Below are 57131 nucleotides of genomic sequence, written 5' to 3' on the forward strand. Positions count from 1 at the left end.
GACTTATCCTTACTTCACTTCGTTGTTAATGGAGTGTCTTCCTTTTGGGAAATAGTCTTGCCTCTTGGCGTTTTTCTCTTGTTGCTATGGGTACCATCAAGTGGCTAACTCCATTGTTGAACTTTTCAAAAAGAAAGCATATTTCAAAAATATTCAGAAAATGATGACACCCCCTTTCTTTTTAGGAAAATTTAAGATATAATAAGATTATTCGATATTATAAATTTGAATATGAGGTGAAATATTTATGGTGAAAAAAACAAAATGGTTCGTCACAGCAGGAACCACCTTAGTAGTGACTGCTACTTTGGCTGCCTGTGGTAACAATTCTAGTAGTACAAGCTCATCAAAAGACATCAATTGGGCTTTACCAACTGAGATTTTGACGTTGGATAATTCTAAAGTTACCGATCATTACTCTAATATGGCTATCGGTAACTCTGGAAGTAATATCTATCGTACTGGAAAAAATGGTAAGCTTGAGCTTGATCTTGCTAAGAAAGTAGATATTTCTGACGATGGTAAAACTTATACAGTTACCCTTCGTGATAATCTAAAATGGTCAGACGGTAGTAAATTGACTGCGAAAGACTTTGTTTACTCTTGGCAACGTATAGTTGACCCATCAACAGCATCTGAGTATGCTTATCTTGTCAGTGAAGCTCACGTTGCAAATGCTGCTGAAATTAATTCTGGTCAGATTGCAGATCTTAGTCAACTTGGTGTTAAAGCTGAAGGTGATAATAAGCTTGTCTTTACTTTGACTAGTCCAGCACCTCAGTTTAAGTATTTCCTATCTTTCACTAACTTTATGCCACAAAAGGAATCAGTTGTTAAAAAGTATGGTAAAAACTATGCGACTGCTTCTAAATATCAAGTGTACTCAGGACCTTATACTGTGACAGGATGGAACGGTTCAAATGGAACCTTTAAGTTGAAGAAGAACAAATATTACTGGGATGCTAAACATGTCAAAACAGATACAGTCAACGTCCAAACTGTTAAAAAACCAGATACAGCTGTTCAGATGTATAAACGTGGTGAGCTTGATAATGCCAACATTTCAAACACTTCAGCTATCTTCAATGCTAATAAAAACAATAAAGATGTTGTAGATGTTCGTGAAGCGACAACATGTTATATGGCATATAATATGACAGGTTCAGTAAAAGGTCTTGATAATAAGAAAATTCGCCAAGCCCTTAATTTAGCAACCGATCGTAAAGCGGTTGTAAAAGCTGCTATTGATACAGGTTCAACTGCTGCCACTGCTCTTGTTCCTTATAAACTTGAAACACTATCAAACGGTAAAGATTTGACAGATGTTGTTGCGCCTGGATATAAATATGACGCTAAAGAAGCTGCTAGACTCTTTAAAGAAGGTCTTGCTGAATCAGGACTGACAAGCCTTAAACTTGCTATTACATCAGATGCAGAGACACCAACTTCTAAGAATTTGGTTGATTATATAAAATCTGCTTGGGAATCAGCTTTACCTGGTCTCACTGTTGAGGAAAAATTTGTAACCTTTAAGCAACGTTTAGAAGATTCTAAGAATCAAAACTTTGATGTCGTAGTGACATTGTGGGGTGGAGATTATCCAGAAGGTTCTACTTTCTATGGGCTTTTCCAATCTACAGCATCTTATAATAACGGTAAGTTCAATAGCTCAGCTTATGATGCGGCCTATACTAAAGCTATAACAACAGATGCTACAAACCAAGAAGCTGGCGTTCAAGACTACAAAGAAGCTGAAAAGATACTTTACGAGGAAGCTGCTTATAACCCACTTTACTTCCGTAACACAAAAGCTCTTCGTAATCCGAAACTTACTGGGCTTGTTGAAAATACAACAGGTTTAAATACGGACTTTACTCACGCTTATAAAAAATAATCAATGAGTATTGTCGTCTAAATGTTAAAGCAAGAATTGCTAGATCCAATTCTTGCTTTTGTTCATAGTTGATTTTAGTGAAACTCTATTTTTGTAGAAAGTTGATTGAGTGTAGGAAGAGCTTACTAGGATTATCTTTTGCAATAACTAAAAAGCAACAAACAAACTAGTGAAAAAAGGAATGGTATAATGGTCAAGTATATTTTAAAACGCCTTGCTATTTTATTAGTAACACTGTGGGTTGTGGTGACTTTCTCATTTTTTCTGATGCAGATTTTACCAGGAACCCCTTATAACAATCCTAAACTTAGCGACGAGATGATTGCTTTGTTGAATAAGCAGTATGGATTGGATAAGCCTGTATGGCAACAATATCTGACTTATCTTTGGAATGTTCTCCATGGTGATTTTGGAACCAGTTATCAGTCTGTCAATCAACCGGTAGGGCGTATGATTGCCCAACGTTTAGGTATTTCTGTCCAGCTTGGTATCCAAGCCTTGATTGTTGGTTTAGTCGGTGGTATCGTTGTTGGTGGGGTTTCTGCTCGTCACAAAAATGACAAAATTGATGCAACACTTAGTGTGCTTGTGACCTTGGCAATTTCAATGCCGTCATTCATTATCGGTCTTTTCTTGTTAGATTATTTTGGTTTCAAGTGGAATCTTCTTCCGCTGTCAGGTTGGGGGAGTTTTGCACAATCCGTGCTTCCAACGCTTGCATTGGGTCTTCCAACGCTTGCAACGGTATCACGCTTTTTCAGAAGTGAGATGATTGAAACGCTCAACTCAGACTACATTCAGCTTGCTCGCTCTAAGGGGCTAAATGGGCGTCAAGTTGCGGTTAAGCATGCTTATCGTAATTCGATGATTCCAGTATTGACTCTCATCGGTCCAACGACTGCTGGACTTCTTACGGGTTCTGCTTTGATTGAGCAAATCTTTTCAATTCCTGGGATAGGACAGCTTTTTGTCGTTTCTATTCCAGCAAAAGATTACCCTGTTATTATGGGAACGACGATTGTATATGCAGTGATGTTGATGTTTGCAATTTTGATAACCGATATTATCACAAGCATTGTTGACCCACGTGTGCGTTTGCAATAAGGAGGATACATGGACACAATAAAATCATTTAAACTGGTTGGAGTCAGCTCAACAAGTGAACAGGAAAAAATTGAAAAACCAGCCTTATCATTCTTGCAGGATGCTTGGCGTCGTCTTAAACAGAACAAGCTTGCTGTTATCTCTATGTGGTTTTTGATTTTTTTACTCACCTTTTCATTAGCATCTAATTTATTTGTATCAGATAAGTCAGCCAACACTCTTATTAACAACAAGAAAGTTGAGGTTTATCGTAACTTGCCACCAAAACTGAGTGGAAATTTACCGTTTTGGAATGGTACGATGAAATATGCAGGGTCAACAGAACGCACGGATGTCTACAAAAGTCAGGGTGTGACGGACAATCAAAGTTTTCTTTTTGGTACAGATAGTGTCGGACGTAGCCTTGGTAAACGTATGATTGTTGGGATTCGTATCTCTTTGTTAGTTGCCATTGCTGCGACAGCTATCGACTTGGTTATTGGGGTGACTTATGGTCTGATTTCAGGTTATGTCGGAGGTAGGGTTGATACCACCATGCAACGTATCGTTGAGGTTATATCTTCTATTCCAAATCTTGTTATTGTGACTATGCTTGGACTTTTGCTGGGGAATGGCATTACTGCTATTATTATCTCTATCGCCTTTACAGGCTGGACAAGTATGTCAAGACAGGTGCGGAATATGACGCTGTCTTATCGGGAACGAGACTTTGTTTTAGCGGCACGTTCCTTGGGTGAAAGTGGATCAAAGATTGCCTTTAAGCACATATTGCCAAATATTTCTGGAATTATTATAGTTCAAATTATGATGACTATTCCGAGTGCTATTATGTATGAATCAGTGCTTTCTGCCATTAATCTTGGGGTGAAGCCTCCAACGGCGTCTCTAGGTTCATTAATTGCTGATGCGCAAGAAAATTTACAATATTATCCGTATCAGGTGGTATTACCAGCATTAGCACTTGTGTTTATTTCACTAGCTTTTATCCTTTTAGGAGACGGTTTGCGTGATGCCTTTGATCCTAAATCAAGTAATGACTGAGGAGAAGAAATATGTCTAAAGAAACATTGTTAAGCGTAAAAAATCTTCACGTTAAATTTCATACCTATGCTGGGGAGGTAAAGGCGATTCGGAATATTAATTTCGAACTCGAAAAGGGAGAAACGCTTTCTATCGTTGGAGAATCTGGTTCAGGCAAATCAGTTACTACAAAAACCCTTATCGGATTGAATGCCAAAAATGCTGAAATCACGGGTCAAATTCTTTATCAAGGGCGTGATTTGATGCAATTAGATGAGAACGAATGGACAAAGGTTCGTGGTAATGATATTGCTATGATTTTCCAAGATCCTATGACCAGTCTTGACCCAACCATGCGCATTGGGAAACAGATTGCAGAACCAATTTTGATTCATGAAAAGATTTCTAAAAAAGAAGCGCTTAGTAAAGCTCTCCAGTTGATGAAAGATGTCGGCATTCCAAACGCTGAAGAGCATATCAATGACTATCCGCATCAATGGTCAGGAGGAATGCGCCAACGTGCCGTTATTGCTATCGCCTTAGCAGCTAATCCGCAGATTTTGATTGCTGATGAACCGACGACAGCTCTTGATGTAACTATCCAAGCACAGATTTTGCATTTAATGAAAAAAATCCAAAAAGAACGTGAGTCGTCTATTATCTTTATCACGCATGATTTGGGTGTGGTTGCAGGTATGGCTGACCGTGTGGCGGTTATGTATGCCGGAAAAATCGTTGAATATGGAACAGTTGATGAGATTTTTTATTACCCACAACATCCTTATACATGGGGATTACTGAACTCCATGCCAACGACTGATACTGAATATGGAGGTCTTCAGTCTATTCCTGGAACACCACCAGATTTGCTCAGTCCGCCTAAAGGAGATGCTTTTGCACCACGTAATGTTTTTGCACTTGATATTGATCATGAAAAAGAACCTCCATTCTTTAAAATTTCAGACACTCATTATGCGGCAACTTGGTTATTGGATGAGCGTGCACCAAGAGTGGAAATTCCTGAAAAAATTAGGATACGTTGGGCAAGATGGGAAAAAATGAAAGGGGTTAACTAGTCATGGTAAACCACTCTAAAAAGTTAGTGGAATTGAAAAATGTTTCTCTGACATTTAATAAAGGAAAACCAAACGAGGTTAAAGCGGTCAATCACGTCAGTTTTGATATTTATGAGGGGGAAGTTTTTGGATTAGTTGGTGAGTCAGGTTCTGGTAAGACAACTGTTGGGCGTGCTATTCTTAAACTGTACGATATTGACGACGGTGAGATGATTTTCAACGGTGAAAACATTTCCAGTCTGAAAGGGAAAGAACTACATGATTTCCGTAAAGATGCTCAAATGATTTTTCAAGACCCACAAGCGAGTCTTAACGGACGTATGAAAATCCGTGATATAGTGGCTGAGGGGCTTGATATTCATAATCTTGTACAAAATAGTGACGAGCGTGAACAAAGAGTTGAGGAACTGCTAGAGCTTGTAGGACTTAATAAAGACCACTTGACACGCTACCCACATGAGTTCTCAGGTGGTCAACGTCAACGTATCGGCATCGCTCGTGCCTTGGCAGTTGAGCCAAAATTCATCATCGCTGATGAGCCGATCTCAGCACTTGATGTGTCTATCCAAGCACAAGTCGTTAATTTGATGCAAAAATTACAGCATGAGCAAGGATTGACTTATCTCTTCATCGCCCATGACCTATCTATGGTTAAGTATATCTCAGACCGTATCGGTGTCATGCACTGGGGAAAACTCCTTGAGATTGGAACGTCAGATGATGTCTACAATCATCCCATCCATCCTTATACAAAGAGCTTGCTCTCTGCTATTCCAGAGCCAGATCCGATTAAGGAACGTAAACGTGCTCATACTCTGTATGATCCAAGTGCTGAGCTTGATGGTCAAGAGCGTGAGATGCATGAAATCACACCAAGGCACTTTGTCTGGTCAACAGAAGAAGAAGCTGAAGTTTTCAAAAAAGAACATCAATAAGAGAAAAAGAACTTGGACTTATCCAAGTTCTTTTGTATCAAAGCGGAAATGTTATACCCATATCGCTTTTTTTCTGCTATAATAATACTAGCTACGCTGTGCTAGAGGGAGTAATCTAATGACAAAAATATCCGATCGTGTTTTATCTATGGAAGAGAGTGTTACCTTAAAGACAGCTGCAAAAGCTAAGCAATTAGCCAGTCAAGGGCGTGACATTCTGCCCTTGACTTTGGGGCAGCCTGACTTTGTAACACCTCAAAATATTCAAGAAGCAGCGATTGCTGCTATTGCAGATGGACGTGCTAGTTTTTATACTCAAGCGAGTGGTCTGCCTGAACTAAAGGAGGCTATTGGAACTTACTTTGAGCAGTTTTATGGCTATACGATTTCGCCAAATCAAGTTGTTGCAGGGACTGGTGCCAAGTTTATCTTGTATGCCTTTTTCATGACGGTCATCAATCCGCTTGATGAGGTCATCATTCCAACACCTTACTGGGTGTCTTATGCCGACCAGATTAAGATGGCAGAAGGAATACCTGTCTTTGTGGAAGCAACTCAGGAAAATCATTTCAAAGTTACCGTTGATCAGTTAGAAGCTGTAAGAACAGCTAAGACAAAAGTGCTTCTACTCAATAGTCCGTCAAATCCGACAGGCATGGTCTACACAAGAGAAGAATTACAAGCTATCGGAGACTGGGCGGTAGCACATAATATTCTCATCTTAGCGGATGATATTTATGGACGTTTGGTTTATAATGGCACAATCTTCACTCCGATTTCAAGTTTGTCAGAAACTATTAAAAAGCAAACTATTGTCATCAATGGTGTGTCAAAAACTTATGCTATGACTGGATGGCGTGTGGGCTTTGCAGTAGGTGATAACGACATTATCGCAGGGATGAGCAAGATTATTAGTCAAACGACTTCTAATTTAACTGCTGTCTCCCAATATGCAGCTATTGAAGCTCTGACGGGTTCTCAAGATACTGTTGAGATGATGCGTCAAGCCTTTGAAGAAAGGTTAAACATTATCTATCCACTGCTATGTGAAGTGCTAGGTTTTGAGGTGGTCAAACCACAAGGTGCCTTTTATTTCTTCCCAAATGTCAAAAAAGCTATGGAGCTGAAAGGCTATACTGACGTCACAGACTTCACCGACGCTATCTTAGAAGAAACTGGTGTTGCACTTGTGACCGGTGAGGGTTTTGGTGCTAAGGAAAACGTGCGCTTATCTTATGCCACTGACCTTGACACTCTAAAAGAAGCTGTCTCTCGTCTTAAAGCCTTTATGGAAGCCTAATTAAAAAGATAGAAAAGAGAATCTTATGTCAAAAGAACTAGTATCCATTATTGATGTGCCTAAACACCTTGGTCAAAAAGTGACTATCGGCGCTTGGGTAGCCAATAAATCCGGAAAAGGGAAATTAGCATTCTTACAATTACGTGATGGGACAGCTTATTTCCAAGCTGTTGCCTTTAAACCAAATCTCATTGAAAGATACGGTGAGACGCTAGGACTTGAAAAGTTTGAAACTATCAAACACCTCAGCCAAGAAACTTCTGTCTATGTGACCGGTATCGTCAAGGAGGATAAGCGCTCAAAATTTGGTTATGAACTAGATGTGACGGATTTAGAGATTATTGGTGAGTCTGTTGATTATCCAATCACACCAAAGGAACACGGAACAGATTTTTTGATGGATCATCGCCACTTGTGGTTACGCTCACGCAGACAAATGGCAATCATGCAAATTAGAAATGCTATCATCTATGCGTCATCTGATTTCTTTGAGAAGAATGGATTTGTCAAGTTTGATAGCCCAATTTTGTCTGGGAATGCCGCTGAAAATACGACTGAACTCTTTGAGACAGATTATTTTGGTAATCCAGCTTTTCTCAGTCAATCTGGTCAGCTGTATTTGGAAGCGGGTGCTATGGCATTGGGACGTGTCTATGACTTTGGCCCAGTTTTTCGTGCTGAAAAGTCTAAGACACGTCGTCACTTGACAGAGTTTTGGATGATGGATGCTGAGTATCCATTTCTCAGTCATGAACAATCGCTAGATTTGCAAGAAGCCTATGTCAAAGCACTTATTCAAGGTGTTCTTAATCGTGCACCACAGGCACTTGACATCTTAGAGCGTGATGTCACCTTACTTGAAAAATACATAAAAGAACCTTTTAAGCGTATCAGCTATGACGATGCTATCACTCTTTTGCAAGAGCATGAAGGTGAAGCAGAAGCGGATTATGAACATCTTGATCACGGCGATGACTTTGGCTCACCACATGAAACTTGGATCTCAAATCACTTTGGTGTTCCCACCTTTATCGTGAATTATCCTGCTAGCTTCAAAGCCTTTTATATGAAACCCGTCTCAGATAATCCAGAACGTGTCTTGTGCGCAGATCTACTGGCACCAGAAGGTTACGGTGAGATTATTGGTGGATCAGAGCGTGAGACAGACTATGATAAACTCCTTGAGAAAGTCAAAGAAAATGGTCTTAACCCAGATGATTATACATTTTACCTTGATTTACGTAAATATGGATCTGTTCCACACTGTGGTTTTGGACTTGGATTAGAGCGTATGGTAACCTTTGTTTCAGGTACAAAGCACATTCGTGAGGCAATCCCATTTCCACGTATGCTTCATCGCATCAAACCTTAAGGATGACAAAATTTTAAGTATAGAATATAGACAGAGATACTTTTATGTCTACAAGGAATTGTTCTAGAAGTTGTGACTAATATCCTAACAACTTTTATAGATTGAGAAAAGGAAAAGACTATGTACTAACTTACCAACGGACAACTCCCTCAAGTAGGTGAAGCAAGCACAAGTCTTGCTTCACTTGTCGGTGGACTCCTCACAGTGAGTACTATGGTCGGCTTGGCTAAGAAAAAATGTGATGACGAAGCTTAATTCTAAAAGCTGACACACACTTAAAGAGTCTGAGTTTCTCAGGCTCTTTTTGTCATTTAAAATAAAAAGCGCTTTCAAGAACACGCTTTTAGTGGTATAATAACAGTGTTAAGCTTTTATCTAAAAGGTAGCCTTTAATGAAACCATTCTTATTTTTATGAGGTGTTTTATGAAAACGTGTTTTAAGAAATGGGCGATAGGTATCATAGTTGGTCTATCATTTGGTCTAGTGAGTCTCTCTAGCCATACCAGTCCGATCTTAGGCGCTCAGAAAGTTTATGCAGAAGGGGCAAGTCGTGAAGCGAGTGGTATTTTCACCTTTAAAAATCAAAAGCAGCTGGATTTGGGCAATCTAGACTCACTAGGTCGTGCGACCTATGCCCACATCCAATTAAAAGACAGCGATGAGCCAACACAAAAGAGGGCAGCTCGCTTGACTTACAATCCTGTTGGCTGGCACAATTACAAGTTCTATTATGGCAATGGCACTAAAAAGGCTTGGCTAATGGATCGTGGTCACCTTATTGGCTATCAGTTTAGCGGTTTAAATGACGAAGCGCGTAACTTGGTACCTGAAACCCACTGGCTAAATGCTGGCAATTTCAAGGGAACCGATGAGAGCGATGAAGACAGTATGCTCTACTATGAAAATCAGCTAGACTCTTGGCTAGCCAATCACCAGAACTACTACCTAGACTATAGAGTGACACCAATTTACCAAGACAGTGAGCTCCTTCCTAGACAAGTGCAGCTTGATTATGTAGGCGTTGATAGCAGTGGTCAGTTATTAACCATAAATATCGGCGGTAAGTCCTCAGTAGATAGCTATGGCGTGAGTCATGTCGTCCTAGATAATGTCTCTCCAAATGCCACCCTTGATTATGCGACAGGGCGTGCAACTAATGTCGCAAGCACTACTACTTCTAACAGCAGCACAGCAGTAAGTTCTCAAACCGTTGAGTCATCCTCATCCGAGACAGTTATAGCTAGCTCCAGCACCCCTGCAGTAGAACAAGCAAGCCCAAGCGTTGCAACACAGGGAGCGGCTACCGTTTATGTAGCACGCCAAGGTACAGCAGATGTTTATTGGTACAGTAAAGCCAATATGCCATCTAACACTAATTGGGGAAATGTTGTTACGATGTCAGAGGCAGAGGCTATTGCAGCAGGCAAGCGACACACATCAAAAGAGTAATAAGATGGAGAGGTTAACACCTCTCTTTTTCCTTTCTATGGTAAAATAGTCAAAAATAGAGTATAATCAACCTATGACAAGATATAGAGCTACTATCTCATACGATGGAACATTATTTTTGGGTTTTCAACGTCAACCAAGTGCTAGAACTGTTCAAGGAGAACTAGAAAAGACATTACAGCGCTTAAATAGTTGTGAGCCAGTGCCGGTGCATGGCGCTGGCAGGACAGATAGTGGTGTGCATGCTTATGGACAGGTGATTCACTTTGATTTGCCGCAGGATAGGGATCTAGAAAAGCTGCGCTTTGCCTTTGATACTCAGACGCCAGATGATATTGACGTGGTCAGTGTGGAGAAAGTGTCTAGCGACTTTCACGCTCGCTACAACAAGCACCTCAAAACCTATGAGTTTTTGGTGGACAATGGTCGCCCTAAAAATCCCATGATGCGCCACTACGCAACGCCATTTCCCTATGAGCTTGATATGGAGAAGATGGCAGAGGCGATAAAAGATTTGGTGGGGGAGCATGACTTTACAGGTTTCACCGCCTCGGGCACCAGCGTTGTCAATAAGGTGCGCACCATTACAAGAGCAGAGCAGAGCTATGATGAGAAGAGTCACCTCATCACCTTTACCTTTACGGGAACTGGTTTTCTTTATAAGCAGGTACGCAATATGGTAGGAACTCTTCTGAAGATTGGAAATAATCGTATGCCAGTCAGCCAGATAAAAACAGTTCTCAAGACAGGTGATAGACGACTGGCTGGTCCAACGGCTAGTGGGCAAGGACTTTATTTGAGACAGATTGTCTATTGTGATGAGGTGAAAAAAGGAGATTAGATGAATTTACGTGTACTTAGAGAGCAAACGCAAGTTATTATTTGTGATATTTTAGACAAAAGTGCGCTAAGAGCAGGGGATATTTTTGTTTTAGGCTTATCAAGTAGTGAGGTGCTAGGCTCTATTATTGGACAAAATTCTAGCATTGAAGTGGGTGAAGTTATTGTTAAAACTCTCCTTGATGAATTGGACAAATATGGGATTTTTTTAGCTGTACAAGGTTGTGAACATCTTAATAGAGCTTTGGTTGTTGAGCGCCACCTTGCAGAACAAAAAGATTTAGAAATAGTGAATGTTTTACCGACTTTACATGCAGGTGGTAGTGGGCAGTTAGCGGCTTTTAAGTTTATGAAAGACCCTGTTGAAGTTGAGGAGATTGTAGCACAAGCAGGAATTGATATTGGAGATACGAGTATTGGCATGCACATCAAGCGCGTACAAGTACCTCTAGTACCTAGACAAAGAGAGCTTGGTGCTGCTCACGTGACAGCGCTCGCTAGTCGTCCCAAATTAATTGGTGGTAGTCGTGCGCAGTATCTAGCAGACTCTATCCGAAAATACTAGAAAAGAGCTGAATATCAGCTCTTTTCTGATGAATTGCCCACCTTAAAGATTGTTGAGATGAGGTGTTGGGAGTTTGATATCAGCCTCTGTTAGTGCTGCTTGATAAAGCCCATAAAATGTAGAGTATATGCTATTTTGCTGACCGTTATTGACAACTAAATCAACACGAAAAACTAACTGTCCGTTGCTTGTATAGATAGGTCCAACAATGGTGGGTGCTTCAACGACTTGAGGAAATTTTGGCAGTTCACTTGTATTAACGGATTCGATGACTTCGGCTACTTTTTCTAGGTCTATATGGGCGTAAATGGGGATGTCAATCCGAGATCGCATATTACCACGCGATTGATTGCTAACAACAGTGATACTTCGATTAGGAATGAAGTGTAGTGTGCCATCAGAATCTCTAACTTGTGTTGTTCTAAGTCCAAGGCTTGTTATCTTACCTGAGACATTCCCAATTACGACAGAATCCCCCACTTCGTATTGATTTTCAAGTAAAATGAAAAAGCCATTTACCACATCGGATAAGAAGCCCTGTGCTCCAAGCCCAATAGCAAGTCCAGCAATACCAGCTCCAGCCAAAAGACTTGAGATGGGGACTCCTACGATATTTAAAATGGAGTAAATCAGAAAGAAATAAAGTGTGTAGTTAAGACAGTTGTGCATCAAGCGAGCAATAGTCTTTTTTCTAGCCTCTGATTGTCCCGTGAGTGCTAAAGATTTAATCACCATTTTATTGAAAAAGAATTCAGCGAGATGGCGTAGGATTAAAAAGAGGATAAAAAGAGTGATAAGAGAAACAGTCTTGGAAATGAGAATGATTCCAATCTGTTCAATATGCAACTGCTCCCAGTATTTCTCAAAAATAGTCATATGATAAGTTTAGTAAAAAATAAAAAAGAGAGCAAGTCTTAATTGAAAAATCGTAAAAAAGAAAGCAAAACAGAAAAAAGCCAGAAAAAACTTTTAAAAGCTGTTAAAATATGATAAACTAAACTGTATCGAATATTATTAAGGAGAAATGACGTCATGTCTACATCATTTGAAAATACAGCCACTAACCGTGGTGTTGTTACATTTACAATTAGTCAAGACCAGATTCAGCCAGCGCTTGACAAAAGTTTTAATAAAATTAAGAAAGATTTAACCGTACCGGGTTTTCGTAAGGGACATATTACACGTACTGTTTTCAACCAAAAATTTGGTGAAGAAGCACTTTATGAGGAAGCCTTAAATGCTTTATTACCAACAGCTTACGAAGCAGCAGTTGCTGAACTTAGCCTAGATGTTGTCGCACAACCAAAATTTGATGTATCTTCTATGGAAAAAGGTCAAGAATGGGTTATCACAGCTGAAGTGGTGACAAAACCTGAAGTGAAACTTGGTGATTATAAAAATCTTGAAGTATCAGTAGATGTTAGTAAAGATGTTACTGATGAGGAAGTCGATGCCAAAGTTGAACGTGAACGTAATAACCTTGCTGAACTTACTATCAAAGATGGCGTAGCAGAGATGGGTGATACCGTGGTTATCGACTTTGTAGGTTCAATTGATGGTGCTGAATTTGATGGTGGTAAAGGAGAAAACTTCTCACTTGAGCTTGGTTCAGGTCAATTTATTCCAGGTTTTGAAGAACAATTGGTTGGTAGTAAATCTGGTGATACAGTAGAGGTCAATGTGACTTTCCCAGAAGATTACCAAGCTGCAGACCTTGCTGGTAAAGAAGCTAAATTTATAACAACTGTTCACGAAGTGAAATCAAAAGAAGTTCCAGATCTTGACGATGAGTTAGCTAAAGATATCGATGAAGAAGTAGATACGCTCGATGAGTTGAAAGCAAAATATCGCAAAGAACTTGAATCCACTAAAGAAACCGCATTTGATGATGCTGTTGAAAATGCAGCTATCGAATTAGCAGTTGCAAATGCTGAAATTGTTGATTTACCAGAAGAAATGATTCATGATGAAGTGCATCGTGCAATGAATGAGTTTCTCGGTAACCTCCAACGTCAAGGAATATCTTCAGATCTTTACTTCCAAATGACTGGAACAAGTCAAGAAGATCTCCATAAACAATACGAAGCAGATGCAGATAAACGTGTAAAAACAAATCTTGTTATCGAAGCTATTGCTAAAGCAGAAGGATTTGATGCGACAGATGAAGAAGTAGACAAAGAAATTAACGACCTTGCTACAGAGTACAATATGGAAATTGAACAAGTGCGCAATCTTCTTTCAACAGAAATGCTTAAACACGATATTGCTATGAAGAAAGCTATTGAAATTGTGACAAGCTCAGCAAAAGTGAAATAGCCCTTTTTATGAAATAAGTTCGAATACTTTTCGAGCTTATTTTTTTGTATACTTCGTCTAAATTTTTTGAATTATCTTTGACGAAACAGTAAAAATAGCGTACAATAGAGGATAATGACAATTAGAAAACTGTTTGTGCAGGACGTTAATTGTAACATCAATAAGGAGAACTACTTTGGAATTAGATGTATTTAAAGGGCAAGAAAAAAGCGAATTGTCAATGATTGAGGTGGCACGTGCTATTTTAGAAGAGCGTGGTCGTGACGATGAGATGTATTTCAGCGACCTTGTCAATGAAATACAAGTTTACCTCGAAAAATCAGATGCGGCTATTCGTGAATCGCTGTCGGGATTTTACTCTGATCTAAACACAGATGGTAGCTTTATCCCACTTGGTGACAATCGTTGGGGACTTCGTTCATGGTATGCTATTGATGAGATTGATGAAGAAGTCATCACGCTTGAAGAAGAGGATGACAACGCACCAAAACGTAAACATAAACGTGTCAACGCCTTTATGGATGGAGACGAGGACGCTATTGACTATAACGATGATGATCCAGAAGATGAAAATTACGCTTCTGATGACAATGGTGAATATGATGACGAAAATCCAGATGACGAAAAATCAGAAGTAGAATCTTATGACTCTGAGATCAATGAGATCATCCCAGATGCTGATTTAGACGAAGATGTTGATATCAATGAAGAAGATGACGATGAAGATGAGGAAGAATAAGATTTCTGCTCATTTTTCATTGACAAAAGTCTGCTTATAGTTTATAGTGAGAGCTGGGCATCTCGTTTAGAGATCTTGCTCCCTAGTTCTGTAGGGAGCTGTTTTTATTTGTAGTTAGTAGCAGTTGTTTAGCAATCGTTGTGATATGATAGCTAATTTATTTTAGGGGAGTATTTTAATGACAAAGTATATTTTTGTAACTGGCGGTGTCGTTTCTTCTATTGGTAAAGGGATTGTTGCTGCAAGTCTTGGTCGCTTGTTAAAAAATCGAGGTCTAAAAGTAACTATCCAAAAGTTTGATCCTTATATCAATATTGACCCAGGGACAATGAGTCCTTATCAGCATGGTGAGGTTTATGTGACAGATGATGGGGCAGAGACAGACCTTGATCTTGGCCATTACGAACGTTTTATTGATATTAACCTAAATAAATATTCTAATGTCACAACAGGTAAGATTTATAGCGAAGTGCTAAAAAAAGAACGGCGTGGTGAGTATCTAGGAGCAACTGTTCAGGTGATTCCACATATCACAGACGCACTCAAAGAAAAAATAAAACGTGCTGCAACGGCAACAGACTCAGATGTGATTATTACTGAGGTAGGTGGAACTGTTGGTGACATCGAGAGTTTACCTTTTCTTGAGGCTTTGCGCCAGATGAAAGCAGATGTTGGTTCTGATAATGTTATGTACATCCACACGACACTCTTGCCTTACCTTAAAGCTGCTGGTGAAATGAAAACCAAGCCTACTCAACATTCTGTGAAAGAGCTGCGCGGTCTTGGTATTCAACCAAATATGCTAGTTATTCGTACAGAGAAACCAGCTGGTCAAAACATCAAAAATAAGCTGGCACAGTTTTGTGATGTTGCCCCAGAAGCCGTTATCGAATCATTGGACGTTGATCACATCTACCAGATTCCACTCAACATGCAAGCGCAAAATATGGATCAGATTGTCTGTGACCATCTAAAAATCGATGCACCTCAAGCAGACATGACCGAGTGGACAGCTATGGTCAACAAGGTCATGAATCTTGAGAAAAAAGTCAAGATTGCCCTAGTTGGTAAATATGTTGAATTACCGGATGCTTATCTTTCTGTTGTGGAAGCCCTCAAGCACTCAGGATATATCAATGATGCTGCTATTGATCTCAAGTGGGTCAACGCTAATGATGTGACAAGTGAAAATGTTTCTGATTTAGTTGGAGATGCTGATGGTATTATTGTACCTGGTGGGTTTGGTCATCGTGGTACGGAAGGCAAGATTGAAGCTATTCGCTATGCTCGTGAAAATGACGTACCAATGTTAGGTATTTGTCTTGGTATGCAGTTAACTTGTGTTGAATTTGCTCGTAATGTCCTCAATCTCAAAGATGCAAACTCCACTGAACTAGACTCTGAAACGCCTTATCCGATTATTGATATCATGCGTGATCAGATTGATATTGAAGATATGGGTGGGACACTGCGCTTAGGACTTTACCCATGTAAGCTAAAAGTTGGATCTAAAGCAGCTAAGGCGTATCATAATCAAGAAGTGGTGCAACGTCGCCACCGTCACCGCTACGAATTTAATACAGCTTTTCGTGAACAATTTGAAAAAGCAGGCTTTGTCTTTTCTGGAGTCTCTCCGGATAACCGTCTTATGGAAATTGTTGAGTTGCCAGAAAAGAAATTTTTTGTTGCTGCTCAATATCACCCTGAGTTGCAATCACGTCCAAACCGTGCTGAAGAACTCTACACAGCCTTTGTGACAGCTGCTGCTGAAAATAGCAATAATTAGCATAAAGTAAAGAGTGAGAAAAATGTTTTTCTTGCTTTTTCTTATGTTGCTAATCTTTTAAATTAGTGTATAATAAGTGTTATGAAAAAGTTAAGAAAACGACGTTTAGTGACGATTGTAATAGGTCTTCTTTTTTTAGGTAGCATTTTGGCCAGCTTTTACTTTTTTCATGTGGCTCAAGTCCGAGGGGAAAAATCTTTTGTTGGAAGTGGTGCTATTTCCAAAACAAATCCTTTGTATTCTTATAAGAAAGCTTTTGATAAGTTAACCTATGAGACGAACACTATGGAAAATCAGGGAATTAAGCAGGAAGCTTGGTATGTGCCAGCGGAAAAGAAAACGAATAAAACAGTCATTGTGGTGCATGGTTTCACCAGTAGTAAAAACCGAATGAAAGCCTATGGATATTTGTTTCACGAATTAGGCTATAATGTATTGATGCCAGATAACATTGCACATGGAAATAGCAAAGGACAAATCATTGGATACGGCTGGAATGACCGCCTAAACATCCTCAAGTGGGCAGATATTCTCATCAGTCAAAACCCTTCTGCTGAAATCACTTTATTTGGTGTATCGATGGGAGCAGCTACGGTTATGATGGCAAGTGGTGAAACTTTACCAAGTCAGATTACAGCGATTATAGAGGATTGCGGTTATACTAGTGTCTGGGACGAGCTTGCTTATCAAGCTAAAAAGCTCTATCATTTGCCAGCCTTCCCTCTTCTTTATGAGGTTTCAGCACTATCTAAGATTCGTGCAGGATTTAGCTATGGCGAGGCCAGCAGTGTCAAGCAGTTAGCTAAAAATCATTTACCGACTCTCTTTATCCACGGTAGCGATGATACGTTTGTGCCGACAAAGATGGTCTATGAAAATTATGCGGCAACAAAAGGTCCAAAAGAGCTTTACATTGCAAAAGGTGCAGGACATGCTAAGTCTTTTGAAAAAGACCCACAAACCTACAAAGAAAGAATTTTACTTTTTTTGAAAAAATATGAAAGATAGTATTGACATCAGCAATGTAAATTGATATAATTTAGAACGTTGATGAGCGGGAATGGCGGAATTGGCAGACGCGCAGGACTAAGGATCCTGTGACCGCTTTAGGTCGTGAGGGTTCAAGTCCCTCTTTCCGCAGAGGAGTTGAGTAGAGATGCTCAACTTTTTTTATTTTTTTAAATTAGATTGATGAACATATAAAAAAGCCACAAAGGGTGGCTTTTGTCTTATTTAAAGAAGGCATTGTAGAGGGCACGAACAGCTTTTTTCTCATCCTCGCTATTGACAACGAACATGATAGAAACCTCACTTGATCCTTGTGAAATCATGGTCAAGTTAATGTGGTTGTCCGACAGAGCCTTAGTAGCTGTGGACATGACACCAACTTGGCTTTTCATATTTTCACCAACAATCATGATAATGGACAAATCGTGTTGAATATCCACGTGATCGACTTCTAGCTTACGGGTGAGTTGTGTAATGATTTCTTGTTCTTTGATAGGGGTCAACTCGCGATCGCGAAGAACGATAGACATATCATCAATACCAGTTGGCATATGCTCAAAGCGAATATTGAGATCTTCTAGGATTTGGAGAACTTTGCGCCCAAAACCAACTTCTCTATTCATGAGATATTTGGATATGTTGATGCTGACAAAGTGATCATCTCCAGCGATACCAATGACTGGCATGTCTTTTCCGGTGTTTTCAATGACAATCTTCGTTCCTGGGTGGTCGGGGTTGTTAGTATTTTTGATAACAAGGGGAACTTTCCCTCGATAAGCAGGGATAAGAGCTTCGTCATGGAGAACAGAAAATCCAGCATAGGCTAATTCACGCATTTCTTTATAAGTTAACTCAGGAATCGAATGAGGGTTATCTATGACGCCTGGATGTGCTGCAAAAATACCGTTGACATCTGTGAAATTTTCGTATAAATCTGCCTTGACACCAGCAGCTACGATAGATCCTGTAATGTCAGAACCTCCACGAGAGAATGTACAAATCTCGTTGTCAACAGTTACTCCAAAAAATCCAGGGATGACAAGTACATCGTTATACTCACGTAGGTTTTCGAGCTTATCATAACTGCTAGGAAGGATACGAGCATTACTAGGCTCACTGGAGACGGTAATACCAGCTTCTCTGGGATGGATATACTGGGCAGGTACATCGTTTTGGCTGAAGAATGCAGCAATCAGTTTGGCATTGTTATCCTCACCAGCGGCTAAAAAAGTGTCGTACAAGAAGCGGTTATTTTCGATAGGAAGAGTAGCTAGAACTTTGATAGCTGTGGCAATTTTTTCTAAAATGTCAGATCCGAGGTGTAATTCTTCGATAATAGCACGATAACGGTCAATAATCCACTCTTGATCGGCAGATACGTCATTTCCTGCCCTATAGTTTTGATAATATTTGATGAGAGCATCTGTGACCTTGGTATCATCTGCAGTGCGTTTTCCAGGGGCTGAGACAATTACAAAACGTCGTTCATAGTCGGCTTTGATGATGTCTAAGACTTTACAGAGTTGTGCTGCGGAAGCTAGTGAACTTCCTCCAAATTTTGTAACTTTCATGAAAACATCCTTTATCACGTTTTGTCTAAATTATAGCAAAATTCAGATAGTGTGTCAGTAGTTTTTCAAAGAAAATGATAGTATAATAGGAGTATGATGAATTTTAAAGCGATAATTTTTGATATGGATGGTGTTTTATTTGACACTGAACGTTTTTATTATCAGCGTCGCGAGTTGTTTTTAAATGACCGTGGAATCTCTATTAAGCATCTACCTCCGAGTTTTTTCATTGGTGGTAATATGAAACAAGTTTGGCGACATATACTGCGTAAGGATTATGATAAGTGGGACGTGGATCAACTTCAAAAAGATTATACTGCATATAAGGATAAGCATCCTCTGCCGTATTCGAGTCTTATTTTTGACGATACGGTATCTGTGATTAAGACCCTTGATAAAGCTGGTGTTCTGCTAGGCTTAGCTTCTAGCTCAACCAAATCAGATATTCTAAGGGCATTAGATTCAGTGGGGATTCGCTCTTACTTTAAAGTGATTTTATCTGGGGAAGAATTTGTGGAAAGTAAGCCTAATCCCGCTATTTATGAGGTTGCAGCACGTCAGATGGGCTGTTCCAAAGAGACTATTTTAGTTGTAGAAGATAGTGAAAAAGGTATTGCAGCAGGAGTGGCAGCTGGGTTGACAACTTGGGCAGTTAAAGACGAGCGATTTGGTATGAATCAATCACAAGCAGCAGGTTTTATCAATTGTTTGAGTGATTTGTTGTCAAAAGATTAGACATATTGTCTAATCTTTTTCACTTTGCTGAATAAAATAGCTTGAATCATCAAATTAAAAAAATATGAAAAATACTTGATTTTATATGCTAGATTATGCTAGAATAATTCTGTTTTTAGATAGTTTGATTTCCAAACAAAAATCAAAGAGAAAAGGAAATATGATGTCTTTTAAATGGATTACCTACGTTGTAGAGGAGGAAAGAGCACGTCTAACACTTAATCGTCCAGAAGTTTCAAATGGCTTTAATATTCCAATTTGTGAAGAAATTTTGCTCGCTCTTGATATGGCAGCAAAAGATGAAGAGGTTCGTATTCTTACTTTTGAGGCAAACGGAAAAGTTTTTTCGGTAGGTGGGGACTTGGTCGAGATGGAGTGTGCTGTCAAAAATGATAATATCCAATCGCTTGTTAGAATAGCTGAGTTAGTTAATGCTATCTCCTTTGTCATCAAAAAATTACCAAAGCCTGTTATCATGCTAACAGATGGTGCTGTGGCAGGCGCTGCTGCTAATCTAGCGGTTGCTTGTGATTTTGTCATCTCCTCTGATAAGACAAAATTTATTCAAGCTTTTGTAGGTGTTGGATTGGCGCCAGATGCAGGCGGTTTATACCTCTTGTCAAAAGCTATCGGTGTCAATCGAGCTACTCATCTAGCCATGACAGGAGAAGGGCTGAAAGCTGAAAAAGCATTAGAATATGGCATTGTCTACAAAATTTGTGAATCTGAAAAGTTAGAGAAAACAGCGCAGCAACTTATTAAAAAACTGAAGCGTAGCTCGGTTAACTCTTTTAAAGCAATTAAAGAAATGGTTTGGCAAAGCAACTTTACCGAATGGGAAGATTATGCTAAATTAGAGCTGAGTTTGCAAAAATCGTTAGCCTTTACAGATGACTTTAAAGAGGGTGTGCTAGCTTATGCAGAGAAACGCCGTCCTCAGTTTAGAGGACAATAAAAAATAACTTTTAAGAAAGCCTTGCAAAAAAGCGTGACTTTTGTTAAACTTTGATAGTCAAAGTTTTATGAAAAGGAGTGAGAAAACTTGGATTATAGTCAAATCAATGCTTATCTTGTGGATATTTTTAATAAGGTTTTAGTTATTGAAGAAACCAGCTTGAGAACAAGCCAATTTAATGATATTTCTCTGAAAGAGATGCATACGATTGAGATTATTGGTAAGAATGCTAAAGTAACTCCAAGTGACATTGCTCGTGCGCAGATGATTACACTAGGAACAGTGACAGCTAGCTTGAATAAGCTTGAAGCCAAAGGTTATATTGAGCGTAGTCGTTCGCAGTCTGATCGTAGGGTTGTTTATTTGAGTTTGACGAAAAAAGGACGTTTGATTGATCGCTTGCATAGCAAGTTTCATAAGCGTTTGGTTGAACATATTGTTGAGGAATTTGATGAAACAGATGTTGAAGCTCTCACTAAGGGGTTAAGCAATTTGCATCAATTTTTAGAGGAGCTTATCTCATGAGATATGCAAAGATTAGTCAAGTGGCGCATTATGTCCCCTCCCAAGTCATTACAAATGATGATCTATCTCAAATAATGGACACCAGTGATGAGTGGATTACAAGTCGAACAGGTATCAAAAAACGTCATATCACAAAGGATGAGTCAACAGCTGATTTAGCAAGTCAAGTAGCCAAACAGTTGCTTGAAAAGTCATCTCTTGAACCTAGTAGTATTGACTTTATTCTTGTGGCAACAGTGACACCAGACAGTACGATGCCCTCAACGGCTGCAAAAGTTCAGGCCTCTATCGGTGCTATAAATGCTTTTTCCTTTGATTTATCAGCGGCGTGTAGTGGTTTTATATTTGCACTATCAACGGCAGAAAAATTTATCCGATCTGGGATTTATCAAAAAGGTTTGGTGATTGGTGCTGAGACTTTTTCTAAAATTGTTGATTGGACAGATCGTAGGACAGCAGTGCTATTTGGTGATGGTGCTGGTGGTGTACTGCTTGAGACAGCAGATGAGGTGCATTTTTTAGCAGAATCTTTACATTCAGATGGGAGTCGAGGAGATGGCCTTACTTCAGGTATTGTTGGACTGAACTCACCATTTTCAGTTGTTGAGGAGAATCTCCCTTATGTGATTATGGATGGACGTGCCATTTTTGATTTTACCGTTCGAGATGTATCAAAAAGCATTACAGAGATCATGAGGACAACGGGAGTTACAGCCGATACTATCGACTACTTCTTACTTCATCAAGCGAATATCCGTATCTTAGATAAGATGGCTAGAAAGGTTGGTATCAATAGAGATAAGTTTTTAGCCAATATGATGGAGTATGGGAACACCTGTGCCGCTAGTATTCCGATATTATTATCAGAATCGGTGGATAAGGGGATTATCGCATTGGACGGAACTCAAGTAATTTTACTCTCAGGTTTTGGTGGAGGATTGACATGGGGCAGTCTAATTGTTAGAATTTAGGTATATTGTGCATAAGCACAGTATAGAATCAGCTAGCTATAAGCTAATCAATATTATTTATTTAAAAGGAGCTATATCATGGCAGTATTTGAAAAAGTACAAGAAATTATTGTTGAAGAACTTGGTAAAGAAACAGATGAAGTAACATTGGAAACTACTTTTGATGACCTTGATGCGGATTCATTAGATGTTTTTCAAGTCATTTCCGAAATCGAAGACGAATTCGATATTCAAATCGAAACTGAAGAAGGTCTCAATACAGTTGGCGATTTAGTTGCTTACGTTGAAGAAAAAACAAAATAAGGGCTAACCAACTGACCAGAATGTTTTTTAGCAAATGGAAGTTGCACTAGCTTCACAATCATGTAGGAGTGTTCAGTAAGCAATAAAGATTTATGTTCACTCCTTATTAGTGATAAGATAGTTTGAATTTCAAATTATAAAGGCTAGAAAACTGTCAGATTCTATTGATAAGTGCTTTAGTGATGAAAACCTAAATAAGCGATTAAAGGTGGAATAGAACGTTTAATCGTTTTATTTCCGCTTTAGTCGCTTAGCTAAGATTTAGAAAGTATAGATATGAAAAGTCGTATTACGGAATTATTACACATTAAATATCCTATTTTTCAAGGTGGAATGGCTTGGGTTGCTGATGGCGATTTGGCTGCTGCTGTATCAAAGGCAGGTGGTTTAGGGATTATCGGTGGTGGTAATGCTCCTAAAGAAGTTGTCAAAGCTAATATTGATAAGGTTAAAGCCGTAACTGATAAACCTTTTGGGGTTAATATCATGTTACTCTCACCATTTGTTGAGGATATTGTTGATCTTGTTATCGAAGAAGGGGTCAAGGTGGTGACTACTGGTGCTGGTAATCCTGGAAAATATATGGAGCGGTTTCATAAAGCAGGTATCACTGTTATTCCTGTGGTTCCTAGTGTTGCCTTGGCTCGTCGCATGGAAAAAATGGGCGCCGATGCTGTCATTGCAGAAGGTATGGAAGCAGGAGGTCATATTGGTAAGTTAACGACGATGACTCTTGTGCGTCAAGTGGTTGATGCAGTTTCTATCCCAGTTATTGCAGCAGGCGGTATTGCTGATGGACGTGGCGCAGCAGCAGGGTTTATGTTAGGAGCAGAAGCTATACAAGTCGGTACTCGCTTTGTTGTGGCTAAAGAGTCCAATGCTCACCCTAACTTTAAGGCAAAAATCTTAAAAGCAAAAGACATCGATACTGTAGTGTCTGCACAAGTTGTTGGGCATCCTGTGCGTGCCATAAAAAATAAGCTTGCAACTGCTTATGCTAAAGCTGAGAAAGACTTCTTAGCAGGTAAAATAACGGCTCAAGAAATTGAAGAACTTGGTGCAGGATCGCTACGCAATGCAGTGGTTGATGGTGATGTTGACTATGGTTCTGTAATGGCAGGGCAAATTGCAGGTTTTGTGAGTAAAGAGGAAACTTGTAAAGAGATTCTAAAAGATCTCTATTATGGTGCTCGTGATATTATCTTGGGAACAGCCAATCGATGGGAGAAAGACTAACTCTTCATTGACACTATAACAAGACACAATCTCTAATAATGTTAGGGGATGGAGGACAAAATGGCGAAAACTGCCTTCTTATTTGCAGGTCAGGGGTCACAGAGCTTAGGTATGGCGCATGATCTCTATGAAATTTACCCTATTGTGCAAGAAACGTTTCATCAAGCTAGTCATGTGTTGGGATATGATGTGCGACAGTTGATTGACAAAGACGAGAAAAAGCTCAATCAAACACGCTATACACAGCCTGCTATCTTGGCAACTTCCGTTGCAATTTATCGCTTACTTCTTGAAAAAGGGATTGCTCCAGATATGGTTGCTGGTCTTTCTTTAGGAGAGTATTCAGCTTTGGTAGCTTCTGGGGCACTAGAATTTGAAAAAGCTATTGCACTCGTTGCTAAGCGGGGACAGTACATGGAGGTAGCCGCACCGTATGGTAGTGGCAAGATGGTGGCAGTTCTCGATACACCAGTAGATATAATTGAAGAGGCTTGTGAGAAAGCGACTGAAAAAGGGGTTGTTTCTCTTGCTAATTACAATACCCCTACGCAAATTGTCATTGGAGGAGAAGTAGCAGCTGTCGATAAAGCGGTTGACTACCTCAAAGTAGCAGGCGCTAAGCGACTGATTCCATTGAAAGTGTCAGGTCCCTTTCATACTGCTCTACTAAAGTCCGCAAGTGATAAATTGGCTAAAGAACTTGAGACAGTGACTTTTGATACTTTTAAGTTACCATTGATTGGAAATACGAAAGCTACCGTTATGCAAGAAAGTGAGATTAAAACCTTGCTAGCACGTCAAGTCATGGAGCCAGTGCATTTTTATGAGTCGATTAACACGATGCTCTCTCTTGGGATGACAGATGTAATTGAGATTGGTCCAGGTAAGGTGTTAACTGGTTTTTTAAAGAAGATTGATAAGACAATCCCAAGTATTTCTGTCTATGATAAAGTTAGCTTGGAGAATTTACTGGCTAGATAGGAGGCAACAATTTGGAACTTTTTAGAAAAACAGTTTTTGTAACAGGGTCAACACGTGGTATTGGCTTAGCTATTGCACATAAATTTGCTCAATTGGGCGCCAATGTTGTCCTTAATGGACGCCATGTGATACCTGAGAGTTTACTTGAAACATTTTCACATTACAATGGTGAGGTACTAGCTGTGAGTGGAGATGTATCTAATGAGGCTGACAGTAAACGCATGATAGCTGAAGTGGCCAAAATTCTGGGTAGTGTTGATATTTTGGTAAATAACGCTGGAATTACAAATGACAAGCTCATGCTCAAAATGACACAAGAGGATTTTGAAAAAGTCTTGAAAGTCAACTTGACAGGTGCTTTTAATATGACTCAAGCAGTTCTAAAACCAATGAGTAAGGCACGTTCTGGTGCTATTATCAATATTTCAAGTGTTGTCGGTTTGGTTGGAAATGTCGGACAAGCCAATTATGCAGCTTCAAAAGCAGGTCTGATTGGCTTTAGCAAGTCGGTAGCTCGTGAGGTTGCTGGTCGTGGTGTCCGTGTTAATGTGGTGGCGCCAGGATTTATCGAGTCTGATATGACAGAGGTTATTCCTGATAAGCTAAAGGATGCCATGCTAGCACAAATCCCAATGAAGCGTATCGGTAAGCCTGAGGAAATTGCTGAGGTGGTTGCATTTTTAGCAAAACAAGAATATCTAACAGGTCAGGTACTAGCCATTGACGGCGGTATGACAATGCAATAAGAAGAGGATAGGTTAATGACTAAAAATAGAGTAGTTGTAACAGGTTATGGTGTTACATCGCCAATTGGTAATACTCCAGGAGAATTTTGGGATAGTTTACAAGCCGGAAAAATTGGGATCGGTCCTATTACGAAGTTTGATACAACAGACTTTAGTGTTTATAATGCTGGTGAAATCCAAGATTTCCCATTTGATAAGTATTTTGTACGCAAAGATAAAAATAGAATGGACATGTATTCTCTTTATGCGATTTATGCAGCATTAGAAGCTGTAGAAATGGCACAATTAGAGACAGGAAATCTCGATCATGATCGTGTTGGTGTCATTGTATCTAGTGGTATTGGAGGTTTGCAGGAGCTAGAAGATCAGATTATTCGCTTGCATACCCGTGGACCAAAGCGTGTTCAGCCTATGTTTATTCCTAAGGCATTGTCCAATATGGCAGCAGGAAATATCGCTATGCGCTTGAATGCTCAAGGTGTATGTAAGTCAATCACTACAGCTTGTGCTTCAGCTAATGATGCTATCGGAGAGGCTTTTCGTGAAATCAAGTTTGGATTTCAAGATGTGGTGATTTGTGGTGGTTCTGAAAGTTCAATCACGAAGATTGGTATCGCAGGTTTCCAAAATCTAACAGCTCTGTCTCAAACAGAAGACCCAACACGCTCCTCTATTCCATTTGATAAGGATAGAAATGGCTTTGTCATGGGTGAGGGGGCAGGTATTCTCATCTTAGAGAGCTTAGAGCATGCCCAAAAACGTGGCGCTACTATTTTAGCGGAGGTTGTTGGCTACGGTAATACCTGTGATGCTTATCATATGACAACACCAACTCCAGATGGATCAGGAGCTGCTAAAGCTATGAAGCTTGCTATGAATGAAGCGAACATAGAGGCTAGTCAAGTTGGTTATGTCAATGCACATGGCACCTCTACACAAGCAAATGAACATAGCGAAAGTCAAGCTATTGTTGCTGTTCTTGGAAAAGAAGTACCAGTATCCTCAACAAAATCCTTTACAGGGCATCTATTAGGAGCTGCGGGTGGTGTTGAGGCAATCGCAACTATCGAAGCCATTCGTCACCAATACGTGCCAATGACTGCAGGTACAAAAGAATTGTCAGAAGACATCGAAGCAAATGTCATCTATGGTCAAGGTATCAACGCAACAATTAATTATGCCTTGTCAAATACTTTTGGTTTTGGTGGACACAATGCTGTAACAGCTTTCAAACGTTGGGAGGTTTAGTGTGAATATCTCAGATATCAAAGAATTAATGGCGCAATTTGACAACTCTAGCTTGCGTGAATTTTCTTATCGTAATGCTAACGATGATTTGCATTTTAGCAAAAATAGCTTAGTCTCTCGTGAGCAAGTGACTGATCCTATCTTAGAAGCACCATTATCCTCTATCGCTCCACAATCTACTAGTGCTTCCCAAGCGTCACTAGAGACTGCGAACAAACCTATTGCCGAAGGGGAATTGGTAGAGAGTCCTTTGGTTGGGGTGGCTTATCTAGCATCGGCTCCAGATAAACCCAACTTTGTTGCAATTGGTGAAACGGTAAAGAAAGGGCAGACTCTGCTAATCATTGAAGCAATGAAAGTGATGAATGAAGTGCTAGCCCCTAAGGATGGAGTGGTTACTGAAATTCTCGTTGAAAATGAAGAAGTTGTGGAATTTGGCAAAGGATTGGTGCGTATTAAATGATTGATATAACAAAAATTCGTGAAGCACTTCCTCATCGTTATCCGATGCTTTTGGTTGATAGAGTGTTGGAGGTATCAGAAAATGAAATAACAGCTATCAAAAATGTCACCATCAACGAGCCTTTCTTTATAGGGCATTTTCCAGAATATCCTGTTATGCCTGGTGTTCTTATCATGGAAGCTCTTGCCCAGACGGCAGGTGTCTTAGAATTATCAAAAACAGAAAATCAGGGTAAACTCGTTTTTTATGCCGGTATGGATAAGGTTCGTTTCAAAAAACAAGTCGTTCCTGGAGATCAACTAGTCATGACAGCTAAATTTATCAAACGTCGTGGAACGATTGCAGTAGTGGAAGCTAAGGCAGAAGTAGATGGACAGTTAGTAGCTAGCGGTCTCTTAACCTTTGCGCTTGGGAAAAGCTAAAACGTAACTAGAAGGGAAGAATGGGATGTTTAAAAAACTATTGATTGCAAATCGTGGGGAGATTGCAGTGCGTATTATACGTGCTGCACGTGAACTGGGAATTGCAACAGTTGCAGTTTATTCAGAAGCTGATAAAGAGGCGCTTCATACCATTCTAGCAGATGAAGCTATTTGCATTGGTCCTAGTAAATCAAGCGACTCTTACCTCAACATAAATGCGGTACTTTCTGCAGCGATTGTGACAGGGGCTCAAGCTATTCATCCAGGTTTTGGTTTTTTAAGTGAAAATTCCAAATTTGCCACGATGTGCGAGGAAATGCATATTAAGTTCATAGGTCCTTCGAGTTTTGTTATGGATAAGATGGGGGATAAAATCAATGCGCGTGCAGAGATGATACGTGCTCATGTTCCTGTCATTCCTGGATCAAAAGGTGAGATTACAACGCCTCAAGAAGCCCTCGAAGTGGCAGATACTATTGGTTATCCTGTTATGTTGAAAGCTTCGGCAGGTGGCGGTGGTAAAGGAATTCGCAAAGTTGAATCCAAGGATGCTTTAGTGGCAGCTTTTGAATCTGCCTCACAAGAAGCCCTTGCTGCTTTTGGCAACGGTGCTATGTATATAGAAAAAGTTATCTACCCTGCGCGCCATATTGAGATTCAGATTTTAGGTGATCATTTTGGCAACATCATTCATTTAGGGGAGCGTGATTGCTCATTACAACGCAATAATCAAAAAGTCTTAGAAGAAAGCCCCTCAATTGCGATTGGTACTACGCTTCGTCAAAGTATCGGAGATGCTGCTGTACGAGCTGCTAAGGCTGTTTCCTATGAGAATGCAGGAACGATTGAGTTTCTCCTTGACGAAAAGACTGGTGAGTTCTACTTTATGGAGATGAACACGCGTGTTCAGGTTGAACATCCTGTAACTGAGTTTGTGACCGGTGTTGATATTGTTAAAGAACAGATTCGTATTGCAGCAGGGCAACCGTTATCGATTTCTCAAGAGGATATTTGCTTAAAAGGTCATGCTATTGAATGTCGGATTAACGCTGAAAATCCTAAATTTCATTTTGCACCAAGTCCAGGTAAAATTACGGAGTTATACTTGCCATCTGGCGGTGTCGGTTTACGTGTGGATTCTGCTGTCTATCCAGGATATACCATTCCGCCTTATTATGATAGCATGATTGCTAAGATTATCGTACATGGAAGTAACCGTTTTGATGCACTGATGAAAATGCAACGTGCGCTTTATGAGCTAGAAATTGAAGGAGTGGTAACCAATAGCGATTTTCAGATGGATTTAATTTCGGATTCTCGTGTCATTGCTGGTGACTATGATACCGCTTTTTTGATGGAAACTTTTTTACCAGAGTATGAACAAGCTGAGGATTAGGAGGATCTATGGCATTTTTTAAGAAAAAAGGTAAATATATCCGTATCAATCCTAATCGCTCTATCCGTCACCAAGGAGAATTAGAATTACCAGAAGTTCCAGATGAATTGTTTGCTAAGTGTCCAGCTTGTAGGCACATGATTTATCAAAAAGACTTAGGGCTTGCTAAAATTTGCCCACAGTGTCACTATAACTTCCGAATTAGCGCTAAGGAGCGTCTCTTGTTGACGGTTGATGAGGGAAGCTTTGAGGAGTTATTTACGGGTATCGCCAATCAAAATCCACTAAAGTTTCCAAGCTATCAGGAAAAGCTCGAAAAAGCAAAAGAGACAACAGGTCTCGATGAAGCAGTACTTACAGGTTTAGCACGTATTCGTCATCGAAAAGTGGCTCTTGCGATTATGGATTCTCACTTTATTATGGCGAGCATGGGAACGGTCGTTGGAGAGAAAATCACTCGTCTCTTTGAGTTGGCGACGAGAGAAAAGCTTCCTGTTGTCATTTTTACCGCTTCTGGTGGTGCTAGGATGCAAGAAGGAATTATGAGTTTGATGCAGATGGCAAAAATTTCTGCTGCTGTCAAACGTCATGCTAACACTGGGCTTTTCTATTTGAGCGTTTTGACGGATCCAACGACTGGTGGTGTGACAGCTAGTTTTGCTATGGAAGGTGATATTATTCTTGCTGAACCTCAAGCATTGGTTGGTTTTGCTGGGCGTCGTGTTATTGAAACGACAGTGCGTGAGGATTTACCCGATCGTTTCCAAAAAGCGGAGTTTCTATTGGAACATGGCTTTGTAGACAAGATTGTTGAGCGTACAGATCTACGTAGTACCATTGCTCAGCTATTAGAGTTGCATGGAGGTGAGTTATGAGTGATGTATCACGTATTTTAAAAGAAGCTCGTGATCAAAATCGTCTCACGACTCTGGATTATGCACAGAGAGTATTTGACGATTTTATTGAGTTACATGGCGATAGACACTATGGTGATGATGGTGCTGTTGTTGGAGGAATTGCACGATTAGCAGGTCGTCCAGTCACTGTTATTGGTATCCAAAAAGGAAAAAATTTACAAGATAATCTCAAACGCAATTTTGGGCAGCCACATCCAGAAGGTTATCGTAAAGCATGTCGTCTCATGAAACAAGCAGAAAAGTTTGGTCGTCCAGTCATTACCTTTATCAATACCGCAGGAGCATATCCAGGTGTCGGAGCAGAGGAGAGAGGACAGGGTGAAGCTATCGCTCACAATCTTCTGGAGATGAGTGATTTAAGAGTTCCGATTATTGCTGTTATTATTGGCGAGGGTGGCTCTGGTGGAGCTCTTGCCTTAGCATTAGCAGATAAGGTATGGATGCTTGAAAATACCATGTATGCTATTTTGAGTCCAGAAGGTTTTGCTTCTATTTTGTGGAAAGATGGTAGCAGAGCGCCTGAAGCGGCAGAGTTGATGAAGATAACAGCGGGTGAATTACTGCAAATGGGTGTGATTGATCGTATCATCCCAGAGCGTGGCTATTTTTCAAGTGAAATTATTGATATGCTGAAATCTGCACTTATCGAGGAGATAGAGAAACTCAGTCAGCTTTTGATAGAGGATTTGTTAGAGCAACGTTACCAGCGCTTTAGAAAATACTAAAAAGAGAGGTTCCTCAGTCTGACTCGAATGCCTATAAGAGCATTTGAGTTTTTTGTTTTATAAAATAGATGTTTATTTTTTCATAAAAAATGTAACGAATGAATAGCAAAGAGAAAGATAATGTGTCTCTATAAGAAATAAGATTTTCATTATTTAATATGTATATTTTATAGATTGGACTACTATAGAGTAGCCTTGTTTCAACGCCAACCTCGAAGCTACAAACAACTTCTTATGAAATTCATAAGCATTAGAAGGAGTTATCCGATTCAGACCGAAGACAAAATCTGTTAGAATTCTTTTCTAACAGATTCTCCTTATTTTAGGAGTGAGAGACAATAGGACGTACTATAATCACTATAGGATTTATTTGAAATTGATAGGAGAGCGTGAATGACGAAATCCGAGGTCACGAGTGGGGTTGATAGCGTAGCCTGTAGTTCCACCGAATGAGAATCCGATAGCAAAGACAACGATACCGACGATAATTGCTTTTAGGCTAGGAGATATATTATTTGAATCAATCACTATAACAGTCATGACAAGGACAATAGTTTTTAAAATGCCACCCAGCAAGTTAGACCATGTATGACAAATAGCTGAAGCGGTTGAGAAACAGTCTAAAATAGTCTCAGATTCTGCAGTTTCTTTCCAGTGAGGATAGTAGTGGAGGTATGATAGATGCAAACATAGCACCGAGAAATTGTACCTAGCACAGCCATAGCGCTAGGTACTGCGGGGTTTAAATGTGCTCCACTCAAAAAAGTAGATAGATAAAGAGCGACCACTACAGCAACTCCTAAGCCTAGAACAATAGCAATCCAACCGCTATGTTCAGACTTGTTTTTTTTCAAAAGTCAGGCAGAAACAACCCTGTTTTCTAGTAACACTAAGATAAACGTGCCTAGTAATTCACCGATAAATTCTTTCATTTTCCGATTCTCCTATTTTGTAATCCGTAATTCTTCTAGTTGAGTGATGATAGTATCCTTATCTCCTCCAGCCTGTAGTAAAGCCGCTGCCGTATAAGAGCCTTCTACAATTGGGACATGTTGGATATGAATGACCTTATTTGAGAAGTCAGCGACCATTTCAATGTTCATTCGAGCAGAACCTAGGTCATAGAAAGCGAGTAATTCCTCTGCTGGGTTTAAATCGACTATTTCTTGAACTCGTTCAAAGTTTGTTCCGATACCATTATCTGGCGTTCCTCCTATATAGGTAAGAGGAATATCTTTTGCTACTTCATTGATTAAATCTACAATACCTTGGGCTAGATTTTTCGAATGTGAAACGATGATAATTCCTAACTTACTCATAAGCAACACCTGATTCTATTAAGGCTTCAAACAGATAGGCTGTCGATTGCGACCCAGGGTCAAGATGCCCCAAAGACCGTTCTCCAACATAGGAAGCCCGTCCTTTTGTTGCTACAATATCTTTAGTTGTTTCAACATAAGCAGTTATATTATCAAGAGAAAGTTTGTTTTCTCTCAAATCTTGGATGACCGGTGTCCAAACATCCACCATTGTTTTTTCTCCGACAGTTGCTTTACCTCGTTTGATAATCATATCAAGAGCATCTTGCATGCTATCGACAAATGCTTGAGTATCAATGCCCTTGCTGATACCAACAAATGCTGAACCGTAGAGAGAACCAGAAGCACCTCCTACTTTGCTAAGTAGCTGCATTCCGACCGTTTTAAAGACTTCGCTTGTTTTAGTAAATTCTTTATTTGTAAGTTCTTCCATGACCGCAGCCATTCCGCGAGCCATATTGCTACCGTGGTCACCGTCACCGATAGGCCTATCTAGTTCACTTAGATAGTCTTTATTGGCTTGAATTTTATCATTAAATTGACTCATCCATTTAATTGCATCTTGTACGTTCATTTATTTTTTTCCTCGTTTCTACCAAGCTGGCGTAGTGACAGGACTATTCAAAGCCTCTAGCCATTCTGCATTTTCTAGTTTAATCAAGGTTAAGGATAGACCAGCCATATCAATTGAAGTCATGTAATCACCGAGTTTTTTATAGACAACTTGAATCCCCTTTTCTGCCAAAAGATTAGCGACATCATTGGCAAAAATGTATTGTTCCATTAAAGGAGTTGAGCCCAAACCGTTGATGAGAATACCAAATTGTTGACCATAAGTTGCATTGAAATCGGTTAGTAATTTGTCAATCAACTCTTTTGCCAAAAGTGCAGAGGGCTGCAATTTTTCTTTTTGATAACCTGGTTCACCGTGAATCCCAACACCGTACTCAAATTCATCTTCTTCAAGTACAAAACCGGGTTTTCCAACTTCAGGAACAGTTGCGCCTGACAAGGCTAGACCAATTGTTTTAATCTGTCCTACCAGTTCGTCTGCTAAATCCTTAATTTCATGTAAGGACTTTCCTTTTCTAGCAGCATGACCTAGAATTTTATGAACAAAAACTGTACCGGCTACTCCACGACGTCCTTGAGTATATAGACTGTTTTCGACTGCAATATCATCATCTACAATAACGCTAGCAACTTCAATGCCTTCCATTTCCGCCAATTCTTGAGCCATTTCAAAATTCATGATGTCTCCAGAATAATTTTTGATGACCATAAATACTCCAGCCCCTTCATCAGCCGCTTTAATCGCTTCGAGAATCTGGTCAGGAGTAGGTGAAGTAAAGACAGCTCCACAGACAGCAGCAGAAAGCATACCGTCTCCAACAAAGCCAGCATGTGCTGGTTCATGACCTGAACCACCTCCAGAGATTAAACCTACCTTGCCTGTTTTTTCAGCTTTTCGGATAATCACATCATACCCGTCTAAACGTTCTACCAAATCAGAGTGAACAAAGCTCATGCCTTTTAGCATTTCATCAACGACGTTTGCTGGATTATTGATAATTTTTTTCATGGTAACATCCTCTTTTTTCATTTTGCTAAGTTTATTATAAAACTTGATATAGAGAAAAGTAAGGGACAGATTGTTTCATTTGTCCGCTTTCTCTGTTTTTCTATCTTATTTTTGATATGATAGAACTAGTAAAAAATGAGGAGGATGTTATGATGCCTTCACTGATTACCAAAAAGAGAATAGCAAAAGCATTTAAAACGCTTCTTGAAAGAGAAGAATTTGATAAAATATCAATTGTTGATATTATGGAACTAGCAGGAATCCGGCGACAAACTTTTTACAATCATTTTTTAGATAAATATCAACTAATGGATTGGATTTTTGAAAATGATTTGCAAGAACAAATTACCAATAATCTTGATTTTATTACAGGTTACCAACTCTTGAAAGAACTGTTTCTATACTTTGAAGAGGAAAAAGAGTTTTACGTTCAGTTGTTTGCTATCCGAGGACAGAATGATTTTTATTCTTATTTTATTACCTATTGCATGACAGTTGTTGAAAAAATTATTAAGGAATATTCTGTTCAAGCAATCTTTATCGAGAATGAAACATTCCTAGCGTTTCATCAAAATTATCATGCTCATGCACTTGCAGAAATCGTTAGATGCTTTGTCAGCCATTCTATTCCAATGCCTGCCCCTAATTTTTTACTGTATGAAATGACAAATCGAATAATGTAGGAGAGTTTTTCATGACATTTATCCACAATCAGCAAAAACATATTTTATCTGACTTTATTTCTGGTCAATTATTGGCATATCCACATCTAAAAAAGCACGAAACTCTCCCACTTGTTTACAATCGTCATCATGATAGTAGTAAAATTCCTATTCTTTCAGGAGGTGGAAGTGGGCATGAACCAGCCCATATTGGTTATGTAGGAGAAGGTATGCTGACAGGAGCTATTTATGGAACGCTATTTTATCCTCCTACGGTTGATGAAATTGCGGTCTCTATTCGTTTTCTGGACAAAGGAAAAGGGGTTTTTGTGATTGTGAAAAATTTTGATGCAGACCTTGCTCATTTTAGAAAAGCGATTGCAACTGTAAGGGCAGAAGGTTACAATGTTAAGTATATTCTCTCATATGATGATATTTCTATCGAACCGAAAAAACATTTCAAAATCCGTGGCAGAGGACTAGCAGGTACTATTCTCTTACACAAGATATTGGGAGCACTTGCACAACGAGGTGCTAGTCTTGATGAATTAGAGCAGGTAGGTTTTGAACTTTCCACTCAAATTGCGACGATTGGTTTTGCGACAAAATCAGCTACCTTACCAAGAGCTACTCTTCCGCTCTTTGAATTAGAGGAGAATTCTATCTATTATGGAATTGGTATTCATGGAGAAGAAGGCTACCGCACTGTTCCATTTACCTCATCTGAAGAACTAGCAAATGAAATCGTCAATAAGTTGAAATTGCACTTTCATTGGGAAAAAGGGGAACCATTTATACTTCTGGTCAATAATTTAGGAACAACGACCGATTTGGAAATGGGAATTTTCTTAAATGATTTAAAACAATTATTTGATATCCAAGGGTTATCTCTGCCTTTGATAAAGTCAGGAAGATTTATGACGAGTCTTGATATGGCGGGAATTTCTGTTACATTGTGCAAAATGACAGATAAGCAGTGGCTGGATTATTTATTAGTACCAACAGATGCCTATGCCTGGTAGTTGATGATTGAATAGTAGTTTAGGAAAGGATAATACTTATGCGACGAGTTGGGGCAAGAAATAACAAGAAAAGACAAGAATTTTATGATGCAATATCTGATGTTTATAATCATTTAGAGTTAAATGAAGAGGATAGAAAAATATTATTGGATATGGCTAAGGATGTTGATGATAACGTTAAACTAAGTTATATTTCTTCTAAATTTTATGGAAAAGTGAATCATATGTACTGTTTAACCGAACATCATATTCTGGTTAAACGATTATTAGATTTGATGCAAAAATATAAACGGTGGTATTATATCGGTATGCCCCCTTTATATCCGTTATTTTAAGTGTGTTCAATAAAGAATAGACGATAGAAAAAAGCTTCAGCTATCTGCGGAAGCTTTTTAGTGTTTTCATGCCTGTGGTTTAATCGTTTCAATACCCCCCATATATGGACGAAGCACCTTTGGGATAGTGATAGATCCATCTTTGTTTTGGTAATTTTCAAGGATAGCAGCGACAGTACGCCCAACAGCAAGACCTGAACCGTTTAAGGTATGAAGCAATTTCACCTTTCCATCTGCTTCGTCACGATAACGGATTTGAGCGCGACGAGCTTGGAAATCCTCAGTGTTAGAGCATGATGAAATCTCACGATAAGTATTTTGTGCTGGAATCCAGACCTCAAGGTCATAAGTTTTAGCAGCAGAAAATCCCATATCTCCGGTGCATAGAGTAATCACACGATAAGGAAGTTCGAGTTTTTGTAAGATATTTTCAGCGTTAGCCACCATTTTTTCTAATTCATGGTAAGATTCTTCAGGTTTGGTAAATTTCACCATTTCGACTTTGTGAAATTGGTGCAAACGGATAAGTCCACGAGTATCACGGCCGGCAGATCCTGCTTCTGAACGGAAAGAAGGGGACATGGCAGTGAAGTAGATAGGCAACTCTTGTCCATCGATGATTTCACCGCGATAGTAATTGGTCAAAGGAACTTCGGCGGTTGGGATAAGCACATAGTCGCTATCAGCTAATTCAAAAGTATCCTCTTTAAATTTAGGATATTGCCCTGTTCCAAACATAGAGTCGTGGTTGACCATATAAGGTGGAATCACTTCGGTGTAACCTTCTTTAGCATGCTCGTCTAACATGAAGTTGTAGATGGCACGTTCTAGTTTTGCGCCTAAGCCTTTATAAAAGAGAAAACGTGAGCCAGTCACTTTCGCACCGCGTTCCCAATCCAGAATGCCTAAATCTTCACCTAAATCCCAGTGAGGCTTGATGTTAAAATCAAATTCACGTGGTGTTCCCCAACGGCGAACTTCTACGTTTTCATCTTCATCAGCACCGATAGGTACATCAGCGGCTGGGATATTTGGTAATGTCGTGATAATAGCTTGAATCGCTTTATCAATTTCTGTCAATTCTTTATCAATGCTTTTAATAGTAGCAGATAGTTCTTGCATAGCAGTAATTTGCTGGCTAGCATCTTTTTTATTGCGCTTAGCTTGTGCAATTGCAGCTGAAGCAGTATTGCGTTTAGCTTTAGCTTCTTCTGATGTGACAAGCAATTTGCGGCGTTTGCTGTCAAGCTCTTGAAGTTCTTGTAAGGTGTCAGAGCTGACTCCACGTGTTGCCAATTGGTTTGAGATTGTTTCAAAGTTTGTTCGGATGCGTTTCAAATCTAACATCAGTTTCCTCCAAAAAGCACCCAAGTAAAGCCGCTGGAGCGCTTTAAGCGCGGTTCCATCCAGCTTCACCTGAGTGCACTTGATTATTGATTACGATAAATATAGTCACGGTAGATTTCACGCTGACTCTTATCTGCTCACACCACACGCAGACTCTCTAAAAAAAGCGATAGCGTTACTTATCCGCTATTTTCATTATAGCGTATTTTTTGTAAAGTGTAAACCATAAGCTATATAAGCTATAAGAAAAGTTTCTCAAGTTCTTTAGCAACGCCATCTTCTTCGTTAGTGTAATCTGTTTGTTTATCTGCATAAGGTAGAAGGGTTTGACTAGCATTTTTCATAGCGTAGCCCACCTTTGCAAAAGAGAGCATTTCTGTATCATTGTGCTCATCTCCAAAGGCGATGAGTTGGTCTTTATTCATATTGAGGGCGGACAACAAATAGTTGAGAGCAAAAGCTTTGTTGATCCCCTTAGGTGAAAATTCTAGGATATTTAGTGGGCCACCCCATGAATCCACTTCGATGTTGTAGTCAAAGTGTTTACATAGTTCTTTAGCGAGTTCGTACTTATCTTTGTGACGCGTTTGCATTAGGAGGGCATTAGGATTTCTTGTGATTTTGTTTATATCCATCCGCATGCTTTCTGTGATTTGAGGGACACCAAAGAGAGTAGGATTGATACGATTTGGATAATCTAGTGTAATATAAAAATTTTGACGATATTCACTAGCTATAAAATCTGCTTGAATAGCCTCACTCATCTGAAGTGTAGCAAGAAGGTATTTCTTATCTAGAGTAATATTTTGTTCTTTACTCCATTTTTTATCTGGCAAATGTGTCAAGGAACCGTTAAAGCTAATCATAGGTGTTTCTAACTGTAATCGTCGATAATGTTGAATTGCCATACGATAAGGACGTCCTGTTGCAATGACAACTTTATGCCCTAGTTGACTAATGTGCGAAATAACATCAATCGTGTAATCTGAAATGGTATTGTCAGAGTGTAGCAACGTACCGTCTAAGTCTAGTGCAATCATTCTTTTAGCCATGCTAAGATTATAACATAAAAGTCTATTTTTGAGTGGATAAATCCCTTCTTATCGTTTTTTAAGCAGACTAGGAACAGTCTTTTTTGATATAATAAAAATCAATCACCAAAAGAAAGGGGAGTTCATGAAGAAAAAAATTATCCTTATTCATTTATTTTTTACTGTGATTGCATTAGGAATTAAATACTATCACGTCAGCGGTCCAGATTTGATTTGGAACATGTTTTTAGCACTGGTTGCTTTTGATTTTGCAGCTTTGGTTTATTTTATGAAGCAGCCTGTTTTGAGGCTTTTTCTCACACTTTTTTGGTTTTTTTTCTACCCAAATACTTTTTATATGCTAACGGACATTGTTCATATGAATTTTACAAGTACAGTATTGTGGGAGAAGACCAGTTTGATTCTGTATATGCTCTTTGTCTCAAGCATCCTTTTTGGAGTTTTATCGGGAGCTGAGAGTATAAAAGTGATTTTCAAATCTTTTAACATCACGTCTTATAGTTTACGTTTAGTGGCGATTTGTGTCTTATCTGCCATCTCAAGTTTTGCTATTCATATCGGTCGTTATGCTAGGTTGAATAGTTGGGATATTATCACCAGACCGAAAGTGGTTATTGATGAATTAGCGAGCGTTTGGACGACAGGAACAGCGATGTACTTTGTGATTGGCTTTACTTTTTTACAAATTCTAACGCTTGTTTTTTTAGAAAATGAAAGCTTAAATAAGGGTTGATAATAGAACGTTTATTTGATAATATAGAAGTATCGTTCGGTATTTATACAGCAAAACGATGTTACTATTCAAAGGAGTATCCGTAAACTATCATGGATAAGTTTTTTAAATTAACAGAGCATGGTACTAATGTCAAAACAGAAGTAACTGCTGGTTTGACGACTTTTTTTGCGATGAGTTATATTCTCTTTGTCAATCCTGCCATGCTAGCACAAACTGGTATGCCAGCACAAGGTGTCTTTTTAGCTACTATCATCGGTGCGGTTGCAGGAACCTTGATGATGGCTTTTTATGCGAATCTGCCTTATGCACAAGCCCCTGGCATGGGACTTAACGCTTTCTTTACCTACACGGTTTGTGGGGCGTTAGGATATACTTGGCAAGAAGCGTTAGCAATGGTCTTTTTATGTGGTGTTATTTCTCTTATTATCACAGTCACTAAAGTGCGTAAAATGATTATTGAGTGCATACCTGCTTTTATGAAATCAGCTATTTCAGCTGGTATCGGTATCTTTCTAGCCTACGTTGGGATTAAAAATGCAGGTTTTTTGCAGTTTTCAATTGATCCAGGGAAATATACCGTCCTTGGCAAGGGAGCAGATGCTGCAAAAGCGTCTATTACGGCTAATGCTTCTGCAACACCATCTTTAGTTGCATTTACACAGCCTTCTGTGATTGTAGCCATTATTGGTTTGGTGATTACAGCGTTTTTTGTCATTAAAAATATCAAAGGCGGTGTCATCATTTCTATTGCCCTAACGACAATTATTGCTATTTTAGCTGGTGTGGTTGATCTCTCCACTATTAACTTTGCCTCAACTAACGTCGCAGCATCTTTTAAAGATTTTAAATCTATCTTTGCAGTGGCGCTTGGTCATGAAGGATTGGGTTCACTCTTTTCGGATGTTTCACGGATTCCAAGTGTATTAATGGCAATTCTTGCTTTTTCTTTGACAGATATTTTTGATACCATTGGAACACTTATCGGAACTGGGCGAAAAGTTGGTATTGTAGCACAGACAGGTGAAAACAATGAATCTAAAGGACTTGACCGTGCTCTCTTTTCTGACCTTGTTGGAACGACGGTTGGAGCGATTGCTGGTACATCAAATGTCACTACTTATGTTGAATCAGCGGCAGGTATTGGTGCTGGTGGTCGTACAGGATTGACGGCACTTGTGGTTGCGGTTCTTTTTGCAGTTTCAAGTTTCTTTAGTCCCTTGCTTGCTATTGTTCCAAATGCAGCAACAGCTCCTATTCTCATTATCGTTGGGGTCATGATGTTATCGAACATCAAAAACATAGAATGGGATGATTTGAGTGTGGCTATCCCAGCTTTCTTTGCCTCCATCTTTATGGGATTTGCCTATAGTATTACACAGGGGATTGCTGTCGGTTTTCTTTTTTACACAGTTGCAAAAATCTTTAAAGGCGAAGCAAAAGAAGTGCATGGACTTATCTGGGTATTGGATATTCTTTTTATCCTGAACTTTATCAGTCTTGCTTTATTGTAAGACAAGCCCAAAAATAGCGCTTACCGAGGTGGGCGCTATTTCTTTTTGCCTTTTATTTCTATTTTGATTTGGAAGTCTCTTTAAAATTTGGTATAATGGAAGCATGTTGTATAGTCATAATGAAACAGAGCTTAAGGCTTATGGTGAGCAACTTGCAAAAAGTTTACAATCTGGTGATATTATCGTTTTGACAGGTGATTTAGGTGTGGGAAAAACCACACTAACCAAGGGATTGGCTAGAGGATTAGGTATTACCCAAATGGTGAAAAGCCCAACTTATACAATTGTCCGTCAGTACGAGGGCAGGTTGCCACTTTATCACTTGGATGTTTACCGCATTGGTAGTGATTCAGACTCCATTGACCTTGACGCTTTTTTATATAGTGATGGCGTGAGTGTCATTGAATGGGGAGAGCTGTTAGATGATGCGACTTTAGGTGATTATTTAGAGATTATCCTTGAGCGTAAAGAAGATGGGCGCACACTTCGTTTTAAAGCCCATGGTAAGCGTGCTCAAGCAATTATAGAAGATATAAATAGAAAAAAACTAAAGAAGTGATTTTTTAGATGTTTGTATGATGAGTAAAACAATTGAAAGTAAAAAGAAACAAAGATGAGTATCGGAAAAAAGATTTTAATAATGCTTGTCATGATTTTTGTGACAACCGTGATTGCTATAGGTGCATATGCTAGCTCTGCTTATTTTTTCTCAGCTAATGAGTTTTCAAAAACCTTTAAAAACTATAAAAATATCCAATCTGATAATACCTCCATCAAGGAAAATAAACCGATTTCAATTCTTCTTATGGGAGTGGATACAGGAACTTACGCTCGTACAGACACTTGGTCAGGAAATAGTGATACTATGATTGTAGCGACTATCAACCCCAAGACAAAAAAGACGACTATGACCAGTCTTGAGCGTGATATCTATGTCACTTTGACAGGTCCAGAAGACAATGACATGAATGGTGTTGCAGCGAAACTTAATGCCGCTTACGCTGCTGGTGGTGCTGAAATGGCGCTGATGACGGTTAATAAGCTTTTGAATATGAATATTGACTATTATATGCAGATAAATATGCAAGGTCTAGTGGATTTGGTCAATGCTGTTGGTGGTATTACCGTGACTAATAATTTTGATTTTCCTATCTCTATTGTTGAGAATGAACCAGATTACACAGCTACTGTAGATCCAGGAACACATAAAATCAACGGAGAACAGGCGCTTGTCTACGCACGTATGCGTTACGACGATCCAGAAGGGGACTATGGACGTCAAAAACGTCAACGTGAGGTTATCCAAAAAGTGATGAAGAAGATTCTGTCACTTAATAGTGTAACATCTTATCGTAAGATTTTAGCTGCTGTCAGTAATAATATGCAGACTAATATCGAAATTAACTCTAGTACAATTCCTAGTCTCTTAGGTTATTCGGCTGCCCTCTCTAATATTAAGTCTTATCAATTAAAAGGGGATGGTCAGGAAATAAATGGTACTTCTTATCAGATTGTCAATAGTGAGCACCTTCTTCAGATTCAAAATAACATTAAGGAAGCTCTTGGGCAAGAAACGTCTAAAACTTTAGAGACAACAGCCATCACTTATGAAGATTATTATGGTTTATCCTATTCATCTGATGTTGCAAATAATGGTTCTTATTATGGTGATGGGTATGGATCAGATGGGACGACCTATAATGATTATAACGATCAAAATAGTTATGGTAACTACGGTGCAACGTAAGCACCGTATTATAATGGAGGACAGTAAGAATACTCTGAGAATTTACTCAGAGTATTTTGTTTAATGTTGAGTGATTGTTTTGAGATGTTTTAGCCTCTTGTTGATTTCTGCTTTCTTTGGTGCAGTTTCTTGCTGGAAAAGATGCCATTTTTTCTGGCTATCTTGACTCAACTGCTTGATGAGTGCTGTTTGCTCTTTGATGATTTGGATATTCTTTTGGATATTCTTTAAAGTGTCAGAAGCTGTTCGGGTTTCTTCTTTGCTAAATTGACAAAGTGCTCGTATGCGGTAGCCTTTTTTATAAGTCAGATAAGTAGCAAGGCTAGCTGTTGCGACGAGTCCTAAGGTGAGGGCTTGATATTTTTTCATACTTTTATCTCCTTTTTGATGCTTTCAGCAAGCTTAGCTAGCACTTTAAAATCAGGCTCATGCTCTGTATAGTGAATGGCGAGTCCATCATTGCCACCATAGCGTGGGACAAGGTGGATGTGAGCGTGAAAGACTGTCTGTCCTGCTATTTCTTCGTTATTGGCGATAATATTCATACCAGAAGCATCGGTAGCCTTTTTAAGAGCACGAGCAATCCTAGGGACACGTGAAAAGACAGTGCTTGCAGCTTCTTCATCCATGTCAAGGACATTTCGAACATGTTGTTTTGGAATAACCAGTGTATGCCCTTTGGTGGTTTGAGAAATATCTAAAAAGGCGAGTACCTCATCATCTTCATACACTTTAGAAGAAGGAATGTCTCCAGAGACAATACGACAAAAAATACAATTATCCATAAAAATACCCTTTCTATTCGTCTTTTTGGTATAATACTGACTATAAGTATAACAAAGTTAGAGAGAAATCGCATGTTAAAACTCGAAAATGTTACGGGTGGATATGTTAATATTCCCGTTTTGAAAAATATCTCCTTTGAGGTTGCTGATGGTGAGCTGGTAGGTTTGATTGGATTGAATGGTGCTGGGAAATCAACAACGATTAAAGAAATTATCGGTTTGTTAACACCTTATCAGGGAAAGATTAGCATTGATGATGAAACAATTGAAACGAATCAGGCTAACTATCGTAAAAAGATTGGTTATATTCCTGAGACACCTCATTTGTATGAAGAATTGACGCTTCGTGAGCATATTGAGACGATTGCTATGGCTTATGATATTCCTGCCAGAGAGGCTCTAGAGCGTAGTGAGAAGTTGCTGACTCTTTTTCGTCTCAAGGATAAGCTTGATTGGTTTCCGACACATTTTTCAAAAGGGATGAAGCAAAAGGTTATGATTATTTGTGCCTTTATCATCAATCCCAGCTTGCTAATTGTAGATGAGCCTTTTTTAGGACTTGATCCGCTTGCTATTGTCGACTTGATAGCGCTTTTGGAGGACGAAAAAAAGAAAGGAACCTCTATTCTTATGAGTACGCACGTACTTGATTCTGCTGAAAGGATGTGTGATCGCTTTGTTATTTTGCATCATGGGGAAATTTTAGCAGATGGTTCGCTAGATGAGTTGCGTCAGCAATTTCACATGGAAAAAGCTAGTCTTAACGCTATTTATATGCTACTAACAAAAGAGGATTAGAATGAAAGAATTATTTGATAGTAGGCGACATTCCTTTATTAATCAGATGTTGAAATACTTGCGCTATGTCTTTAATGACCACTTTGTTCTAGTTTTAATGTTCCTTTTGGGATTTATTCTCATTCAGTACAGTCAATTCTTAACGCATTTTCCCAAAAACAGATATATAGTCTTTTTGGTACTGTTTGCGCTGATTTTGCTACTCCTTAGTTGGGGGAGGGTTGCGACTTACTTAGAGAGTGCCGATCAGCAGTTTTTGTTGCCAAAAGAAACGGAAGTTTTAGAGCAAATCAAACGTTCTAAAATGCGCTCTTTTGGTGTTTGGGTGGGTGTGCAGAGTATCGTTCTTATCATTTTAGCACCGATTTTTCTAAGATTAGGCTTCACAGTTTTTTCCTTCTTCCTTTTTCTTGTTGTTTTGGCTTTTGTCAAATGGTTCATTATTGATTATAAGGTTAAAAAATGGATACAAGATGGTAAATTAGACTGGAAAAGAGCGGTTTTTGATGAGGAGAGACGCAAACAATCTTTGTTGAAATTTTTTGCCTTGTTTACAACAGTCAAGGGGCTTTCAACTTCTGTCAAGCGTCGTCAATTTTTAGATGGTATTCTCAAGTTGTTTCAAAAGCAGAGGCTTTGGTTCAGCCTCTACGTGCGAGCGTTTTTGCGTAGCGGTGATTACTTTTCTCTTTTTGTGCGTCTCTTTGTGTTATCTTTATTGTCGTTACTATTTATCAGGAATCATTTTCTATCAGCCTCTCTTGCTTTGGTCTTTAACTATCTTTTGTTCTTTCAGCTTTTAGCACTTTATCGTCACTATGACTATCAATACCTGATTACTCTTTATCCAGTTGACAGGCAAGAAAAAAAACAGGATTTACAACAGTTTTTACGTAGGTTAGCTTATTTTATGACTGCTATTGAGTTGTTGATGACCTTTAATATTCAATCAGCGTTGTTAATTGTTATTGTGATGATTATCCTAGTGGAAGTCTATCTTTCTCATAAGATAGGGAAGATGATTGACTAAGTGCTTAAAAACAAGTAGAATGGTGATAGGAATCGAGTCGTTTAGAAAGGAGAATCCTGTGGCTAATTCAGAACAAGAGCTTACCCTGACTCCTTTACGTGGTCAAAGTGGTAAAGCCTATATTGGACAATACGCTAACGGAGAGCGTATCTTTGTCAAACTAAATACTACTCCGATTTTACCAGCACTTGCAAAAGAACAAATTGCACCACAGCTTTTGTGGGCAAGACGTACTGCTAGTGGTGATATGATGAGTGCACAAGAATGGTTGGATGGGCGAATTTTGACACGTGAGGATATGATGAGCAAACAAGTTATGCATATTTTAGTGCGCCTGCATAAATCTCGCCCTTTGGTTAATCAACTCTTACAGTTGGACTATAAGATTGAAAATCCTTATGATTTACTAGTATCTTGGGAGAAAAATGCAGCATTGCAAATTCGAGAAAATACCTATTTACAAAGTGTGGTTAAGGAGCTTCGTCGGAGTTTGCCGGAGTTTAACTCAGATATTGCAACGATTGTTCATGGTGATATTAAAAACAGCAACTGGATTATTACAACAAGTGGTCTTGTCTATCTTGTAGATTGGGACTCTGTTCGCTTGACCGATCGAATGTATGATGTTTCTTATTTACTCAGTCACTATATTCCTAGAAATCGTTGGCACGAATGGCTGAAAGGCTACGGTTATAAAGATAATGAGAAGGTACACCGTAAAATCAATTGGTTTGGGCAATTCTCTTATCTCAACCAGATAACCACAGGCTTTGATCAGCGTGATATGGATTATGTCAACCAAGAAATCTATGGTTTACGTAAATTTAGAGAAATGATGACAAAAGAAGATGCGAGTTAGACGACGTAAAGGTGCTGAGGAACACCTAGCTAATTACCCTCAATTTGTAGTCTCACATCCAGAAGGAGCCAAAGGACATTGGTGTGAGATTTTTGGAAATAATAATCCTATCCACATCGAAGTTGGTTCAGGAAAAGGAGCCTTTATTACGGGCATGGCACAGCAAAATCCTAATGTTAACTATATCGGGATTGATTTGCAACCTTCTGTTCTTAGCTATGCGCTTGATAAGGTTATTGCAAGCAAGTGCTCCAATGTTAAGTTATTATTGGTTGATGGATCTAGCTTGACCGATTATTTTGCCGATGGTGAAGTAGATTTGATGTATCTGAATTTCAGCGATCCTTGGCCTAAAAAACGCCATGAAAAACGTCGCTTGACCTATAAGAGTTTTCTTAAAACCTATCAGCAAATCTTGCCTGACAATGGTGAAATACATTTTAAGACAGACAATCGTGGTTTATTTGAGTACAGTCTTGCTAGCATGTCACAGTACGGTATGACCATTAAGCAAGTTTGGTTAGACTTGCATGCAAGCGCATTTGAAGGTAATGTCATGACAGAATACGAAGAAAAATTTTCAAATAAAGGTCAGGTCATCTACAGGGTTGAAGTTTGTTTCGATTCATGATATAATCAAAAGAGTCTGTGTCAGTCATAGACTCTTGTCTTATACGGAGAGGTCGCATAGAGGTCGAGTGCGCACGCTTGGAAAGCGTGTAGTCCTTAATGGGGGCTCGGGGGTTCGAATCCCCTCCTCTCCTTTGCGCCTAAGACTTGTTTTATAATCAGATTTATGGTACAATACTTGTAAAGTGGTATTAGAATAGGGAGGGGCGGAGTTGATGACTTCGCCTCTTATCTTGTACGAAAGATGTATCTAGTATTCATTTAATCAATGTCCTTGAAAGTTATTGTTCAGAGACAGAAAGTAAGGAGGGGATGAGTATCGCAACAGCAGATATTATTGCCATTGTTACAGAGACTGTGAGTCCAGTGATAAAAGCACCATTCGAGTTGGTGGATGTTGAGTATGGAAAGTTGGGTGGTGATTATGTATTAAGCATTTTGGTTGACAAGCCTGAGGGCATTACCGTTGAGGATACGGCAGATTTAACAGAGGTTATCAGTCCATTGCTCGATACTATAAAGCCCGATCCATTTCCAGATCAGTACATGTTAGAAATCTCCAGTCCAGGTTTGGAGCGTCCTTTAAAAACTAAAGAAAGTCTTAAAAATGCTGTCGGTTCTTATGTTAATATCAGTCTGTACCAGGCTATTGATAAAATCAAAGTGTTTGAAGGCAATTTAGTGTCTTTTGAAGGAGACGAAATTATACTTAACTATAAGGACAAGACACGTACAAAAACCGTTACGATTCCCTATCAAACGGTAGCTAAAGCTCGCTTAGCTGTTAAAATTTAAGAAAGGAAATTTCTTGTTAGACAAGAAAAAGACATTATGAGCAAAGAAATGCTAGAAGCCTTCCGTATTTTGGAAGAAGAAAAACACATCAATAAAGATGATATCATCGATGCTGTGACAGAGTCACTAAAAGCAGCTTACAAGCGTCGGTATGGACAGTCAGAGAGTTGTTCAATTGAGTTTGATGAAAAGACAGGAGATTTTAAAGTTTTTACTGTTCGTGAGGTTGTGGATGAAGTGTTTGATAGTCGTCTGGAAATCAGCTTAAAAGATGCTCTTAAGATTAGTTCAGCCTATGAGTTGGGAGATAAGATTCGCTTTGAAGAATCTGTCAATGAATTTGGGCGCGTCGCAGCACAGTCGGCTAAGCAAACTATTATGGAGAAAATGCGTCGTCAGATGCGGGAAATTACCTATAATGAGTACAAAGAACACGAAGGTGAAATTATGACAGGAACGGTTGAGCGTTTTGATCAGCGCTTTATCTATGTCAATCTCGGTTCGCTCGAGGCACAGCTCTCTCATCAGGATCAGATTGCTGGTGAGAGCTTTAAGTCTCATGATATGATAGATGTTTATGTCTACAAAGTTGAAAACAATCCCAAAGGGGTCAATGTTTTTGTTAGTCGAAGTCACCCAGAGTTTATCAAGCGTATTATGGAGCGTGAGATTCCAGAAGTTTTTGATGGAACGGTTGAGATTATGAGTGTGGCTCGTGAAGCTGGTGACCGTACAAAAGTTGCTGTTCGAAGTCATAATTCAAATGTAGATGCAATCGGAACAATTGTTGGACGTGGTGGAAGCAATATCAAAAAGGTTATCAGTCATTTTCATCCAAAACGTATAGATCAAAAGACAGGTGTCGAGATTCCTGTTGAAGAGAACATTGATGTTATTCAATGGGTAGAAGATCCTGCAGAATTTATTTACAATGCGATTGCTCCTGCTGAAGTGGATATGGTCTTGTTTGATGATGAAGATAGCAAACGGGCTACTGTTGTTGTTCCAGATAGTAAACTCTCTCTTGCAATCGGACGCCGTGGGCAAAATGTCCGCTTGGCAGCCCATTTAACAGGTTATCGTATTGACATCAAGTCTTCTAGTGAATATGAGAAGCTTGAGGCTGAAAAGTCTAGAACTACTGATGAAGTGATGTTTGAAACAAATGACAAACAAGACACTATCGTAGAATAAACATAGAATTGGGGGTGTTTCATGGCTAAAACAAGAAAAATACCTTTACGAAAATCAGTTGTGTCAGGAGATATTATTGATAAGCGTGACTTATTACGTATTGTCAAAAATAAATATGGTGAGGTGTTTATTGATCCAAGCGGGAAACAAAATGGTCGTGGAGCTTATATCAAATTAGATAACAGCGAAGCTGCTCTGGCTAAGCAAAATAAGGTCTTTAATCGCAGTTTTTCCATGGATATACCAGACAGTTTTTATGATGAATTGATTGCTTATGTCGATCATAAAGTAAAAAGAAGAGAGCTAGGTCTTGATTAACATCGAAAAATTGTGCAATCTAATTGGTTTAGCGCAACGTGCAGGGTGTCTTGTCTCTGGTGAAGATCAGGTAGTTAAGCTTATCCGAGCACAAAAAGCGCAACTTGTCTTTTTAGCTAGTGATGCTAAGAGCAATCTGACCAAAAAGATAACAGATAAAGGTAAATATTATCAAATAGAAGTCTCCACAGTGTTAACAACATTGCAATTAAGCGCTTCTGTTGGCAAGGCACGTAAGGTTCTTGCCATAACAGACGCTGGATTTTCAAAGAAAATGAGGACTCTTATGAACGAATAGAATAGGAGGACATAATTTGTCAAAGAAGAGATTATACGAAATCGCAAAAGAAATCGGCAAGTCTAGTAAAGAAGTTGTCGCTTATGCCCAATCGCTAGGGTTGACAGTAAAAAGCCACTCATCTAGTGTAGAAGAAAGTGACGCTAAACGTATCGTAGCAAATTTTTCAGCATCACAAAAGTCTGATAAGGTTTCACAAAAGATGAAAGAAAAAGAGGCGGTAACGACAAAGTCGGTTGAAGGTCAAGAAGTCTCTAAATCTGATAAGGACTCTCAATCACGGACGAATCAGACAAAACCGCGTAGTCGTAATTTTAAGGCGGAACGTGAGGCTAAGGCGCGTGAGCAAGAAACTCGCCGTCGAAATAAGCGCAAATCTAATGATCGCAAGGCTAATCAAGATGATCACCGTGAAAAGCGCAATCAGAAATCCAATCAAAAGCATCATGAACGTCCACAGAATAAACAAAATCGCTCCGCTAATAATCGACCATCTGATAATCGTGCAAGCAAGCAAGTATCTAATAGTCGGATTGATTTTAAGGCAAGAGCAAAAGCACTAAAAGCTGAGCAAAATGCGGAATATTCTCGTATGAGTGAAGAACGTTTCCGTAAGGAAAAAGAAGCAAATTATCGAAAAGAGCGAGAACTAGCGCAAAAAGCTAAAGCTAAAGATGAAGCAAAAGCGCAACAAGAAGAAGCATTAAAGACAAAATCAGCTCAATCGTCTACTAAAGTGAGTATTATTCAAGAAATACCTGCTAAAGAGGTGGTTGATACAAGACGTAGAAAACAAAATCGTCCAGATAAGAGTCGCAATTATAATCGTGACGATAACGAGGACGAACCAAAACAAAGTAAAAATAAGAGAAATTGGAACAATCAAAACCAAGTGAGAAATCAACGAAACAGTAACTGGAATCCTAAGAAAAATAAAAAAGGTAAAAATAGTCGAAATGCAGCACCAAAGCCAGTCACAGAGCGCAAATTTCATGAGTTACCAAAAGAATTTGAGTACACAGAAGGCATGACTGTTGCTGAAATCGCAAAGCGTATCAAACGTGAACCCGCTGAGATTGTCAAGAAACTCTTTATGATGGGTGTAATGGCGACACAAAACCAATCGCTAGATGGTGATACTATTGAACTTTTGATGGTAGATTATGGTATTGAAGCGCATGCTAAAGTGCAAGTTGACGAAGCTGATATTGAGCGTTTCTTTGTCGATGATGAATATCTTAACAAAGATAAGCTAGAAGAGCGTCCACCTGTTGTTACCATCATGGGTCATGTTGACCACGGTAAGACAACTCTTCTTGATACCCTTCGTAATTCTCGTGTGGCAACAGGAGAAGCTGGCGGTATTACACAGCATATCGGAGCTTATCAGATTAATGCAAATGGCAAGAAGATTACTTTTCTCGATACACCAGGACATGCTGCCTTTACAAGCATGCGTGCGCGTGGTGCATCTGTTACAGATATTACTATCTTGATTGTGGCTGCTGACGATGGTGTTATGCCACAAACTATTGAAGCTATTAACCATTCAAAAGCCGCAGGCGTTCCAATCATTGTCGCTATCAATAAAATTGATAAACCAGGTGCTAACCCTGATCGTGTTATCGGAGAATTGGCAGAACATGGAGTTATCTCAACATCTTGGGGTGGCGATAGTGAGTTTGTCGAAATCTCTGCTAAATTTGGACAAAATATTGATGAACTTTTAGAGACTGTTTTATTGGTTGCTGAGATGGAAGAACTTAAGGCAGATCCTACTGTTCGTGCAATAGGTACAGTCATTGAAGCACGCCTCGATAAAGGAAAAGGCGCTGTCGCAACTCTCCTTGTGCAACAAGGAACTTTGCATGTTCAAGACCCAATTGTTGTTGGTAATAGCTTTGGGCGTGTCCGTGCCATGGTCAATGATCTTGGGCGTCGCGTCAAAGTTGCAGAACCATCAACACCTGTTTCGATTACAGGGCTAAATGAAGCGCCTATGGCGGGTGATCATTTTGCAGTTTATGCTGATGAAAAGGCAGCTCGTGCAGCAGGTGAAGAGCGTGCTAAGCGTGCACTCCTCAAACAACGTCAAATGACCCATCGCGTTAGCCTTGAAAATCTCTTTGATACGCTTAAGGCAGGTGAAGTGAAATCGGTTAATGTTATCATCAAAGCAGATGTTCAAGGCTCTGTTGAAGCTCTAGCAGCCTCTCTTGTTAAGATTGATGTCGAGGGTGTTAAGGTCAATGTTGTTCATTCGGCTGTTGGCGCTATCAATGAATCAGACGTAACGCTTGCCGAAGCCTCTGATGCTGTCATTATTGGTTTTAACGTACGCCCAACAACACAAGCACGTCAACAAGCTGAAAGTGATGATGTTGAAATTCGTTTACACTCTATCATCTACAAGGTTATCGAAGAAGTCGAAGATGCTATGAAAGGTATGCTTGATCCGGAATTTGAAGAGAAAATTATCGGAGAAGCTATTGTTCGTGAGACTTTCAAAGTCTCTAAAGTGGGTACTATCGGAGGCTTTATAGTAACCAGTGGTAAGGTGACAAGAGATTCTAGTGTTCGTGTTATCCGTGATGGTGTCGTTATCTATGATGGTAAGTTAGCTAGCCTCAAACATTTCAAAGATGATGTTAAAGAAATTGGAAATGCCCAAGAGGGTGGTCTTATGATTGAAGGTTATAACGACATTAAGGTAGATGATGTGATTGAGGCTTATATCATGGAAGAAATTGAACGTCGCTGACCCTATCGTTAGTTTTCCTAGTTTTTAAAGATAGAGAGGATTATTATGTCAAATGCCTTTCGTGTAGATCGTGTCGGTATGGAGATCAAACGTGAAGTGAACGAAATTTTGCAAAAGAAAGTTCGTGATCCACGTGTGCAAAATGTCACGATAACAGATGTTCAGATGTTAGGAGATTTATCTATGGCTAAGGTGTTTTACACAGTTATGAGTGACTTAGCATCGGATAATGAAAAAGCTCACATCGGATTGGAAAAAGCAACAGGAACCATCAAACGTGAGCTTGGCAAAAATTTATCTATGTATAAGATTCCAGACTTAACCTTTATCAAGGATGAATCTATCGCTTATGGTAATAAAATTGATCAGATGTTGCGTGATTTGGAGAATAAAAGATAGAAATCATTTTAGGACGTAGGTGTTTTTGTTTAAGTTTTCTTTAAGAGGGTTTAACTATACTATAAATATCCTAAAACTTTTCTTTTTCATAAATCTCCTGAGAGAGTCCTAGTGTACTGGGACTCTCTCCTTTTGTATTGACAAAAAAGCAAATCACTTGATTTCAGGAGAGACTTAAGGTATACTAATCTCTGGTTATTTCATGTTTTAAAGGAGAGTAAGCATGTCGTTTATAACGATTTTTTTTGCAACATTAGTTGCTTTTGAGCATTTGTATATTATGTACTTGGAGACTTTTGCGACACAATCAGATGCGACGAGTCGTGTTTTTAGTACGGATAAGGAAGAACTGAGTCGTTCGTCTGTTGATAGTCTTTTTAAAAACCAAGGAGTTTACAATGGTCTAATTGGTATTTTCTTGTTGTATAGTCTTTGGATAGCACACAGTGTGGAGTTGGTAACAGCCTTTTTACTTTATGTGGTTATAGTTGCTATTTACGGTGCTTTGACTGTTGATAAAAAAATCCTTTTAAAGCAAGCAGGACTTGCTATTTTGGCACTGCTTAGTCTTTTATTATAAAAAACGAACCAATTGGTTCGTTTTTTTAACTTTAGCGAATAGTGATATCATCCTCCTTGCTTGTCACATTTAAGGAATTATCCTCTGAGTTGATGAGACGTTTTGTGATGTCTTGGGTATCTTCAGCGTTGTGGGTGATCGTGAGATGATAGTCATTGAGTGAAATATCAATACTGTCAGCAATAATCCTATTTTTTTGCTTGAAGGTTAGACCATTTCCCTCAAAGTCTCCATCTTTTATATTAATATTGGTACGAATTAAGGTGGATTGCTTCATATCTACAGTATTATCGCTAACGGTTATTTTACTATTTTTGAGAGTAATGTTTGTCATATTAAAAGAGCTCTGTGCGTTAATAGTGGTACTATTAAGATTTAAATTTTTGAGATTTAACTCACTATCATTTGTTGCTGTAATGCTTTTTAGTAGGCTATTTTGAGGTAAGGTGAGTGTGATAACACAATTAAAGCCCATTTGTTCTCTGATTAGGTCTAATAAACTACCTGAAATGTGTATGTTTTCACCTTTTAGTTGTCTAGTAATGTTTAGCTGATGGTTTTTAAATGTATAGTTTGTATCATAATATCCTGTTTGACGTCCTTTTATTTTTATATAAGTTAGCTTTGGTTTGGTGACATGACCAGATGTGATGACAAGGGAACAATCTCCAGATATATTAACAGAGTCAATCGTATCAAGTGTTTTAGTGTATTTGTGGCTAGTGGTTTTTACCTTGGTCTTGATACTGTCTAGCCCACCTGTATAATAGCCAAAGAGAGCAATGAAAACACCTAATAAACTAAAGATAAATGCGATGCTTAATATAATTTTTTTCATGCTTTTTCTCCTTTTTTAGTCAGTGTGTGAATGAGTAGTAGTAATCCATGTCCAAACCATTTGATGAACTGGTAGAAGATAAGACAAGCAAGCAGACTCCCTCCAATAGCAATCATTCCTATACCTAAGCTAAGACTAGCTGCTGATAAAGAAACTTGTTGCCAGAGTTGTATGGTATCAAATACGTAAAAGACACCTATAGAAAAGGAAGCTAGTAAGAGTCCAAAACCTGCTAGTATGATAGCAAAGAGAAAGAGGAAAGCTACTGCAAGAATAGCAAATAACGTAATAGCAAGAGGTAGTCCGATAGGTGCTATTAAGATGGCTAAAACAGCAATCCAAAGTTTTTGCTTGTAGGAGCGTGGTGTATCCTTACTAAGTGTTTCACCGAGTATGTTGTGAATAATCTCACTAGCTGCTTCTCTAGGCGTACCTAGCTCACGGATAACCTCTTCTTCCTTGTCTCTACCAGCTTCATCAAAATATTCGGTGAAATATTCCATTGCTTCCTTGTGGTCTGCTTCTTGAAGTCTGCACAAGTAATGATCCAATTCTGTCAGATATTCAGCTCTTTTCATGTCTTATACTCCCTTCAATGATACCTAAGATAGTTGCTGTGTAAGTCTGCCATTCTTTTTTGAGAAAGGCAACCTCCTCTTTACCTGTTTCTGTGATATGATAGTATTTACGCTTACGCCCTTGGTATTTTTGAGAATAAGTTGTGACAAAACTTGCCTTTTCTAGTTTCTTTAAAATGGGGTAGAGAATGGATTCTTTGATATTAGCGACTAGTTTAATCGTCTGACTGATTTCATAGCCATAAGAGTCTTGCTGTTCGATGATAGCTAGTACCATGAATTCAATTACAACGGATGATGTTGGAAAATGTTTCATAGTAATCTCCTTGTATAATATTTTAATATATTCGAAATAAATATATTGTAATAGACGAAAAGAAGAAAGTCAATACCTATTAGAAAATAATATATAAAAATTTTAGCTATTTTTTCTTTATCATTCTTCTATAAAGATAACCATTTTTCAATGATGTAAGACTTTATTAGAGTGGTGTTCGTATGGATGTAAAAATTGTCTTAGGGTTGTTATCAAGTAAGACGTCAGGTCTCGATAATGAGGTGCATGCTCTGGATTGTCTTCAAAAAGTGGCAAGTCTATTGCCAAAAGAACGCTTATATTTATCTCGCTAATGTATTTTTGCCTCTTGTGAGAGTAGTCATGAACTGTCTATTGACCAGCAATAGTGAAAGGTCAGACTATTTATAAAGCGGTTTTAGGGATAAAAAAACAAGCTTATAAGGAGCTTGCTTTTTTACTGTTAATCAGTCGATTATGGTTAGTGACTTTTTTAGACGAATGGAATAAAGTTTAGTTTTTTTAGAGTAGGTGGCACTTGTTCAGATAGTTTTTGGCAATGGTTATTGCGGACTTTCCCTTGACAGCGACAGTATAGTTCATCTCTTGCATATCTTTTTCAGAAATTTTACCTGCTAGTGTATTGAGGGCTTTTACAACCTGAGGGTATTGTTTAGCGGTATGTTCTGTCATGAGAGGTGCCCCTTGATAGGGTGGAAAGAGTTGTTTATCATCTTTTAGTGTGGTTAGGTTGTACTTTATTAATTCGCTATCTGTTGAGTAGGCGTCAATTATCTGCACTGCATTAGTAGTGATTGCTTGGTACCTGAGAGAAGGCTCCATAGTAGAGACAGTAAGGTCTAAGTTGTAGCGATTTTGAAGTCCTAAATTCCCATCTTCACGGTCATTAAATTCTAATGTAAAGCCTGCTTTTGCACTGTTTTCTACCTTTTTTAGGTCAGAAATAGCATGCAAGCCATGTTCTTTGGCGTAGTTTTTTTGGACTGCTATTGCATAAGTATTTTGATAAGCCATTGGCTTAAGGAGTGTTAGTTTATCTTGCTTTAAAATTCCCATCTTTGCAGCTTGATAGACAGCGTTGGGGTCGTTTGAGACTTGGGGTGGTTCTTTGAGTAGACTTGAGGTAATGGTTCCTGTAAATTCAGGATAGATGTCGATATCCCCAGATTTTAAAGCTTCATAGAGAAAAGAGGTCTTGCCAAAGTTGGGTTTGAGGACAACGTGGATGTTTGTCTTATCCTCAATGAGGAGTTTATACATGCTGATGAGAATGTCGGGTTCAACGCCTAGTTTCCCAGCAATAACAAGTGTTTCTTGTTTTTCTTTTGGTAGCCATCTTGGTGTATAAGACATTCCCAAACCTACAACCATAATAAGAAGTGATAGAAGAATCGTTTTTGGCTTTGCTTTTTCTAAAATACCAATGATAAGGTTAAATAATAGAGCTAGTAAAGCAGATGAGATAGCACCGATAAGAATGAGTGAAGGGCTGTTGCGGTCGATTCCCAATAGGATAAAAGAGCCAAGTCCTCCTGCACCGACAAGGCTAGCAAGGGTCGCTGTTCCTATGGTAATAACTGCTGAGGTGCGTACACCTGAGATGATGATAGGAAGGCTAAGCACTAGTTCAAACTTTTTGAGGCGCTCCCAGCGTGTCATTCCAAAAGCTGTAGCAGCCTCAATCAGATTGGGGTCAATGTGTTGATTAGCAGTGATGGTGTTTTGCAAAATGGGAAAAAGAGCATAGAGGATAAGTGCAACAGTTGCAGGCCGTGTTCCGATTCCCATAAAAGGGATAAATAATCCCAGTAAAGCAAGAGAAGGAATGGTTTGAAAGATTCCTGTGATGTTTAGGATAAACTTACTTAGGTGCTTGTAGTGACTGAGGATAATACCCAGTGGAATGGCTATCAGCATAGCAAGAAGTAAACTCAATAGGGAGATTTGCAAATGTTCTAGTAGGCTAATTGTCCATTCATTAAAACGCTCTGTAAAAGTTGAAATGAGTGCTGTCATACTAATTCTCCGTATTAAAAAGACTGGCTACAAAATCATTTTGAGGGTTTTCTTTGATAGCTTGAGGTGTATCCACTTGGATAACTTTACCTTGATTGATGATACAAATGCGATCAGCTAATTGCAAAGCCTCTTTCATATCATGGGTGACAAAGACAAGTGTCATGCCAATCTCTTTTTGTAGGCTCTTTGTCAACTCTTGCAATTGCCTGCGTGAGATAGGGTCAAGCGCTGAAAAAGGCTCATCCATCAAAAGCAGTTTAGGCTTGGCAATAATGGCACGTAAAATACCAATACGTTGTTGCTCGCCACCAGACAACTCTCTTGGGTAGCGGTGACGGTATATGTTGGGCTCAAGCCCCACTCTTTGGAGCAGAGCATCGCTAGCTTCTCTACGTTGACTAGCTTCCCACCCTTTCATCTCTGGGATAAGCTCGATGTTTTCTGCAACGGTGAGATTTGGAAAGAGAGCGATTTGTTGCAATACATAGCCTGTCTCAAGACGTAATTGCCTGAGCTTGAGGGTATTGATAGCAACACCGTATCGCATGATACTGCCAGATGTTGGTTCAATCAGACGATTAAGCATTTTTAGCAGTGTTGTTTTGCCACTGCCACTAGGACCTACCAGTACAAAAAATTCTCCCTGCTTGATGTTAAATGTTATATCGGATAAAACGGTTTTCTCTCCATATTGTTGATTGACGTGTGAAAAGTGAATCATGACTGTCCCTTTCTATTTATTTTTTCTATGATTTTTTAAAGAAGACATAAAAATGCTGATTTAGTAGTGTTTTATTGAGAACAAACATATAATACTTAATAGAATGATTCAAATCAAGGTAAAATGAGATAAAAAAGTTTTGATGTTATCAGTAGGTTTAAGGTTTCTTTAAGGAAGGATAGTTATATTATAAATATCCTAAAACTTTTCTTTTTCATAAATCTCCTGAAAGATTCTCAGTGCACTGGGAATCTTTCGTTTTATTTTAGATATTAAAAAGCCCATTGTTAAGGGCTTTTT

General features: G+C 39.0%; 61 protein-coding genes, 2 tRNA genes and 4 pseudogenes (1 of these 67 running past the window's edge). 51 read left to right on the forward strand and 16 right to left on the reverse strand.

The genetic code is table 11. The features are described from left to right. Positions 1–247: 247 nt before the first annotated feature. The 11 genes and pseudogenes from NXS10_RS04065 to NXS10_RS04110 all read left to right on the forward strand — a co-directional run bounded on the left by NXS10_RS04065 (position 248) and on the right by NXS10_RS04110 (position 11556). Positions 248–1894 (forward strand): peptide ABC transporter substrate-binding protein, encoded by a 1647-nt coding sequence (locus NXS10_RS04065; RefSeq protein ID WP_259137946.1) that lies wholly within the window; start codon positions 248–250, stop codon positions 1892–1894. A 189-nt stretch (positions 1895–2083) separates the two neighbouring features. Continuing rightward, positions 2084–2998: an ABC transporter permease gene (locus NXS10_RS04070; RefSeq protein WP_259137949.1), complete on the forward strand. Its 915-nt coding sequence runs from the start codon at positions 2084–2086 to the stop codon at positions 2996–2998. 9 nt (positions 2999–3007) lie between these two features. Next, positions 3008–4039: an ABC transporter permease gene (locus NXS10_RS04075; RefSeq protein ID WP_259137951.1), complete on the forward strand. Its 1032-nt coding sequence runs from the start codon at positions 3008–3010 to the stop codon at positions 4037–4039. Between the two features lie 11 nt (positions 4040–4050). Then, entirely contained in the window at positions 4051–5094 is a 1044-nt protein-coding gene (locus tag NXS10_RS04080) for an ABC transporter ATP-binding protein (RefSeq protein ID WP_259137955.1), read from the forward strand. A 2-nt stretch (positions 5095–5096) separates the two neighbouring features. Beyond that, on the forward strand, positions 5097–6029 hold the full coding sequence (locus NXS10_RS04085; RefSeq protein WP_259137958.1) for an ABC transporter ATP-binding protein: 933 nt from the start codon (positions 5097–5099) through the stop codon (positions 6027–6029). 118 nt (positions 6030–6147) lie between these two features. Then, entirely contained in the window at positions 6148–7329 is a 1182-nt protein-coding gene (locus NXS10_RS04090) for a pyridoxal phosphate-dependent aminotransferase (protein ID WP_259137960.1), read from the forward strand. Between the two features lie 25 nt (positions 7330–7354). Beyond that, positions 7355–8701, forward strand: coding sequence for an asparagine--tRNA ligase (asnS, locus tag NXS10_RS04095; protein ID WP_259137962.1), 1347 nt, complete (start codon positions 7355–7357; stop codon positions 8699–8701). Between the two features lie 147 nt (positions 8702–8848). Continuing rightward, a pseudogene (locus tag NXS10_RS08630) lies at positions 8849–8956 on the forward strand (LPXTG cell wall anchor domain-containing protein); the annotation flags it as partial. A gap of 169 nt (positions 8957–9125) precedes the next feature. Continuing rightward, the gene (locus NXS10_RS04100) at positions 9126–10151 is read left to right on the forward strand and encodes a DNA/RNA non-specific endonuclease (RefSeq protein ID WP_259137965.1); all 1026 of its coding nucleotides are present in this window, start codon (positions 9126–9128) and stop codon (positions 10149–10151) included. Between the two features lie 73 nt (positions 10152–10224). Further along, positions 10225–10992: a tRNA pseudouridine(38-40) synthase TruA gene (truA, locus tag NXS10_RS04105; RefSeq protein ID WP_259137968.1), complete on the forward strand. Its 768-nt coding sequence runs from the start codon at positions 10225–10227 to the stop codon at positions 10990–10992. Continuing rightward, positions 10993–11556 carry a TIGR01440 family protein gene (locus NXS10_RS04110; protein ID WP_259137971.1) on the forward strand — a complete coding sequence of 188 codons (564 nt, stop codon included), beginning with the start codon at positions 10993–10995 and terminating at the stop codon, positions 11554–11556. It abuts the gene before it with no gap. Positions 11557–11598: 42 nt separating this feature from the next. On the opposite strand, the gene NXS10_RS04115 is transcribed toward NXS10_RS04110, so the two are convergent. After that, complete coding sequence (locus tag NXS10_RS04115) at positions 11599–12432, reverse strand: mechanosensitive ion channel family protein (RefSeq protein ID WP_259137973.1); 834 nt, start codon at positions 12430–12432, stop codon at positions 11599–11601. A 156-nt stretch (positions 12433–12588) separates the two neighbouring features. On the opposite strand from NXS10_RS04115, the gene tig reads away from it, so the two are divergent. From tig to NXS10_RS04140, 5 genes are all read left to right on the forward strand, one after another. Beyond that, complete coding sequence (gene tig / locus NXS10_RS04120) at positions 12589–13872, forward strand: trigger factor (RefSeq protein ID WP_259137976.1); 1284 nt, start codon at positions 12589–12591, stop codon at positions 13870–13872. A gap of 175 nt (positions 13873–14047) precedes the next feature. After that, entirely contained in the window at positions 14048–14611 is a 564-nt protein-coding gene (gene rpoE, locus NXS10_RS04125) for a DNA-directed RNA polymerase subunit delta (RefSeq protein ID WP_259137979.1), read from the forward strand. Positions 14612–14789: 178 nt separating this feature from the next. Then, complete coding sequence (pyrG, locus tag NXS10_RS04130) at positions 14790–16397, forward strand: CTP synthase (protein ID WP_259137981.1); 1608 nt, start codon at positions 14790–14792, stop codon at positions 16395–16397. 81 nt (positions 16398–16478) lie between these two features. Then, the gene (locus NXS10_RS04135) at positions 16479–17405 is read left to right on the forward strand and encodes an alpha/beta hydrolase (RefSeq protein WP_259137984.1); all 927 of its coding nucleotides are present in this window, start codon (positions 16479–16481) and stop codon (positions 17403–17405) included. 46 nt (positions 17406–17451) lie between these two features. Next, positions 17452–17537 (forward strand) — tRNA-Leu (locus NXS10_RS04140). A gap of 89 nt (positions 17538–17626) precedes the next feature. On the opposite strand, the gene NXS10_RS04145 is transcribed toward NXS10_RS04140, so the two are convergent. After that, positions 17627–18976: an aspartate kinase gene (locus NXS10_RS04145; protein ID WP_259137987.1), complete on the reverse strand. Its 1350-nt coding sequence runs from the start codon at positions 18974–18976 to the stop codon at positions 17627–17629. Between the two features lie 96 nt (positions 18977–19072). Between NXS10_RS04145 and NXS10_RS04150 the strand changes: the two genes are divergently transcribed. The 15 genes and pseudogenes from NXS10_RS04150 to NXS10_RS04215 all read left to right on the forward strand — a co-directional run bounded on the left by NXS10_RS04150 (position 19073) and on the right by NXS10_RS04215 (position 30599). Next, positions 19073–19711: an HAD family hydrolase gene (locus NXS10_RS04150; RefSeq protein ID WP_259138245.1), complete on the forward strand. Its 639-nt coding sequence runs from the start codon at positions 19073–19075 to the stop codon at positions 19709–19711. 163 nt (positions 19712–19874) lie between these two features. Beyond that, the gene (locus NXS10_RS04155) at positions 19875–20666 is read left to right on the forward strand and encodes an enoyl-CoA hydratase (RefSeq protein WP_259138248.1); all 792 of its coding nucleotides are present in this window, start codon (positions 19875–19877) and stop codon (positions 20664–20666) included. 87 nt (positions 20667–20753) lie between these two features. Beyond that, the gene (fabT, locus tag NXS10_RS04160; protein ID WP_259137989.1) at positions 20754–21191 is read left to right on the forward strand and encodes a fatty acid biosynthesis transcriptional regulator FabT; all 438 of its coding nucleotides are present in this window, start codon (positions 20754–20756) and stop codon (positions 21189–21191) included. Beyond that, complete coding sequence (locus tag NXS10_RS04165; protein WP_259137992.1) at positions 21188–22162, forward strand: beta-ketoacyl-ACP synthase III; 975 nt, start codon at positions 21188–21190, stop codon at positions 22160–22162. Before fabT ends, NXS10_RS04165 begins: the two co-directional genes overlap by 4 nt. A 78-nt stretch (positions 22163–22240) precedes the next feature. After that, the gene (locus NXS10_RS04170) at positions 22241–22465 is read left to right on the forward strand and encodes an acyl carrier protein (RefSeq protein ID WP_259137993.1); all 225 of its coding nucleotides are present in this window, start codon (positions 22241–22243) and stop codon (positions 22463–22465) included. Between the two features lie 276 nt (positions 22466–22741). Then, positions 22742–23701 carry an enoyl-[acyl-carrier-protein] reductase FabK gene (gene fabK / locus NXS10_RS04175; RefSeq protein WP_259137996.1) on the forward strand — a complete coding sequence of 320 codons (960 nt, stop codon included), beginning with the start codon at positions 22742–22744 and terminating at the stop codon, positions 23699–23701. Between the two features lie 60 nt (positions 23702–23761). After that, entirely contained in the window at positions 23762–24682 is a 921-nt protein-coding gene (gene fabD / locus NXS10_RS04180; protein ID WP_259137999.1) for an ACP S-malonyltransferase, read from the forward strand. Positions 24683–24693: 11 nt separating this feature from the next. Beyond that, the gene (fabG, locus tag NXS10_RS04185; RefSeq protein ID WP_259138001.1) at positions 24694–25428 is read left to right on the forward strand and encodes a 3-oxoacyl-[acyl-carrier-protein] reductase; all 735 of its coding nucleotides are present in this window, start codon (positions 24694–24696) and stop codon (positions 25426–25428) included. Positions 25429–25443: 15 nt separating this feature from the next. Continuing rightward, on the forward strand, positions 25444–26676 hold the full coding sequence (gene fabF, locus NXS10_RS04190; RefSeq protein WP_259138003.1) for a beta-ketoacyl-ACP synthase II: 1233 nt from the start codon (positions 25444–25446) through the stop codon (positions 26674–26676). A gap of 1 nt (position 26677) precedes the next feature. Then, a pseudogene (locus NXS10_RS08635) lies at positions 26678–26753 on the forward strand (acetyl-CoA carboxylase biotin carboxyl carrier protein); the annotation flags it as partial. Next, positions 26729–27139, forward strand: a complete 411-nt coding sequence (locus tag NXS10_RS04195; RefSeq protein ID WP_373318025.1) for an acetyl-CoA carboxylase biotin carboxyl carrier protein — start codon at positions 26729–26731, stop codon at positions 27137–27139. The pseudogene NXS10_RS08635 and the gene NXS10_RS04195, both read left to right, overlap by 25 nt. Further along, on the forward strand, positions 27136–27561 hold the full coding sequence (gene fabZ / locus NXS10_RS04200) for a 3-hydroxyacyl-ACP dehydratase FabZ (protein ID WP_259138007.1): 426 nt from the start codon (positions 27136–27138) through the stop codon (positions 27559–27561). Before NXS10_RS04195 ends, fabZ begins: the two co-directional genes overlap by 4 nt. 25 nt (positions 27562–27586) lie before the next feature. Further along, complete coding sequence (locus NXS10_RS04205; RefSeq protein WP_259138009.1) at positions 27587–28957, forward strand: acetyl-CoA carboxylase biotin carboxylase subunit; 1371 nt, start codon at positions 27587–27589, stop codon at positions 28955–28957. 8 nt (positions 28958–28965) lie between these two features. Further along, complete coding sequence (accD, locus tag NXS10_RS04210) at positions 28966–29832, forward strand: acetyl-CoA carboxylase, carboxyltransferase subunit beta (protein WP_259138012.1); 867 nt, start codon at positions 28966–28968, stop codon at positions 29830–29832. After that, positions 29829–30599 carry an acetyl-CoA carboxylase carboxyl transferase subunit alpha gene (locus tag NXS10_RS04215; RefSeq protein WP_259138014.1) on the forward strand — a complete coding sequence of 257 codons (771 nt, stop codon included), beginning with the start codon at positions 29829–29831 and terminating at the stop codon, positions 30597–30599. Before accD ends, NXS10_RS04215 begins: the two co-directional genes overlap by 4 nt. Positions 30600–30937: 338 nt before the next feature. On the opposite strand, the pseudogene NXS10_RS08640 reads toward NXS10_RS04215, so the two are convergent. The 4 genes and pseudogenes from NXS10_RS08640 to dhaK all read right to left on the reverse strand — a co-directional run. Continuing rightward, positions 30938–31531 (reverse strand): annotated as a pseudogene (locus tag NXS10_RS08640) (MIP/aquaporin family protein); the annotation flags it as partial. 12 nt (positions 31532–31543) lie between these two features. Next, positions 31544–31918 carry a dihydroxyacetone kinase phosphoryl donor subunit DhaM gene (gene dhaM / locus NXS10_RS04230; protein WP_259138018.1) on the reverse strand — a complete coding sequence of 125 codons (375 nt, stop codon included), beginning with the start codon at positions 31916–31918 and terminating at the stop codon, positions 31544–31546. Further along, positions 31911–32492, reverse strand: a complete 582-nt coding sequence (gene dhaL / locus NXS10_RS04235; RefSeq protein WP_259138020.1) for a dihydroxyacetone kinase subunit DhaL — start codon at positions 32490–32492, stop codon at positions 31911–31913. Before dhaL ends, dhaM begins: the two co-directional genes overlap by 8 nt. A gap of 18 nt (positions 32493–32510) precedes the next feature. Next, complete coding sequence (gene dhaK, locus NXS10_RS04240) at positions 32511–33500, reverse strand: dihydroxyacetone kinase subunit DhaK (RefSeq protein WP_259138252.1); 990 nt, start codon at positions 33498–33500, stop codon at positions 32511–32513. Positions 33501–33649: 149 nt separating this feature from the next. Between dhaK and dhaS the strand changes: the two genes are divergently transcribed. From dhaS to NXS10_RS04255, 3 genes are read left to right on the forward strand one after another with little or no spacing between them, the layout of a single operon-like run. Beyond that, positions 33650–34183, forward strand: a complete 534-nt coding sequence (dhaS, locus tag NXS10_RS04245; RefSeq protein ID WP_259138022.1) for a dihydroxyacetone kinase transcriptional activator DhaS — start codon at positions 33650–33652, stop codon at positions 34181–34183. Positions 34184–34194: 11 nt separating this feature from the next. Continuing rightward, entirely contained in the window at positions 34195–35184 is a 990-nt protein-coding gene (gene dhaQ, locus NXS10_RS04250) for a DhaKLM operon coactivator DhaQ (protein WP_259138025.1), read from the forward strand. A 38-nt stretch (positions 35185–35222) separates the two neighbouring features. Beyond that, entirely contained in the window at positions 35223–35519 is a 297-nt protein-coding gene (locus NXS10_RS04255) for a hypothetical protein (protein ID WP_259138027.1), read from the forward strand. A gap of 66 nt (positions 35520–35585) precedes the next feature. Here NXS10_RS04255 and serS read toward each other — a convergent pair whose 3' ends face one another. Together serS and NXS10_RS04265 are read right to left on the reverse strand one after the other, a co-directional pair. Then, a complete protein-coding gene (gene serS / locus NXS10_RS04260; protein WP_259138030.1) occupies positions 35586–36866 on the reverse strand; it encodes a serine--tRNA ligase in 1281 nt (426 codons plus the stop codon). A 239-nt stretch (positions 36867–37105) separates the two neighbouring features. Further along, positions 37106–37918, reverse strand: coding sequence for a Cof-type HAD-IIB family hydrolase (locus NXS10_RS04265; protein ID WP_259138032.1), 813 nt, complete (start codon positions 37916–37918; stop codon positions 37106–37108). A 124-nt stretch (positions 37919–38042) separates the two neighbouring features. On the opposite strand from NXS10_RS04265, the gene NXS10_RS04270 reads away from it, so the two are divergent. The 4 genes from NXS10_RS04270 (at position 38043) to lytR (ending at position 41912) form a co-directional block, all read left to right on the forward strand. Then, positions 38043–38651: a DUF1361 domain-containing protein gene (locus NXS10_RS04270; protein WP_259138035.1), complete on the forward strand. Its 609-nt coding sequence runs from the start codon at positions 38043–38045 to the stop codon at positions 38649–38651. Between the two features lie 92 nt (positions 38652–38743). Beyond that, positions 38744–40165, forward strand: a complete 1422-nt coding sequence (locus tag NXS10_RS04275) for an NCS2 family permease (RefSeq protein ID WP_259138037.1) — start codon at positions 38744–38746, stop codon at positions 40163–40165. A 103-nt stretch (positions 40166–40268) separates the two neighbouring features. Then, positions 40269–40724: a tRNA (adenosine(37)-N6)-threonylcarbamoyltransferase complex ATPase subunit type 1 TsaE gene (gene tsaE, locus NXS10_RS04280; RefSeq protein WP_259138039.1), complete on the forward strand. Its 456-nt coding sequence runs from the start codon at positions 40269–40271 to the stop codon at positions 40722–40724. Positions 40725–40778: 54 nt separating this feature from the next. Next, the gene (lytR, locus tag NXS10_RS04285) at positions 40779–41912 is read left to right on the forward strand and encodes a glycopolymer--peptidoglycan transferase LytR (RefSeq protein WP_259138043.1); all 1134 of its coding nucleotides are present in this window, start codon (positions 40779–40781) and stop codon (positions 41910–41912) included. A 60-nt stretch (positions 41913–41972) separates the two neighbouring features. Here the strand turns inward: lytR and NXS10_RS04290 are convergent, their stop codons facing one another. After that, complete coding sequence (locus NXS10_RS04290; RefSeq protein ID WP_259138045.1) at positions 41973–42281, reverse strand: hypothetical protein; 309 nt, start codon at positions 42279–42281, stop codon at positions 41973–41975. After that, complete coding sequence (locus NXS10_RS04295; RefSeq protein ID WP_259138047.1) at positions 42278–42697, reverse strand: HIT family protein; 420 nt, start codon at positions 42695–42697, stop codon at positions 42278–42280. Before NXS10_RS04295 ends, NXS10_RS04290 begins: the two co-directional genes overlap by 4 nt. Before the next feature lie 72 nt (positions 42698–42769). On the opposite strand from NXS10_RS04295, the gene NXS10_RS04300 reads away from it, so the two are divergent. From NXS10_RS04300 to NXS10_RS04355, 12 genes are all read left to right on the forward strand, one after another. Beyond that, a complete protein-coding gene (locus NXS10_RS04300) occupies positions 42770–43495 on the forward strand; it encodes an ABC transporter ATP-binding protein (RefSeq protein WP_259138050.1) in 726 nt (241 codons plus the stop codon). Between the two features lies 1 nt (position 43496). Beyond that, positions 43497–44525, forward strand: coding sequence for an ABC transporter permease (locus tag NXS10_RS04305; protein ID WP_259138052.1), 1029 nt, complete (start codon positions 43497–43499; stop codon positions 44523–44525). 58 nt (positions 44526–44583) lie between these two features. Then, the gene (gene ccrZ, locus NXS10_RS04310; protein ID WP_259138054.1) at positions 44584–45384 is read left to right on the forward strand and encodes a cell cycle regulator CcrZ; all 801 of its coding nucleotides are present in this window, start codon (positions 44584–44586) and stop codon (positions 45382–45384) included. Beyond that, positions 45374–46015, forward strand: coding sequence for a tRNA (guanosine(46)-N7)-methyltransferase TrmB (gene trmB / locus NXS10_RS04315; RefSeq protein ID WP_259138055.1), 642 nt, complete (start codon positions 45374–45376; stop codon positions 46013–46015). The genes ccrZ and trmB overlap by 11 nt, the downstream gene beginning before the upstream one ends. A gap of 45 nt (positions 46016–46060) precedes the next feature. Beyond that, positions 46061–46148, forward strand: a tRNA-Ser gene (locus NXS10_RS04320). 178 nt (positions 46149–46326) lie between these two features. After that, positions 46327–46809 carry a ribosome maturation factor RimP gene (rimP, locus tag NXS10_RS04325; protein WP_259138056.1) on the forward strand — a complete coding sequence of 161 codons (483 nt, stop codon included), beginning with the start codon at positions 46327–46329 and terminating at the stop codon, positions 46807–46809. A gap of 36 nt (positions 46810–46845) precedes the next feature. Then, positions 46846–48003 carry a transcription termination factor NusA gene (gene nusA / locus NXS10_RS04330; RefSeq protein WP_259138057.1) on the forward strand — a complete coding sequence of 386 codons (1158 nt, stop codon included), beginning with the start codon at positions 46846–46848 and terminating at the stop codon, positions 48001–48003. 21 nt (positions 48004–48024) lie between these two features. Then, entirely contained in the window at positions 48025–48321 is a 297-nt protein-coding gene (gene rnpM, locus NXS10_RS04335) for an RNase P modulator RnpM (protein ID WP_259138058.1), read from the forward strand. After that, a complete protein-coding gene (locus NXS10_RS04340) occupies positions 48317–48619 on the forward strand; it encodes a YlxQ-related RNA-binding protein (RefSeq protein WP_373318026.1) in 303 nt (100 codons plus the stop codon). The genes rnpM and NXS10_RS04340 overlap by 5 nt, the downstream gene beginning before the upstream one ends. Positions 48620–48635: 16 nt before the next feature. Beyond that, complete coding sequence (gene infB / locus NXS10_RS04345; protein WP_259138061.1) at positions 48636–51380, forward strand: translation initiation factor IF-2; 2745 nt, start codon at positions 48636–48638, stop codon at positions 51378–51380. Positions 51381–51425: 45 nt separating this feature from the next. After that, the gene (gene rbfA, locus NXS10_RS04350) at positions 51426–51779 is read left to right on the forward strand and encodes a 30S ribosome-binding factor RbfA (protein ID WP_259138063.1); all 354 of its coding nucleotides are present in this window, start codon (positions 51426–51428) and stop codon (positions 51777–51779) included. Positions 51780–52002: 223 nt separating this feature from the next. Then, positions 52003–52359 (forward strand): DUF1304 domain-containing protein, encoded by a 357-nt coding sequence (locus NXS10_RS04355; protein ID WP_259138065.1) that lies wholly within the window; start codon positions 52003–52005, stop codon positions 52357–52359. A gap of 31 nt (positions 52360–52390) precedes the next feature. Here the strand turns inward: NXS10_RS04355 and NXS10_RS04360 are convergent, their stop codons facing one another. The 3 genes from NXS10_RS04360 to NXS10_RS04370 are packed head-to-tail and all read right to left on the reverse strand — an operon-like array spanning position 52391 to position 54091. Further along, positions 52391–53197, reverse strand: coding sequence for a DUF4097 family beta strand repeat-containing protein (locus NXS10_RS04360; RefSeq protein ID WP_259138067.1), 807 nt, complete (start codon positions 53195–53197; stop codon positions 52391–52393). Next, positions 53194–53775, reverse strand: a complete 582-nt coding sequence (locus tag NXS10_RS04365) for a DUF1700 domain-containing protein (RefSeq protein WP_259138068.1) — start codon at positions 53773–53775, stop codon at positions 53194–53196. Before NXS10_RS04365 ends, NXS10_RS04360 begins: the two co-directional genes overlap by 4 nt. Beyond that, positions 53762–54091: a PadR family transcriptional regulator gene (locus tag NXS10_RS04370; protein WP_259138072.1), complete on the reverse strand. Its 330-nt coding sequence runs from the start codon at positions 54089–54091 to the stop codon at positions 53762–53764. Before NXS10_RS04370 ends, NXS10_RS04365 begins: the two co-directional genes overlap by 14 nt. Before the next feature lie 185 nt (positions 54092–54276). Between NXS10_RS04370 and NXS10_RS04375 the strand changes: the two are divergent. Then, positions 54277–54402, forward strand: a pseudogene (locus NXS10_RS04375) (5-methyltetrahydropteroyltriglutamate--homocysteine methyltransferase); the annotation flags it as partial. Positions 54403–54592: 190 nt separating this feature from the next. Here the strand turns inward: NXS10_RS04375 and NXS10_RS04380 are convergent. From NXS10_RS04380 to NXS10_RS04390, 3 genes are all read right to left on the reverse strand, one after another. After that, complete coding sequence (locus tag NXS10_RS04380; protein WP_259138076.1) at positions 54593–56107, reverse strand: ABC transporter permease/substrate-binding protein; 1515 nt, start codon at positions 56105–56107, stop codon at positions 54593–54595. A gap of 1 nt (position 56108) precedes the next feature. Beyond that, positions 56109–56831, reverse strand: coding sequence for an ATP-binding cassette domain-containing protein (locus tag NXS10_RS04385; RefSeq protein WP_259138078.1), 723 nt, complete (start codon positions 56829–56831; stop codon positions 56109–56111). A gap of 298 nt (positions 56832–57129) precedes the next feature. Next, positions 57130–57131 carry a 2-nt sliver of an HAD-IC family P-type ATPase gene (locus NXS10_RS04390; RefSeq protein ID WP_259138080.1) on the reverse strand. The gene runs 2332 nt beyond the window's last position, so a 2-nt sliver of its 2334-nt coding sequence is all that appears in the window; its start codon lies beyond the right edge, outside the window; the stop codon is cut by the window's right edge — 2 of its three bases fall inside, at positions 57130–57131.

It is taken from the genome of Streptococcus sciuri, assembly GCF_024814375.1.
GTDB classification, from domain to species: Bacteria; Bacillota; Bacilli; order Lactobacillales; family Streptococcaceae; genus Streptococcus; species Streptococcus sciuri.

Coding starts and splice junctions, on each gene's coding strand:
- fabK (WP_259137996.1), top strand. CDS start 22,742: ATGAAAAGTCGTATTACGGAATTATTACACATTAAATATCCTATTTTT.
- NXS10_RS04145 (WP_259137987.1), bottom strand. CDS start 18,976: ATGAAAGTTACAAAATTTGGAGGAAGTTCACTAGCTTCCGCAGCACAA.
- NXS10_RS04065 (WP_259137946.1), top strand. CDS start 248: ATGGTGAAAAAAACAAAATGGTTCGTCACAGCAGGAACCACCTTAGTA.
- asnS (WP_259137962.1), top strand. CDS start 7,355: ATGTCAAAAGAACTAGTATCCATTATTGATGTGCCTAAACACCTTGGT.
- NXS10_RS04275 (WP_259138037.1), top strand. CDS start 38,744: ATGGATAAGTTTTTTAAATTAACAGAGCATGGTACTAATGTCAAAACA.
- tig (WP_259137976.1), top strand. CDS start 12,589: ATGTCTACATCATTTGAAAATACAGCCACTAACCGTGGTGTTGTTACA.
- rbfA (WP_259138063.1), top strand. CDS start 51,426: ATGTCAAATGCCTTTCGTGTAGATCGTGTCGGTATGGAGATCAAACGT.
- dhaQ (WP_259138025.1), top strand. CDS start 34,195: ATGACATTTATCCACAATCAGCAAAAACATATTTTATCTGACTTTATT.
- NXS10_RS04265 (WP_259138032.1), bottom strand. CDS start 37,918: ATGGCTAAAAGAATGATTGCACTAGACTTAGACGGTACGTTGCTACAC.
- NXS10_RS04215 (WP_259138014.1), top strand. CDS start 29,829: ATGAGTGATGTATCACGTATTTTAAAAGAAGCTCGTGATCAAAATCGT.
- NXS10_RS04355 (WP_259138065.1), top strand. CDS start 52,003: ATGTCGTTTATAACGATTTTTTTTGCAACATTAGTTGCTTTTGAGCAT.
- NXS10_RS04370 (WP_259138072.1), bottom strand. CDS start 54,091: ATGAAACATTTTCCAACATCATCCGTTGTAATTGAATTCATGGTACTA.
- NXS10_RS04165 (WP_259137992.1), top strand. CDS start 21,188: ATGAGATATGCAAAGATTAGTCAAGTGGCGCATTATGTCCCCTCCCAA.
- NXS10_RS04150 (WP_259138245.1), top strand. CDS start 19,073: ATGAATTTTAAAGCGATAATTTTTGATATGGATGGTGTTTTATTTGAC.
- NXS10_RS04385 (WP_259138078.1), bottom strand. CDS start 56,831: ATGATTCACTTTTCACACGTCAATCAACAATATGGAGAGAAAACCGTT.
- NXS10_RS04070 (WP_259137949.1), top strand. CDS start 2,084: ATGGTCAAGTATATTTTAAAACGCCTTGCTATTTTATTAGTAACACTG.
- NXS10_RS04270 (WP_259138035.1), top strand. CDS start 38,043: ATGAAGAAAAAAATTATCCTTATTCATTTATTTTTTACTGTGATTGCA.
- dhaL (WP_259138020.1), bottom strand. CDS start 32,492: ATGAACGTACAAGATGCAATTAAATGGATGAGTCAATTTAATGATAAA.
- dhaK (WP_259138252.1), bottom strand. CDS start 33,500: ATGAAAAAAATTATCAATAATCCAGCAAACGTCGTTGATGAAATGCTA.
- NXS10_RS04085 (WP_259137958.1), top strand. CDS start 5,097: ATGGTAAACCACTCTAAAAAGTTAGTGGAATTGAAAAATGTTTCTCTG.
- NXS10_RS04380 (WP_259138076.1), bottom strand. CDS start 56,107: ATGACAGCACTCATTTCAACTTTTACAGAGCGTTTTAATGAATGGACA.
- nusA (WP_259138057.1), top strand. CDS start 46,846: ATGAGCAAAGAAATGCTAGAAGCCTTCCGTATTTTGGAAGAAGAAAAA.
- NXS10_RS04205 (WP_259138009.1), top strand. CDS start 27,587: ATGTTTAAAAAACTATTGATTGCAAATCGTGGGGAGATTGCAGTGCGT.
- pyrG (WP_259137981.1), top strand. CDS start 14,790: ATGACAAAGTATATTTTTGTAACTGGCGGTGTCGTTTCTTCTATTGGT.
- NXS10_RS04075 (WP_259137951.1), top strand. CDS start 3,008: ATGGACACAATAAAATCATTTAAACTGGTTGGAGTCAGCTCAACAAGT.
- NXS10_RS04255 (WP_259138027.1), top strand. CDS start 35,223: ATGCGACGAGTTGGGGCAAGAAATAACAAGAAAAGACAAGAATTTTAT.
- serS (WP_259138030.1), bottom strand. CDS start 36,866: ATGTTAGATTTGAAACGCATCCGAACAAACTTTGAAACAATCTCAAAC.
- NXS10_RS04115 (WP_259137973.1), bottom strand. CDS start 12,432: ATGACTATTTTTGAGAAATACTGGGAGCAGTTGCATATTGAACAGATT.
- lytR (WP_259138043.1), top strand. CDS start 40,779: ATGAGTATCGGAAAAAAGATTTTAATAATGCTTGTCATGATTTTTGTG.
- fabZ (WP_259138007.1), top strand. CDS start 27,136: ATGATTGATATAACAAAAATTCGTGAAGCACTTCCTCATCGTTATCCG.
- NXS10_RS04290 (WP_259138045.1), bottom strand. CDS start 42,281: ATGAAAAAATATCAAGCCCTCACCTTAGGACTCGTCGCAACAGCTAGC.
- fabF (WP_259138003.1), top strand. CDS start 25,444: ATGACTAAAAATAGAGTAGTTGTAACAGGTTATGGTGTTACATCGCCA.
- NXS10_RS04100 (WP_259137965.1), top strand. CDS start 9,126: ATGAAAACGTGTTTTAAGAAATGGGCGATAGGTATCATAGTTGGTCTA.
- dhaS (WP_259138022.1), top strand. CDS start 33,650: ATGATGCCTTCACTGATTACCAAAAAGAGAATAGCAAAAGCATTTAAA.
- NXS10_RS04365 (WP_259138068.1), bottom strand. CDS start 53,775: ATGAAAAGAGCTGAATATCTGACAGAATTGGATCATTACTTGTGCAGA.
- NXS10_RS04170 (WP_259137993.1), top strand. CDS start 22,241: ATGGCAGTATTTGAAAAAGTACAAGAAATTATTGTTGAAGAACTTGGT.
- trmB (WP_259138055.1), top strand. CDS start 45,374: ATGCGAGTTAGACGACGTAAAGGTGCTGAGGAACACCTAGCTAATTAC.
- NXS10_RS04090 (WP_259137960.1), top strand. CDS start 6,148: ATGACAAAAATATCCGATCGTGTTTTATCTATGGAAGAGAGTGTTACC.
- NXS10_RS04080 (WP_259137955.1), top strand. CDS start 4,051: ATGTCTAAAGAAACATTGTTAAGCGTAAAAAATCTTCACGTTAAATTT.
- NXS10_RS04135 (WP_259137984.1), top strand. CDS start 16,479: ATGAAAAAGTTAAGAAAACGACGTTTAGTGACGATTGTAATAGGTCTT.
- rnpM (WP_259138058.1), top strand. CDS start 48,025: ATGGCTAAAACAAGAAAAATACCTTTACGAAAATCAGTTGTGTCAGGA.
- NXS10_RS04295 (WP_259138047.1), bottom strand. CDS start 42,697: ATGGATAATTGTATTTTTTGTCGTATTGTCTCTGGAGACATTCCTTCT.
- NXS10_RS04155 (WP_259138248.1), top strand. CDS start 19,875: ATGTCTTTTAAATGGATTACCTACGTTGTAGAGGAGGAAAGAGCACGT.
- NXS10_RS04305 (WP_259138052.1), top strand. CDS start 43,497: ATGAAAGAATTATTTGATAGTAGGCGACATTCCTTTATTAATCAGATG.
- NXS10_RS04360 (WP_259138067.1), bottom strand. CDS start 53,197: ATGAAAAAAATTATATTAAGCATCGCATTTATCTTTAGTTTATTAGGT.
- NXS10_RS04300 (WP_259138050.1), top strand. CDS start 42,770: ATGTTAAAACTCGAAAATGTTACGGGTGGATATGTTAATATTCCCGTT.
- NXS10_RS04110 (WP_259137971.1), top strand. CDS start 10,993: ATGAATTTACGTGTACTTAGAGAGCAAACGCAAGTTATTATTTGTGAT.
- accD (WP_259138012.1), top strand. CDS start 28,966: ATGGCATTTTTTAAGAAAAAAGGTAAATATATCCGTATCAATCCTAAT.
- dhaM (WP_259138018.1), bottom strand. CDS start 31,918: ATGAGTAAGTTAGGAATTATCATCGTTTCACATTCGAAAAATCTAGCC.
- fabD (WP_259137999.1), top strand. CDS start 23,762: ATGGCGAAAACTGCCTTCTTATTTGCAGGTCAGGGGTCACAGAGCTTA.
- rimP (WP_259138056.1), top strand. CDS start 46,327: ATGAGTATCGCAACAGCAGATATTATTGCCATTGTTACAGAGACTGTG.
- tsaE (WP_259138039.1), top strand. CDS start 40,269: ATGTTGTATAGTCATAATGAAACAGAGCTTAAGGCTTATGGTGAGCAA.
- truA (WP_259137968.1), top strand. CDS start 10,225: ATGACAAGATATAGAGCTACTATCTCATACGATGGAACATTATTTTTG.